Consider the following 47,763-nt stretch of genomic DNA (forward strand, 5'->3'; position numbering starts at 1 on the left):
GACCTGTTCAGGCTGGTCGAAAGCGATGTCGGCCGGCCGCTCGCGCATGTGCGGCCGCGCTTTGCCGCGGACCGGCTGCAGGCAGACATGGAGCAGGTGCTGCAGCGGCTGGGGACGATAGAAAGGCAGGTGGAAGTCATTGAAAGCGCCAAGCGCTACATCATGCGCGTGATGCCCTATCGCACCGTCGACAATGTCATCGCCGGCGTCGTCGTCACCTTCGTCGACATTACCCAGATCGCGCAGGCGGAGGAAAAGATCGGCGCGCTGTCGCACGACTTGCGCAACCGCCTCGAAAGCCTGGAGACTGTTCTGGACCTTGTGCCTGTCGGCATCTTGATCGCCGAAGACGACGACGGCGATGCCATCCGCGCCAATCGCCGCGCGGCCGAGCTCGCCGGCCGGCGCGCGGCGGACGGCAAGCTCAGCACTGTGCCGGCGGTCCTGCCGCTAATGGTGAACGGCTCCAAGGTGGAGACGCACGAGCAGCCGCTGCAGAAGGCGATGCGAACGGGCAAGCCCGTCCGCGGCTACGAAGCCCGAATCGCGCAGGCGGACGGCTCAAGCATCGACGTGATGATGTCGGCCAATCCGCTGTTTGACGAGTCCGGCAGGGTTCGGGGCGCTATTGCGGCCCTGGTCGATGTCTCGAACCATAAGGAGGCCGAGCGCGCTCAGGAGAGGCTGCTGCACGAGCTGCAGCATCGTGTGAAGAACATCCTAGCCACGATCACCGCACTGACCTCGCGCATGATCCGCTCGTCAAGCTCAATGGGGGAATTCGCGACATCATTCCATGAGCGACTGCACGCGATGGCGCGCACGCATGAGGTCCTGTCTTCCCACAATTGGGGCGACGCCGACCTCGAGGAACTGCTGAGGGCGACGTTTTCCCCCTACAGCACCACGGGACGCCAGAATCTAGTCGTTCACGGCCGGCCGTTCCACCTCGATGCGGCAACGGCGGCGGCACTCGGCATGGTGTTCTTCGAGCTTGCCAGCAACGCCGCCAAATATGGGGCGCTTTCCGTCGAGACCGGACGCGTCGAGGTCTCCTGGAACGTGGTGAAGCCGGGCATGCTTTCGATCAGCTGGAAGGAACTCGGCGGTCCGGCCGTGGAAGAGCCATCCCGCAGAAATTTTGGAACCACTTTCATCCAGCAGAGTTTGGAGTACGAGTTGAGGGGGAGTGTCGAATTGAACTTCCGGCCCACCGGCCTGGAGTGCCTGCTTGAAATCCCCCTTGCCCGGAAGGAAGCCGTCAAGCTCACCGGCAACGATGAACAAGAGCGCTCCACTAGCCGACTTGGCTCGCTTATAGCGGACTGCGCGGACATGGCCCAAACTCCGCAGGGCTCAAAAGCCAAGTCGACCGGGCAGCATCTGGTTGATAGGAATATACTCAGGACAGGCTGTACGACTTCCTCTTCTTAAGGACTCGCGAAAATAATCGTGTAGACATATACTCCGCTCGTTCGCGGGGAATGGTCTTCGCCCCCGCAATGAGGGCAACATGGCGAATTCAAAATCCTTGTCGGCAATGGATGCCGAAATCCTAAAATCAGCGATTCACAAGGACAAGAAACTCACCGAGAGCCAACGGCGAGACTTCGCTGCGGCACTCGTCGAGCGGCAGTAGCGTGTAGCGCCGGAAGGCGACGATGAGACAAGGATGCCCCATCAAAGCCTGGGATCAAACATCTAGGGACGGTCGCCTGCCGCCGGGACTGCTGGCTGTGATGGGCCGCAGTCCCGGCCGCCAAACTACCCGATCCTTCTCAAACAATCCTTTGGCCGAAGCGCCGCAACCCAGATAGCTTAGCCCTTATGTGCCACGGCGACTCGAGCTCCTGAAGCGGGCATTGTCTGCGACACACTGGAGGTCTGGTTGCTTCAGGCCACGTCCTGAACCGGCCTGCGATCATCGGCCGCAAACATGGCGCTCGCTTCGCTGACGATTGAAACATGATCCCAGGCGGCCTTGCCGGCAGCCGCCGCATCGCCCCGCATGATCGCGGTAACGATCACATCATGCTCCTGCCAGGACTTGGCTAGCCGGCCCGGCAGCATGAATTGCGCGCGCCGGAACGGCGCCAGTCGGCTGCGGGTCGCCACAGTCAAATCGTGGATATGCGTGTTATGGGCGCCGCGATAAAGCCTGTTGTGGAACTCGGTGTTGAAATACTCATAGGCCTCTTCGGCGCCGATCTGCACCAGGCGCGCCGATGCCTGATGCTCCATCTCCAGCGAACGACGCTCTGCGCTGGTCATGCGCTCGGCCGAAAAGCGCGCGCAGATGGCTTCCAACTCGGCCATGCTCTCGAACATCGAGGCGAGATGTTCCTGCGTGATCACGGCGACGATGGCGCCCCTGTTGGGCCGTCTTTCGACCAGTCCCATGGCGCTCAAATGGCCGAGGGCCTCCCGGACCGGCGTGCGCGAGACCTCGAAGCGGGCGGCGAGTGAGCCCTCGTCCAGCCTTTCCCCGGGGCGCAGATAGCCGGTGACGATCCGGTCCGCGATCACCCTCACCATCTGATCCACGGTCGTGCCCGACCTGACCAAGCGCCTTCCCGACACGTCTCCTCCGCCCAGCTGCTTTTCCCGCGACTGGACGGCTCGCGGGCAGATTTAGACTCAGGCTGCACTCCCTGTATGGCTAGATTTTGATCCCCATGTCAAATTGACCGCTTTTCAGGCATGAAGTGCATGCGTTTATGCAGGCCTTCTAACGTCCCCTATTGATTTTATTATAGAAAACACCGTCTTGAAAGTGGCATAGGGATTGCATGCACTTTCTTGACAATCGACCCCGTGCCGGGTTCAAGAAAGGGGAGCATTCGAAATGACCGAGAGATTCATGCTGAGCCGGCGCGACCTGCTCAAGACCTCCGCCGCCGGAGCGGCGCTGGGCCTTGCCTCGGCAGCTTTCCCGATCCGCGCAGCGCTCGCCGCGTCCGCCACGGTCGGCTTCATCTACGTCGGCCCCAGGGACGACTATGGCTATAACCAGGCGCATGCCGAAGGGGCTGCATCGCTGAAGGGCATCGAAGGAATCTCCATCATCGAAGAAGAGAACGTCCCCGAGACGGTGGACGTCCAGAAGACGATGGAGTCGATGATCAATCTCGACGGCGCCTCACTGGTCTTTCCGACCTCCTTCGGCTATTTCGATCCGCATATGCTGGCCATGTGCGCCAAGTTCCCCGACGTGCAGTTCCGGCACTGCGGCGGCATGTGGAACAAGGACAAGCACCCGATGAACGCCGGGTCCTATTTCGGCTATATCGGCATGGGCCAGTACCTCAACGGCGTCGTCGCCGGACACACCACCAAATCGAAGAAGCTCGGCTTCGTTGCAGCCAAGCCGATCCCGCAGGTGCTGCTCAACATCAACTCCTTCCTGCTCGGCGCGCGTTCGGTCGATCCGGCGATCACCTGCCAGGTGATCTTCACCGGGGAATGGTCGCTGGCGGTGAAGGAAGCCGAGGCCACCAACGCGCTGGTCGACCAGGGCGCCGACGTGGTCACCTGCCATGTCGACAGTCCCAAGGTGGTGGTCGAGACGGCCGCCGGCCGCGGCGCGTTCGTCTGCGGCTACCACGCCAACCAAAGTCCGCTGGCGCCGGAAAAATATCTGACCGGCGCGGAGTGGAACTGGGCCAAGGTCTACAAGTTGTTCGTCGACGATCTCATCGCCGGCAAGCCGCTGCCGAACTTCACGCGGGGCGGCCTGGCCGACGGCTTCGTCAAGATGAGTCCGCTCGGGCCCGCCGTCGGCGAAGCCGCGCGCAAGCAGTTCGACGCCACGCTGGCCGAAATGATGAAGGGCGGCTTCTCCGTCATCAAGGGACCGCTGAAGAGCAACAAGGGCGCCGTCGTGGCGACCGAAGGCCAGGCCTTCGTCGAGACCGCCATCGAGCTCGAAAGCATGGACTATCTCGTCGAGGGCGTCGTCGGCTCGACCGCCTGAGCGGCCGAGGGAGACGGGACGATGACGGAAGCGGTGAGCAGTACGGACGTGCGGACCGTCCTCGATGCGAGGGGATACCGGACGGCGCTCGAATGGATCGCCAGACGGACTGAGGCCTTCGTCATTCCGCTCGCGGCGCTGGTCGCCGGCATGCTGCTGTTCAGCCTGTTCATTGCGTTGGTCGGCAAGTCGCCGGTCCAGCTCTGCCAGACGATGTGGCGGGGCGGCTTTGGCTCCTGGTTCTCGATCCAGAACTCGCTGTCGCGCGGAGCGCCGCTCCTGCTTGCGGCGCTCTGCGTGGCGCTTCCGGCGCGGCTTGGCCTGGTCGTCATCGGCGGCGAGGGCGCGATTGTGCTCGGCGGCGTTGCCGCGGCCGCCATCGGCGTGGCCCTGAACGGCGCGCCGTCTTTTCTCGTCATCCTCCTCATGGGCGTGGGGGGCGCGGCCGCCGGCGGCATCTGGATAGGTGTCGTCGGCGCGCTCCGCCACTACCGCGCCGTCAACGAGACCATCTCCAGCCTGCTGATGGCCTACATAGCAATCGCCCTAATGAACCATCTGGTGGAAGGCCCGCTGCGCGATCCGGCCTCGCTCAACAAACCCTCGACCCAGCCGCTGGCCGACATCTACCGCGTCGGCAACATCCCGGGCATGGAGGTTCATTGGGGTCTCGTCGTCGGCATCCTCGCCTGTGTGCTCTCCTGGCTGCTGATCGAGAAGACCCGCTGGGGCTTCGCCGCCCGCATCGCCGGCGGCAACGTCAGGGCGGCGCAGGTGCAGGGGCTTGCCGTCGGTCCGCTGATCGTCTGCTTCACCGCGCTGGCGGGCAGCTTCGCCGGCCTTGCCGGCATGCTGGAAGTCGCTGCCGTGCAAGGAAGCGCCAACGGCTCGCTTGCCGCCGGCTATGGCTATACCGGCATCCTCGTCGCATTCCTCGCCCGCCACAATCCGCTTGGCGTCATTCCCGTCGCCATCCTGCTTGGTGGCATCAATGCCTCCGGCGGCCTGATTCAGCGTCGCATGGACCTGCCAGACGCGACCGTCCTGGTTCTCCAGGGCATGTTCTTCATCGTCATCCTGTTCAGCGAAACCTTCTACGGTCGTTTCAAGCTCTTCAACCCTGATCTCTGGCAGAGGAGCACCTGATGGAAGCGACCGACATCGACCTCTGGGGGGTTCCGCTCGCCATGCTGGGCGGCGCCATCCGCGTGTCCACTCCTTTCATCTTCGTCTCGCTCGGCGAGGCCATCACCGAACGCTCCGGCCGCATCAATCTCGGCCTCGAAGGCACGCTGGTGTTCGGCGCCATGAGCGCCTATGCGGTGGCGGTGATGACCGGCTCGCCATGGCCTGGCCTTTTGGCCGCGGCGCTCGCCGGCCTCTGCTTCGGCCTCTTCCACGGCTGGATCTGCAAATTCCCGAAGGTCAACGATATCGCCATCGGCATCGCCCTGATGCTGTTCGGCACCGGCCTCGCCTTCTTCTTCGGCAAGCCCTTCATCCAGCCTTCCGCGCCCGCCCTGCCGGCGATCCCGTTCGGCGCCTGGTCCGACATCCCGCAGGTGCAGGCGGCGCTCAACGTCAACGTGCTGTTCCTGATCGGCGCTGCTCTCGCCGTCTTCCTCTGGTGGGCGTTCCGCAACACCCGTGTCGGCCTGATCGTGCGAGTGGTCGGCGACAGCGCCGATGCCGCGCGCGCCATGGGCCTCAACCCCAACACGGTGCGCCTTCTGGCCACCGCCGTCGGCGGCGCGCTTGCCGGCATCGGCGGCGCCTATCTGTCGCTCTACTATCCCGGCAGCTGGACTGAGCGCATCTCGTCGGGCCAGGGGCTGATGGCGATGGCGCTGGTCATCTTCGCGCGCTGGGATCCACTCGGCTGCTTCGCGGCCGCGCTTTTGTTCGGCGGCGCCGGCGCCCTCGGCCCGGCGCTGCAGTCGGTGGGCGTCACCCAAGGCTACTACCTCTTCTACGCCGCGCCCTACATCCTCACCCTCATCATCATGATCGCCACCTCGTCGCCGAGCCGCACGCTCGCCGGCGCGCCCGGCGAACTGTCGATCACGAAATGACCGCGCACCACGTGCCGCTCGCGAGACCGGAGTCTTTGCCATGAACGCCAGAGCCGAGATCACTGAGCGCTACATCGACGCCGATCCCTATCCCTGGCCTTATAATGGCGATCTGCGGCCGGACAACACGGCGCTGATCATCATCGACATGCAGACCGATTTCTGCGGACCTGGTGGCTATGTCGACCATATGGGCTATGACCTGTCGCTGGTCAGGGCGCCGATCGAGCCGATCAAGGCGGTGCTCGCCGCCATGCGGACGAAGGGCTACACCGTCATCCACACGCGCGAGGGTCATCGTCCCGACCTCGCCGACCTGCCGGCCAACAAGCGCTGGCGCTCGCGCCGCATCAATGCCGGCATCGGCGATCCCGGCCCTTGCGGGCGCATCCTGGTGCGGGGCGAGCCGGGCTGGGACATCATCCCCGACCTCTATCCGGCCGAGGGCGAGCCGATCATCGACAAGCCGGGCAAGGGCTCGTTCTGCGCCACCGACCTCGAACTGATCCTCAACCAGCGCGGCATCGAGAACGTCGTACTCACCGGCATCACCACCGATGTCTGCGTGCACACTACCATGCGTGAGGCCAACGACCGCGGCTTCGAATGCGTGATGCTGGAGGATTGCTGCGGGGCGACCGACTACGGCAATCATCTGGCGGCGATCAAGATGATCAAGATGCAGGGCGGCGTGTTCGGCGCGGTGTCGAATTCGGCCGCCCTCGTCGCCCAGCTGCCATGAGGAATCGGCGATGAGCGGAACTCTCCACCGCAAGGCGATCGGCGTCGAGACCATCGGCATGACCATGCGCTTCGGCGGTTTCACGGCGCTCGACGACGTTTCCATCAAGCTGCCTGCAGGCTCCTTTCACGCGCTGCTTGGCGAGAACGGCGCCGGCAAGTCGACGCTGGTCAAATGCATGATGGGCTTCTACCACCCGACGTCGGGCGACATGCTGGTCGATGGACGCGAGGTGACGATCGCCAGCCCCAGGGATGCCTCGGCGCTCGGTCTCGGCATGGTCTATCAGCATTTCACGCTGGTGCCTTCGCTGACCGGCGCCGAGAACCTGGTCATCTCGCGCGAGAAGGTGCCCGGCGTCATCGACTGGCGCAAGGAGCGCGGCGCCCTTGCCGCCTTCATGGAGCGCATGCCCTTCAAGCTGCCGCTCGACGTCAAGGTGGCCGAGCTCGCCGCCGGCGAGAAGCAGAAGCTGGAGATCATCAAGCAGCTTTATCTCGGCCGCAATTTCCTGGTGCTGGATGAGCCGACATCCGTGCTGACTCCGGGCGAGGCGCAGGAAGTGCTTGGCCTGGTGCGCGGCATGACGAAAGCGGGCGACCTCACTGTGCTGATGATCTCGCACAAGTTCCACGAGGTCACGGCATTCGCCGACGACATCACGGTGCTGCGCAAGGGCGGGCTCACCGGAACCGGCAAGGTCTCCGATCTCACTCACAAGGCCATGGCGGCGATGATGATCGGCGACCAGCCGATCGCCGCGCTCGACAGCCGCGCGGCGCCGAAGCCGGACGCCGAGATCGTGCTCAAGGTGAAGGCGCTAAAGGCACCGGACCGAACCGGCCTCAAATCGATCAACATCGCCGATCTCGGCGTGCGCTCCGGCGAGATCGTCGGCATCGCCGGCATCTCGGGCAACGGTCAGAAGGAGTTCCTGGAAGTGTTGGCCGGCCAGCGCGCCAGCGAAGCGGGCGAGGTCATGGTTCGCGGAACGGCCTACGCTGCGACACGCGCGGAGGCGCGTGCGCTCAACGTCCGCCTCATCCCGGAAGAGCCGCTGAAAAATGCCTGCGCGCCGAGGATGACGGTCGCCGAGAACATCGCCTTCCGCACCTTCGACGTCGATGGCAACGGCAGGCCGGTGAGCTGGATCAGCGCAGGCGCCATCAAATCCTTCAGCGCTCATCTGGTCGAGCAGTTCAAGGTCAAGACGGCATCGCTTTCGTCGCCGATCGCTTCGCTGTCGGGCGGCAATGTGCAGCGCGCGGTGCTCGCCCGCGAGCTGACGGGCGAGGTCGACCTTTTGATCGTCTCCAACCCGTGCTTCGGCCTCGATTTCTCCGCCGTGGCCGAAATCCGCGCCCGCATCATGAAGGCGCGCAACGCCGGGGCAGCGGTGCTCCTAATGTCCGAAGACCTGGACGAGCTTATGGAGCTCTCCGATCGCATCCTCGTCATGTCCGACGGCGCGCTCGTCTACGAGACGCCGATCGCGCAGGCGAGCGTGCAGACCATCGGCGAGCACATGGCGGGGCATCACTGATGGCGGAAATCGCAGCGCAGCCCTTCGCCTTTGCCTTCAAGCGCGAGACGACGGCGCTCATCGTCATCGACATGCAGCGCGACTTCGCCGAGCCGGGCGGCTTCGGCGCCAGCCTTGGCAACGACGTCAGCCGGGTCACGGCGATCGTGCCGACGGTGAAGCGGCTGATCGAGGGTTTTCGCGCCGCGGGCCTGCCGGTGATCCACACCATGGAATGCCACAGGCCCGACCTTTCGGACCTGCCGCCTGCCAAGCGCGATCGCGGCAACCCGTCGGTCCGCATCGGCGATGTCGGCCCGCTGGGCCGCGTCCTGATCGCAGGCGAACCCGGCACCGCGATTCTCGAAGACCTCGCGCCCGTGCCCGGAGAGATCGTCATCGAGAAGCCCGGCAAGGGCGCCTTCTACGCGACCGGCCTCGGCGATGACCTAAAACGGATCGGCGCGCGGCAACTGGTGTTTGCCGGCGTGACAACCGAAGTCTGCGTGCAGACGACGATGCGCGAGGCCAACGACCGCGGCTACGAATGCCTGGTCGCCGAAGACGCGACCGAGAGCTACTTTCCCGAGTTCAAAGCGGCCGCGCTTGCCATGATCCGTGCACAAGGCGCGATCGTCGGCTGGACGGCGACGACGGACCAGGTGCTCGAGGGAATTGCGAATGCCTAATCTCAGCTTTGCCGGCCTCGTCGACGGCGGCTGGCGCGATCTAACATTCGAGCCGTTCCGTGATGGTGTCACCGTGCACTGGCTGCTCAAAGGCGGGCCGGTCGAACCGTCCGTGGCGGTGCTCAAATATCAGCCCGGCGCCGGCGTGCCGCGCCATCGCCATGCCGGGTTCGAAACCATCGTCGTCCTGGAAGGCACCCAGAGCGACGAGAACGGTGACTATCCGGCAGGCAGCGTGATCCTCAATCCGGTCGGCACCGAGCATTCGGTTTGGACGAAGGACGGCTGCCTCGTACTGATCCAATGGAACCTGCCGGTGATCATTCTGGGGGAGACGAAATGAGCGACATCCGCTTCGACATAGGCAGCCTGCATGCGGCCTACCGAGCCGGCACCTGCATAGCCGAGGTGATCGATACTGTGCTGGCCCGCATCCAGGCGGCGGGCGACCCCGGCACTTTCATCCATCTCGCAACGCGAACCGCAATGCTGGCCGAGGCCGAAGCGCTCGGCTCGTTCGACCCCGTGGCCAAGCCGCTCTGGGGCATCCCTTTCGCCGTCAAGGACAACATCGACGTGGCCGGTATGCCGACTACGGCCGCCTGCGCTGAATATGCCTATACGCCGGACAAGGATGCGACGGTCGTGGCGAAACTCAAGGCGGCGGGCGCCCTGGTCGTCGGCAAGACCAATCTCGACCAGTTCGCCACCGGCCTCGTCGGCGTGCGCACGCCCTGGCCGATTCCACGGAATGCGATCGATCCTAAGCTCGTGCCCGGCGGCTCCTCTTCCGGTTCCGCGGTGGCGACGGCGCGTGGCATCGTCTCCTTCGCGCTCGGCACCGATACCGCCGGCTCGGGGCGAATCCCGGCCGGCCTCAACAACATTGTCGGGCTGAAGCCAAGCGTCGGCGCGCTGTCGACGACGGGCGTCGTGCCGGCCTGCCGGACGCTCGACTGCGTCTCGGTTTTCGCGCTGACAGTCGACGACGCCTATGCGGTGTTCTCAGCCGCCGCGGCGCACGATGCCGCCGATCCCTATTCGCGCGACGTCGCCGTCCAGCCACTCGCCGTCCGTCCGCCGGTGCTGAACGTCGGCGTCCCGGCCAAGGACGACCTGAAGTTCTTCGGGGACGCATCGATGCAGGCCGGTTTCGAGGCCGCCGTCGCTGCCCTGGAGACGCTCGGCGCCAGGCTTGTCGAGATCCCGTTCGGCGACTTCTATGCGACGGCCAACCTGCTCTACGAAGGCGCCTGGGTGGCAGAGCGCTATGCGGCGATCCGTGATTTCTTCGACGCGAATGAAACAGCGCTCCATCCGGTGACGCGCAAGATCATCGGCGGCGCCAGAAACCTGTCGGCCGCCGACGCCTTCCGCGGGCTCTATGCGTTGCAGGCCTACAGGGCGGCGCTTGCGCCGGTCATCGCCTCCGTCGATTTGTTCTGTGTGCCGACCGCGCCGACTCACTACACGGTCGACGCCGTGCTTGCCGATCCAATCGCCACCAACAGCCGGTTGGGCACCTACACCAATTTCGTCAATCTGCTCGACATGTGTGGCATCGCCGTGCCGGCCGGCACGCGCGACGATGGCTTGCCGATGAGCGTTACGCTTCTGGCCGCCGCCGGCCGGGATGGCCTCGTCGCGGCGGCCGCGCGCGACCTGCATTCGGCGAGCGGCCTCGCCGTCGGCGCGACAGGGTGGCAACAGCCACGCGCCCGACCCGTCCCCCCGGCCGAGGACGGCATCGAATTGGTGGTTGTCGGCGCGCACCTCTCGGGAATGCCGCTCAACGGCCAGCTGAAGGATGCCGGCGCGCTTTTCTGCCGAGCGACGCGGACGATCCCTTCCTACAAGCTCTATGAGCTTGCCGGCCAAGGGACGCCGAAGCCGGGGCTTATCCGGGTCGGCGGCGGCGGCGCCGCGATCGAAGTCGAAGTCTGGCGGCTCTGCGCCGACGCCTTCGGCCGCTTTGTAGCCGCCATCCCGCCGCCGCTCGGGATCGGTACTATAGAGCTTGATGACGGCAGCGCCGCCAAGGGTTTTTTGGTGGAATCCGTCGGGTTACTAGGCGCTTCTGATATCTCGTCATTCGGCGGCTGGCGCCGCTTTCTGTCAGATCCCGTTTTCACTTGAACATCGTCAACGGACATTGGGAAGGGAAGGGCAGTTAACAGCCCTACTTGTTTTCGACCGGCAGGTGCCGGCTGAAACGCGCCTCATACCTGCCGTTGAAGCTAGGTTTGCTTGGCCTACAAGCGGACACCGTCCGCCGCAAGGTGTTGTTGCGAATTTGAAGGGGTTTCGCTTCGCCGCGGAAGGTAAGAGAAAGCTCCATCAGCTCGCGATCACCCGTCGGACTGGGCTGCAATGAGAGCCAATTTTCCGCTCTGCCCTTGTCATTCGGAAAATCGTTCCTGTCTAATTCTATAAACTAAGTAGATTTTGGAGCCGACGCTCAGATGGAGCGGGCAATCGAGGGGTGGACCCTCCGCTCAAAGGATTGATCTCATGCGAAAACTGATTTCCGCCGCTCTGGTCGCGCTCGCAGCGGCGGCCACTTCTGGAATGGCTCATGGCGACGAGAAGAAGGTCGTCATTGCCTACCAAACCGGGGCTAATCCCTATAACCTTGGCATCGCCAACGGCGACCTTGCCAGGAAGACCGGCTGGAACATCGAATTCCGCCGTTTCAATTCAGGCGCCGACATCTTCGCGGCAATCGCATCCGGTGATGTCCAGATCGGCGATGTCGGGTCAAGCCCGTTCTCGGCTGCCGTCAGCAAGGGCATCGACGTGAAGGCGTTCTACATCTCGTCCGTCTCGCGTGACGGCGAGGCCCTGGTGGTGCGGCCAGAAATCAAGTCGCCGGCGGACCTGCGCGGCAAGAAGCTCGCTGCGGCGCCGGTCTCGACCGACCATTACCAGCTTCTCGCGGTGCTCAAGCAGGAAGGCATCTCCGAAAGGGAAACCCAGGTCATAGCCATCCCGCAGCCCGAGATCGTCGCGGCCTGGAAGCGCGGCGACATCGACGGCGGCTTCGTTTGGGATCCAGCGCTGTCCGAACTCAAGAAGAACGGCAGGGTCCTGCTCACGGCCGGCCAAGTTGCTGATCGCGGGGCGCCCACGTTCAGCGCGCTGGTCGTCACCGGCGCATTCGCCAAGGCCAATCCGGAGTTCCTCGGCCAGTATGTGAGGCTGATCGACGGCTACAACCAGGCTTATCTGAGCGACCCGGCCGCCTGGGGCCCGGACTCCGAGAGCGCCAAGCTGATCGCGAAATTACAAGGCGGAACGGCGGCTGAGAACTCGGAGCAATTGAAGACGACAGTCGTCCCGCCGCTCGACCAACAGGTCTCCGACAAATGGCTGGGTGGCGGTGAGAAGAGCGCGGTGGCGAAAATCCTCAAGGACACTGCGAGCTTCCTGAAGGACCAGCACAAGATCACGTCGGTCAAGGACAGCTATGCCGCCTTCGCCGATCCGCAATATGCGGCAGTGGCCAAGGCCTCGAACTAGCAATCCCTGAAGGAAACGCCGATCTGGCTGGCACGCCAGCCAGATCGCCTGGAGGCCACCATGCTTCGAATCCGCGATGCCAGCGTCACCTTTCCGGCTTCCGACGGCCAGCACGTGCATGCGCTCGATCACGTGTCGCTTGATATCGCTCCCGCCTCCATCGTTGTCGCGGTCGGCGCTTCCGGCTGCGGCAAGTCGACATTGCTGAATGCGATCGCCGGCTTCCTGCCGCTCACCGAAGGCTCGATCACGCTGGATGGACGCGAAATCGCGGCGCCGGGCGGCGATCGCGGCGTCGTGTTCCAGAAGGACACCCTGTTGCCGTGGGCCAATGTCCTGGACAACGTCGCGCTCGGCCTGAAGTACCGGGGCGTGCCGCGCGGCGAACGCTATGAGCGGTCGAGGCACCTTTTGGAACTGGTCGGGCTCATCGATTTCGCCGAAAAGCCACCCTACGAACTGTCGGGCGGCATGCGCCAGCGTGTCGGCATCGCCAGGGCGCTGGCCACCGATCCGAAAATCCTTCTGATGGACGAGCCGTTCGGTGCCCTCGACAGCCTGACGCGCGAGACGATGCAGCAGCTTCTGGCTTCGGTCTGGGCCAAGACCGGCAAGCAGATCCTGTTCATCTCTCATTCGATCGAGGAGGCGCTTACGCTCGGCACGACCATCGTTGTGATGTCGCCCCGGCCGGGCCGTATCGTCGCCCGTTTCGACGCCGACTTCGTGCGCGATTTCGCCGAAAGCGGCGATATCGGGCCGATCCAGTCCCGCCCGCGCTTCATCGAAATGCGACAGGAAATCCGCTCGCTCATCCACCAGCCGGAAGGCGCCCGCAGAGGAACCTTGCAATGACGCTTGCCGCCAATTCCCCAACTTCGTTCCCGGCCGGAACGGCCCAGCGAAGGCCGTCTCCCCGACCGCGCCGGTCCGCATCGGCCAGCAACGTCGGCATCAGCCTGGTGACGCTGACGGGGCTGATCGCATTGTGGTTCCTCGCCGCCCGCTTCGGCTGGGCATCGCCGCTCTTCCTGCCATCGCCGGCCGACGTATTGACCCAGTTCAACGCCGTGGCGGCGGACGGCTATGCCAATGGCACGCTGCTCGACCACACGCTGGCAAGCCTCGGCCGCATTGCCGCTGCTCTCGGCGTCGGCATTTTCGTCGGCATTCCGCTTGGCCTGCTCATGGGGCTCAATCGTTGGGTCAAGGGCATCTTCAGCGTGCCGATCGATCTCTATTGGGGCTTGCCGCCGCTGGCCTACCTGCCGCTGCTGATCATCTGGCTCGGTATCGGCGAAACCTCCAAGATCGTTCTGCTGTCGCTGTCGACGTTCGCCCCGATCTGCTTTGCGGCACAGGCGGGCGTGCGATCGGTGCCCGTCGAACGCCTCAACGCCGCGCTGTCCCTCGGCGCCAGCCGGCTGCAACTCTTCACCAGCATCATCCTGCCGTCCGCTCTGCCGGAAATCCTGACCGGCCTGAAGATCGCCATCGGCGCCGGACTGTCGACGCTGGTCGCGGCCGAGCTGATCGCAGCCCAGTCCGGGCTCGGCTACATGATCATGTCGGCGGCCAATTTCCTGGCGACCGACGTCGTGTTCGTCGGCCTCATCGTCATCGCCGTGCTCGCCTTCGCCTTCACCAGCGGCATGCGCTGGCTGGAACATCGCCTGATCCCCTGGAAAGGCAAGCTCTGAGGCTTGCCTCCCATAGATTCCACAATCATTGAAGGAAACAATCCGATGTCCGGCAACAGCACCCGCCCGCTCGATATCTACTGGTACCTGCCGACCCATGGCGACGGCCCCTATCTCGGCACCGACGAGCGTCACCGGCCGGCAACCTTCGGCTATCTCAAGGAGATCGCGCAGGCCGCCGACCGGCTTGGCTTCAAGGGCGTGCTCCTGCCAACCGGAACACGGTGTGAGGACGCCTGGATCGTGGCCGCCGGGCTGATCCCGCTCACCGAACGGCTGAAATTCCTGGTGGCGCTGCGGCCGGGCAGCGGGACGCCGGCCCTGTTCGCGCGCCATGCGGCCACGCTGGACCGCATTTCCGGCGGCCGGGTGCTGCTCAACGTCGTCACCGGCGCTGATCCGGCCGACCTTGCCGGCGACGGCAACAAGCTCGGTCATGACGAGCGCTATGCCCAGACTGATGAATTCCTCACGATCTGGCGCCGTATCCTGTCCGGAGAGCCGGCGGACTTCGAGGGCAAGTATCTATCTGCTCACGGCATCGACATATCTTTCCCGCCGGTCCAGCAACCCTATCCGCCACTTTGGTTCGGCGGGTCTTCGGAGGCGGGCATCGAGGTCGCCGCCAAACACACGGACGTCTATCTGAGTTGGGGTGAACCCGTCGAGCAGGTGAAGGAGAAGTTCGATAGAGTCAGGGCACGAGCGGCGGCTCAAGGTCGCAAAATCCGCTTCGGATTGCGCATAAACCTGATCGTGCGTGAAACGGAGGAGGAGGCCTGGGCGGCGGCGGATCGACTGATCAGCCGCGTCACCGACGACGTGATCGCTGAAGCCCAGCATCAATTCACCAAGGTTTCGGAGTCGGTCGGGCAAAAGCGCATCTCCGCTCTGCACCAGGGACGCCGCGACAAGCTGGTTATAGCTCCCAATCTATGGGCCGGATTGGGTCTCGTCCGAGGGGGTGCCGGCACCGCGCTTGTCGGGAGTGCGGAAAGCGTTGCTGCCCGCATTCGCGAATATCAAGAGATAGGGGTGGAGACGGTTATTGCCTCGGCCTATCCGCATCTGGAGGAAGCTTTCAATGTTGCCGAGCTGCTGTTTCCACGGCTCGGACTGCAGGGTGAATTGCCCCTTAAGGAGCGCGGCTGGGATCTGGAGTTTGGGCGCGGCCGGGGCGCGGGCGTCCGAGTAGCGGCGTCTTAGGCAGGTCGAGGAGAGAAGTGGTGCGCGCAGCATCGCTGGTGCCGTGCCAGGCCCGCTTACATCTGAGTTTGACCATCGGAGTTCGGCTTATGTCAAATCCATCAATCGTCGGTTTTTCGGGGAACTTCAGCCGACCCTCGAAGACCCGCGCTTTCGTCGACCTCGTCGTTCAGAACATCGCAGGCCGCCACCACCTTTCCCATCGAACCTATGATGTCGAGGATGTCGGTCCCTCGCTGGGGGCCGCCAAATCGCAGCGCGACCTCGACGCGCAAGCCCAAACCGTAGTTGCAGATGTTGTCGCCGCGGACGTGCTCGTCGTCGGCTCTCCGACATACAAGGGTAGCTATACCGGGCTGTTCAAGCATTTTTTCGACTTGCTCGATCCAACGGCCTTGAGAGGTAAGCCCGTGCTTCTCACAGCCACCGGGGGCGGCGAGCGCCATGCCCTTGTCGTTGAGCATCAACTCAGGCCGCTATTTGGCTTCTTCGAGGCCTTCGCGCTGCCCACAGCCGTGTACGCGACCGACAAAGACTTCACCGATGGTGTGCTTCGGTCCGAACTGATCCTGAAGCGAGCGGCGCAGGCGGTTGATGAAACCGCGGTTCTGCTAGCCACCAAATCCGGTCTCAGAATAGCCGCCGAATAGATCCATGCCGCGGTGCTTCAGCGGGAAGTGTAGCGTCTCGCCTTCCGGGTCGCGGCAAGCGGGCGCGGCGGCGCGGGCTTCTCCCGAGACTGCGCTCGCCCAGGGGCGCTAATCGGGCCTTGGCTCTACCAGACCGGCATCGACGTGATCAGGTAGACGCGCGTGCGTTGGCCTCGCGACTGACGCGGTCGTCATGGCGTCCGGCGGCAGGAGGATCACCATCTTCGCCCCTTCATCAGGCCAGAGAGGCTTGCCTGCCAGCAGGAACACAGTGGCGACAAGGCACATCAGGAGGATGGCGGCGCAGAGGTTGGCAATCATCTCGCCCAGTTGCACAGCGGTTTCTCCCAATGAAACACCCGCCGCTTCGCAGGTCGCGGCGGGTGGTTGATCACAACAACTGACTGACGATGAAGGGACATGTTACTCGCCAGTCCCGACTCCAATGGCATAGCTGGCAATATGTTTCGTCGATGCGACCTTTGAGTTGGAAGGTTGGACGTTGGTCTTACACGGCGGAGCTAAACCTCTAAGCCCCACGGGGCGCGCACCAGCAACTCATTGGCGCCTGGAGACCAAGTGAGCGCGTAGGCGCATCGCGCTATCGCCAGAGCTATCGCCACGGCGAAAGAAGACAGGTTGTTCCTCGCCAGCACTATTTAGGATCACCAGCCCTCGAACCGCCGTGGGCTCCGCCGCCGTAGCTGTGCCGTGCAAGGCTGGAACCTTCCAACGTCGATCAGACGAGTTGCGGCCCGGTAGCCTTTGGGTGCGGCGTTTGGGTGCGGCCACCGGGCCTTGGCCGGCAGGAGACATAGATGGCCGGCGCGCGAATATATGCGCATCTGCTAATACATGGAAATTCAGCCGAAAGGTCGAACCTACCTTGAACCACCAACATGACGGCCGGACGCTGCAAGGACGCATCGACGTGGGCATGGCTGTTACCGGTGGCTGCCTCGATTGCCATCGCCATCAGAGGCTCGATCCGCCGGCGCTGCGCGACCGCTTCGGCCCTGACGCTCCCGCAATGACGTGGGACTTGAGGCCGAAAATGAAATGCGCGGTCTGCGGCGGCAAGCGGATCACGCTGACCTATTCGCCCGGCCCCAGCCCGAAAAAACCTCAACAAATGACCTCAGACGCCTACGCCGTCGGCGAGGGCAGGTCGGCTGACGAGCGGGCAACGAGACGGAGCTGGGCAGTTTGTAGCTCAGGGCTGCGGGGAATTGAGCCAGCTTGAGTAGCCCGCCGGCTCCGGTCGGCGGGCATCTTGTCGACCCATGGAATTGAGCAATGCGGCGATGACCTCGGCCGGAGGTTGAACGCCTATGAAGCTGCGAACAAGCCCATTTGCACGGCTTTCCCAGTCTTGTCTCGGAAGACAATCCTCTACGACCGAACGCCGGAAGACTTCTCGGATGATCTCAAATTCAAAAGCGGAAATGAAATTAGCAGAGCGCCTGGTCACGGCTCTCTCCCTGTGGGGTAGTGGGTCAGTTTGAAATTCCGTCTCGATCACAATAGGCGCTTTCGCCTACGCTCTGTCTGGAAATAGGCGGAAGCGCATGCCATCTTCAAGACATGACAGAAAAGCACCCAAAGCGCCCGCGCGACCCTAACCAGTTGGCGAAGTCGATTGTCGATCTGGCAACAGGCGACGCGCCTGCCGAAGAGGACAGCAAGAACAAGGCGGCTGTAGAGCTTGGCCGGCGTGGCGGCAAGATCGGCGGGCGCGTTAGAGCCGACCGTATGTCCGCAGAAGAACGGGCCGACGCAGCGCGGTTAGCTGCATCGGCCCGCTGGAGAAAGCGCGGCGATTAGGCGGCTTCTGCTGCCTCGATTTCCGCCAAGTCCATCGTGAAGTCGAAATCCATCTGGATAGGCTCTTCGTCCGACCTCGCATCATTGTAGCTATCGACATCAACCTTTAGCTGCCGAACGTCACCGACGATTCCGCGACGGCGCTGCTGGAATGACATCTGCATGTGATGCCGTGGGGCGGTTCGAATGTCGTCCCACAAGACCATCTGCTGGCCGCCAGATTTGATCGTGGCGGGATGCAGCTTCCGAACCTTCCTTCCGCGCTTATCGGTGATGTACTCTTCGCGCATGGCCGACTGTAGATCTTCAGCGCATTTAGAGATGGCCGCCGACTCCGGCAGTTCCCATCGTCCGGTTCGGATAGCCCAAGCGGCCATTGTTCTGGTGCCTGCCGGCCACGGCTCGCCGGACATGCGGTACTCTGCAACGATTTTCTGCATCTGCTTACTGTAAGTCATGCTTCAAATCTCCTTCAGATGCGGTGTCACCCCATACCCATCGGTCATAGCCGTACGTATGAGGACATGCCGCACCTTGGCTTGGTACTGCTTGAATAGGTCCCATCTGTTGAGGTGCTTTTGTATTTGCCCGGCCACGATGCCGGGATGGCGCTTCACTAATTTCGAAAATCCGATCAACCCTGGTTTTGAATAAATCGGATCGTGCCGACGAATGAAGCTTTCCATCTTCAGTTTCGGCACACAGAAATCCGCCGCCGCCGCATCGGCTGCACGTTCAGATTCATCAGTTAGCCGGTCATCATCTTCGAAGTTGTCGATGACCGGATTATCGCGGCCTTCAAGCCGCAAAATGTGTTCGATCTCGTGCCGCAGATTGAACCAAAAGCGGTCGATCTGATCGCCACCCTTAAGGGACAGGGCAATGACTGGAGACCTGTTTTTGTCCAGCCAGAAACACACCCCATCAATGCGCGAACCGGGAAGCGGTTCGACGATCAAGAACCGCACCCCGCACTCATGCAAGATACGTGGCACATGGCGAACCTCTTCCGGGTCAACCATCAAGGCCTCAAGCTGGACAAGCGCATCGCGCAGTAGCGTTTCCGAAAACTTCGGCACGACCATCGCTTCCGCAAGGCGCTTTACCCGAATGAGCCAAGCCAATTGGATGGTGGAAACCTCTTCGTTATTCCTCTTCCTCCATGCGGCGAATGAACCGGAAATCGGATCACTAATCGAGGCGATCCCGAAGAATCGGCAAACCGATGCTTCCACGCTCTCGCCCGGCCGCTGCGGAAGCCAGCCGCGCTTAGCCAAGTCTCGCACCGGGAAGCGCTTCCGCATCTCTGCTTCGCGCGCAATGCGTTCGTCAGCCGGCGATGTTCTCGACAACTGATAAGCAGATTCCAAATTAAGCCAATACTGCGGAGTCGTATCAAGCGCCGCAGCGATCTCCCGAGCCGTGTCCGGGGTAATAGAACGCTTCCCCGCGATGATCTCATTCACCACGTTAGCCTTGCGGCCGATGATCTCTGCAAACTCTGTCTGCGACCAGCCCAAATCGTCCAGCGCGTCCTTGAGGAACTCGCCCGGCGGGAAAGCTTCGGCTGGTATTCTATCGGTCATTGTCCTTGGCATCAGTGATAATCCGCTATCTCAATTACCCGCAGTCGGGTGCCTTCGTTGTCGGTGACGATCTCAACAATAAGCCGCCACTGCTTGGTCAGCCGCACCGAATGTTGGTGGCCCCTTCTCCCCTGAAGCTTTTCGAATCTAAGCCCGCCCCGATAGAGGTCTCGCTGGTCAACAGCCGCGCGCAAGGCCCACAAAGCCTTGCGAAACCCGCGAACAACCTCTGGCCCGAAGCCGGCGTTGAAACGCGGGTCCACCTCCAATTTGTCGAGGTCATCGTCGGCAAACTCGATCTCCATGCCTCACGTCCCTTTTATATAGCGCCGGAGAAAAATTCTCAATACCCTCTATCCCGGATAGCGTAATAATAGTTGCAAAGCAAGAGCGCTTATGCATAATGGTCAGTATGAATAAGTTGGACGCCCAAGCCCGGTCTCAAATCCTTCACATGCTCTGCGAAGGCCAGTCGATCCGCGCGATCACCCGCGTCATGGGTATCAGCAAAAATACCGTCGCCAAGCTTCTTTCGGATGCTGGCGAGATTTGCGCACAATATCAGGGCGAAGCCCTTCGCAACCTGACCAGCAAGCGCATTCAGGTCGATGAAATCTGGAGCTTCACCTACGCCAAGGAAAAGAACGTCCGGGCCGCCAAAGCAGCACCGGAATGGGCTGGGGATACCTGGACTTGGACGGCCATTGATGCCGACACCAAGCTTGTCATGTCGTGGCTCGTCGGCGGTCGCGATAGCGAATACGCGATGGCCTTCATTGACGATCTTTCCCGCCGTCTCGCCAACCGCGTCCAACTGACCAGCGACGGCCACAGGGCCTATCTCGAGGCGGTGGAGGGCGCTTTCGGTGGCGACGTTGATTACGCCATGCTCGTCAAGATTTATGGCACGTCGCCAGACAGCGCCAAGGGCCGCTATAGCCCGGCCGAATGCACTGGCGCACGCAAAGAGACCATCGAAGGCAATCCCGATCCGAAGCACGTCAGCACGTCATTTGCGGAGCGCCAGAACCTTACCATGCGGATGCATATGCGCCGCTTCACCCGCCTGACCAATGGCTTCTCAAAGAAGGTGGAAGCCCACGCCAACGCGGTCGCTCTGCATTTCATGTATTACAACTTCGTGCGCATCCATAAGACGCTGCGGGTTACGCCGGCTATGGCCGCTGGCGTCACCGACAAGCTTTGGGAAATCGCGGACATCGTCGCATTGATCGAAGCCAAAGAAGCAGAGAAGCCGGCTATTCGTGGCCCGTATCGAAAGAAAGGCGTTTCAATTGATTGATCCAAAACCTGTCACGAACGAAAACATTCTGATGGCGCTCGGCATCGCCCTTGTCGAAATTCGCGCGAGCGATGATCTGGCCAAAGCGCGGATGCTCGCCGACTCATTTCACAACGCGCCAGCTATGATTGCTCGTGGCGCTGATCCGCATGACACCTGGGCAAGCGTTCTCAGCACCGCTCGCAGGATTGAGATGGAACGATATGTCGTCTCACTGTTAAGCCACGTTCAGGCGGGTCAAATTTCAAACTGACCCACTACCCCCTGTGGAGTTGAATTGACTTCAGCGCCCGTGTCCGGTCGATACTGCGGGCGACAACAGAAGCCTTATATCCGCTCCCATGCCCTCGTCGCTCACAATTGTTGCAATGCTCTTAAAGATGAGGACGAACGCGAGCGGGGCAGTCCGAGCCGGATACGGTGCGGTCGCCCGACTCGGAGCCCTTCTTGCCTATAGCGGGTTCCCGCTGACGGCAGCACGCGATCGCCTCACGCGCTCAGCCGGTCGACCAGCTGCCGGTGGTCCTCATCGCCGGAGCCGTCAGGCAGCGGGGCAGCCGCGTCGAGCCGGCGCAGCGCATCCATGATGTCGTCGAAGGAGACCGGCCGCTCGGTGCCCGGCGGCTGGCGCAGCGCCGGCATGGATTCCACGGCGCAAGCGTCGGATGCCCACGACGACAGGATCGCCCGCTTTTCCCATATATCTAGTGAGCCGTCCTCCAGCACATCCTGCGGGTGCTGAAAATGCCTGGCCGGCGACAGCAACCGGTCGAGCGAAAGGTCTGATATTTCGGGAGCAAGGGAAGGAATGATCGGCGAAAGTGTCTGTCGGTCCATTTCTGTCCTCCGTATCAAAAACTCCTTGTTTCGGGTGCCAATTTCTCAACTGTCCCGGCGGCGCCGACAGCCGTTAATTTTGTTAAGCTCAATCGCGAATTCAAGGCCCTCGCGATCGAATTACCGCATGTTTTCAGCGCACTAGCACTCTACGATCGAGAGCGCCAAAATTTGCGGCACCCTCTTGAAATTGGAAGAAGGCAAAATTAGCTCGAGATGCGCAAGATCGCGAGCCCCGCTCCGGGAGTGGGTCTCAGGAAAGATTGGGAGGCCATCATGGATGTGATGAGCGGCACCGGTCCAGTCCCGACGCCGACACATGTGCCGAGCGAGTTCCTCGCATATGAGGCGGAGTGCCGAGAAGCGCTGCAGCCGCTGCTTGCTGGACTGCTCGACGCGGCCGAAACCGCCGGCTGGAGACGCCGCACCGCCGCCTCGACACTGATGTTCCTGGCGGCGCAGCAGGTATCGGCAGCGGCTACGCCGGCCAAGGGCTGAACCGAAAGCTCGCCAAGCAGGCGAAATCATTTCAGATCCCGCGCTGCATCGACGAGCCGCCGATGCAGATGAGGGTCGTGTGATTGCGGGGCGATTGCGAGAATGCATGAAGGTGGTGGGATGCAGCCGACCTGGCTGAGGAACTCAGTCTTGCCCCGGCCGATGTGGCGCACTGGCTCAACGGTCGCGCCCCGGTGCCGCTTGCCGTTGCCGCCTGGAGGCGTTGGTCAAAGCCCACAAGGCGCTTCCGCCGGCGAGCCTGAGCCGGACCGAAGTGTCAGCGCCGACCGGTTGCGCGCCGCCCGCGGCTCGCCCCGAGGCCGTTGCCGCCGCGACAACTGGCCAACAGCATGATCGAGGAGAAAAGCAGCGCCGCGTTGCAGCGCTATCGGCGGCCTGCTTGCAGCCTGATTCTCGCAGAGCTCAAGCTTGTGCGCTGGTTTCATAGGAAGCGGGCAAAAGGCTATTCGGCTCCCTGGATGGGAGCAAACGGTGGCCCCAAAGCGACCGAGCCGCGCAGGCTACGAACTCACCATACGCGGAAAGCCAAACCGGAAAGGCGCGTCTCCTATTGATGTCGGCACCCCTCCGGATTGGCACCTTCTGCCAGGCCTCTTGAACACGGACACCGCCGAACTAAATCGTACTCCGCCGGAGGCCCATCTTGGGGGCCGGCGTGTCGGGCGGATGCAACAGCATCCGCCGACGTCAGTCTTGTACCCATGTTGCTCAGAGGAGGATGTGGCTATGAGAACCACTCTCGATTTCACCCCACTTTTCCGGTCGGGCATCGGCTTCGACCGAATGCTGAACGCGCTTGAGGCCGCGAGCCGCGGCGAAACCATCGACAGCTGGCCTCCATATGACATCGCCAAGCTCGGCGAGGACGATTACCGCATCACCATGGCGGTAGCTGGCTTCAGCCAGGACGATCTGACCCTAACCCAGGAGCAGAACACGCTCATGGCGTCCGGTCACAAGGCGGGCGAGGAGAATGGCCAGTATCTTCATCGAGGCATTGCCAGTCGCGCGTTCCAGCGCCGTTTCGAGCTGGCCGACCACGTGAAGGTGGTGGACGCCAGCCTGGTCAACGGTCTGCTGACGATCGATCTCAAGCGCGAAGTTCCTGAAGAGATGAAGCCGCGCCAGATCGAAATCGCGACGAGCGGCAAGGCGACGCCGAACTCCTCGCCGAAGCAGATCGAGGCTGAGAAGCCGGCCGCCTAAGGCATTCCGCGAGCGCACTCGCGCGCGGGCGCCGGGTCATGAGCCCGGCGCCGAATGGTGCATTGTCACAACGAACGAAAGGAGAAGAAAAATGAGCGTTCGAGATCTGATCCCTTGGGGCCGCGACAACGGCAATCAGGCGACCTTATTCCGCGCTGGCGACCGTGATCCGTTGCTGGCGCTGCATCGTGAGGTGAACCGGCTGTTCGATGATGTCTTCCGCGGCTTCGGTTCGACCCTACCTGCCTTCAGTGGCGCTTCCGCCTTCGGCGGCGGTTGGCCAAGCGTCGAGATTTCCGACGGCGAGACGGAGGTCAAGGTGACGGCCGAGGTGCCCGGTCTTGAGGAGAAGGACATCGAAGTCCTGCTCGACGACGGCGTACTCACGCTGAAGGGCGAGAAGCGTTCCGAAACGGAGGACAGGGACAGGCAGTTCTCCGAGCGCTTCTATGGCCGCTTCGAGCGCCGTCTCCCGCTCGGCTACGAGGTCAAGAAAGACAAGGTCGATGCCCGCTTCAGCAATGGTGTGCTGACCGTGACCTTGCCCAAGAGCGAGAAGGCGCAGTCGCAGGGAAAGCGCATCGCCATCAAGAGCTGACGCGTGGCAGGCGCCGGCGGCCGGCTGTAGGGCCCCGCCGGCAGCATCCATGCCAGACAGGGAGGATGAACGATGGAGAGACAGGTTGACAGATCCACCAGAGCACCAATCCCGCGGGGGTGGTCGTCGAACGACAACCGGCAGAAGCCCCTTTCGATGGGACGCTCGACCTTCCCGGGCGACGCCGTCGCACGGATCTACAAGCCGTCCCGCGCGGCGACGACTTCCGGCACGGCCCGCACGCGCGGCTGGCGTCTCGTTTTCGAGCGGCGCACCGCGCCCTTTGTCGAGCCGCTAATGGGCTACACCGGGAGCCGCGATACGCTGACCCAGGTCGAGTTGAACTTCCCGACGCTGGAGTCGGCCGTTCGCTACGCCGAGCGACAGGGGTTGTCCTATGTCGTTCAGAATGCGACGGAGCAGGCTGATGATGGGGCGACCAGGCCTGCCAAGCCCGGAAGGTCGACCTACGGCTTTTCCAACATGACACTCGACCGGCTCGGACTTGGCGCGCTTCAGGAGAGCTACGGGTGCGCCCTCGACGGCGCTGCAAACCGCAACGATCCATCCGGTCCGGAAAGCTGGACGTCGCCGATGGGCGTGGCCCGCGATCCGAAGCTGACGCTGGAGGCCAAGCGCTCGATCCTGATGAACTGGGCTTGGACGGAGTATCTGATCGATCTGGCGACCAATGAGGGCATGCCTGAAAACGACCGCCCCTCGCGCCTCGACGAGGTCCAGCAGGCGCTGCTCGCGCTCGAACGGGAGGTTGCGGCTGACCAAGCCAATTCAGGCATGCGCAAGGCGGCATGAGGTGTGCCTACGAGCGGGTCTGGAGCAAGTTCCGGGCCCGCTTTTTCAACTCCGCGGGCGTAGCCCCGCAGACAGGAGTGACAACACCAGGTCAGGGAGGCAAACAATGCTCGCTCTCACATCGAACCTCCGCGTCGTCGCCGTTGCGATGGGGGCCATTTTCTTCAGCCTCGCTCCCGTTGCTGCGCAAACGGCGGCACCGGCTGAAGCATCCAGCCTGCCGACGCTTGCGCCCATGCTGGAGCGCGTCACACCGGCCGTCGTCAATATCGCGGTCGTTTCCAAAGCCCCCAAGGAAGACAATCCGCTTTACAGCGACCCTAATTACCGGCGCTTCTTCGGGCCGGAGCAGCTGCCGCAGGCCAGGATGAGCGCCGGCTCTGGCGTGATCGTCGATCCGGCGAAGGGCTATGTCCTGACCAACAATCACGTCGCTGGGGACGGCAGCGAAATCTCGGTCACCCTCAAGGACGGCCGGCAATTCCCGGCGAAGCTGATCGGCAGCGACAAGGACACCGATATCGCGCTGCTTCAGATTGACGCTAAAAACCTCACGGCGATACAGACAGGCGATTCAGACGCCCTGAAGGTCGGCGACTATGTCGTGGCAATTGGCAATCCCTTCGGTCTCGGCCAGACCGTGACCTCCGGCATCGTCAGCGCGCTTGGCCGCAGTGGACTCAACATCGAGGGTTACGAGGATTTCATCCAGACCGACGCCTCGATCAATCCGGGCAATTCCGGCGGCGCCCTGGTTACTCTGGACGGCAAGCTGATCGGCATCAACACGGCTATCCTCAGTCCAGCCGGCGGCAATGTCGGCATCGGCTTCGCCGTGCCGAGTAACATGGTTGTTTCCGTGATGAAGCAGTTGATCGCCCACGGCGAGGTGCGGCGCGGAAAGGTGGGGATCGGCATCCAGGATTTGACGCCGGACCTCGCAAAGGCGCTGCAACTCGGAGACCTCCGCGGCGCGGTGATCGCCAATGTCGAACCCGGCTCGTCGGCAGAGAAGGCTGGATTGCAGGTCGGCGATGTCGTCACCGCGATCGACGGACATCCCGTGCAAGGCACGACCGACCTCAGAAACCGGATCGGCCTCACCCCTGCCGGAAGCACTGTCAAATTTGCCGTCAAACGCGCTAATGGCGAAGTCACGATCGACGTGACGATCGCTGCACAGGAAAGCGCGTCGGAGACGCTGGCAGGCACCCTCCTGCAGGGCGCCAAGATGAGTGACGCTTCGGCCGAGGAAGCCCAGCGGGCAGGCGCGGACGGGGTCGTCATCGAGAGCATCGAACCCGCTAGCCCGGCGGCGAGAGCGGGGTTGCGGACCGGCGACATGATCGTGGCGGTCAACCGCAAGCCGGTCTCTTCCGTGTCCGATTTGCGCAGTGCGATCGCTGGCCAGCGCGCAATACTGGCCTTGGAGCTGGTCCGTGACGGGGGGCGTCTTCTGCTGGTTGTGCGATAAACTCCGGAGCCCGCTCGACCTTCCCTCGAGAGCGGGCTCTTCCAATTTCTGGCCGTCGGGATGTTCGCTGCCTACATCACCGAGCATGGGGTGATGACGGACGGCGAGTCCCTTCGACCAACGCTCTCGCCATCAAGCGCGTTGGGAACCGGCAAGTAGGCGTTCGCCATCAGCGATCCCCCGCTAACGGAACGCTTGACGCCGTTCTCCTGCTCGATTCCCCTGATCGAGCGCAGCGATCATGTCGAAGGCAACCAAAAGAACGGCCCACCCCTGATGCCATGCAGGAGCGGGCCTGCGGAGGATAGGGGCTCCGCGCGGCAGCGCACGGCAAACAGCGGAGGGCATAGCGCCGCCGGGCCCCAAACTTACCCGAATGCGAGGTGTTCCTCGGCGTCGGAACATTTTCTTTGTGATCCGGTTTCTCGGGCAGGACCGCCCCCGTTTGAGGTCGCATGGCGTAGCGTGTGCTCGCCAACTTCACCTGGCCGGTCATGTCTCAGGCAGCACACATCATCGCGAAGACGCTCGGCACAGGCCGCCGGGCAGCGTTGGGAACGTCGTGCCGGCTATCCGCGCCATGATTGCTGCACCGGGCTTCCCGGGCTCTCGCTTGACGCCCAGCGGTTCGAGTCGCATTCCCAGCATGTAGTCTAGGCAGCGGCGGCGGCAAATAGCTTCTTCGTCACGCGATTGCGAATGGCGCCTTAGTTCGAGTATGCGATGGAATCCTTGTTTTTTACGGGGGCGGGCGCATGCTTACCGCCTCTTTCTCGACCGCCACGAAATGATTGGCGCCTCATCCTTTTCTACTCGCCGAGCTGCGCCCCGCATCAGACCTTGACGGCAGACCAGGCCAGGCAGCCCGCGGCGACCGGCGTTGTGCTGACGAGAACGGCTCCTTCCGCGTGAAGCGTTATGAGGCCGGCCCAAGAGACCTCGTCGACCACCCAGATTGTCCCACCTTTATCTGTCGATTTTAGGTTCGTCCGCGCCTCGAGTACGGCTCGCATCATTTGGGCCGGGCTTAGACCTTCCCGGAAGACGACGATCGTGTGGGTTGCACCCTCGAAGCGCTGGCCTGCGCCCGCAGTCAGCCCAGCTAGCATGGCAACGCTCATCAAAGCAGCCGCCGCGCCCCGTGCTGGTCCTCCCCGATTGGGCATCAGGAGAACGAGCACCAAAGGCAAGATGCCAAAAATAACCAGCCATCCGATGTCCCATGCCAGGGGCACTTCGCTCGCCATCCTGATCCGGTGAAGGCCGAGCAGCCAATGAATGATGACCGCGTCAACGATGTGCCAGATGCCGAACCCGGCCAAGGCGAGCCGTAGAATTTCGCTCGTCGTGCCGGGGCGCGCGCCAGATGCACGAGCCGCCACGAGCAACACCGTGCCCAAAATGCACAACAGATACATGAGCAGGTGAAAGAGGCCGTCGCCAGAATTTGGAAGCGCAAGTCTGATCCTGCCGGTTCGCGAAGGCCGGACAGGAGGTGGTGCCACTGCAGGATCTGATGCAGAACGATGCCGTCGAAAAAGCCGGCCAGCGCAAAGCCAACGAGCAGCCACCCGACAACGGCCTTCCGATTGATTGCTGGCCAGTTCAAGCGCATGACTGGCGCCCTACCTCAAAGTGGCCGGACGAGGGGTGACCGGCAACCTCGGTCTGAGGTCGTCGACTGGCGCAGCCGGAATGTCTTCGGTGAGCCCGTGGACGCCATAGCTCGCCTCAATCCAGAACGCACAGATTAGGCCTCCGACCACAGCCAGGAGTACTAGCACTGCCGCAATAGTTTCGAGCATCAGACGTCGCTCCCTGTTCAGCCCGTTTGCCCGAACATCCCGGGGTTGGAGTTGTTCCCTTGGCTTGGAGATTACGGCTGATCATCAGGAACAATACCGTCAATGCGAGGTTGGGACGCGCTTGCCTGCTCAAAGGAGATCACTATGCCAGCCTCATCGGCGAAAGCCGATACTCCGGCTCCGGCGCACAAGCCGGCAGGAGTCACCCGATGGGTGTTCTCAACTAATCACAAGGACATCGGGACACTTTATCTGATTTTCGCGATCCTTGCGGGCATCATTGGCATGCTCCTGTCAGTCGCTATGCGCATCGAACTTCAGGAACCGGGTATACAGATCTTTCCTGGCTTGGCCTCGTTTGTATACGGCCTCGAGGGTGCCACGGCCATTGATGCAGGCAAGCAGCTCTACAACGTATTCACGACAGCACACGCCCTTATCATGATCTTCTTCGCGGTGATGCCCGGTCTGATCGGCGGCTTTGCCAACTGGATGATACCGCTCATGATCGGGGCTCCTGATATGGCTTTCCCGCGGATGAACAACATTTCTTTCTGGCTGCTGCCGCCTGCCTTCATTTTGCTCTTGATGTCGCTGTTCATGCCCAGCGTACCAGGAGGCTATGGTGCAGGAACGGGATGGTTCCTCTACCCAACGCTGTCGACGTCGGGCCATCCTGGGCCTGCCGTTGACCTGGTCATTCTGTCGCTGCACATTGCCGGGGCCTCATCCATCCTCGGGGCGATCAATTTCATCACCACGATCTTCAACATGCGTGCGCCCGGCATGACGCTCCACAAGATGCCTCTCTTCGCGTGGTCGGTTCTGATTACAGCATTCCTTCTTCTCCTCGCGCTCCCCGTTCTGGCAGGCGCGATCACGATGTTGCTGACTGACCGGAACTTCGGCACTGCCTTCTTCCTCCCGGACCAGGGCGGCGATTTGCTCCTCTACCAGCATCTTTTCTGGTTCTTCGGTCATCCGGAAGTCTACATCATGATCCTCCCGGCATTCGGCATTGTGAGCCAGGTAATATCCACCTTTTCGCGCAAACCGATCTTCGGCTATCTCGGCATGGTCTATGCGATCGTGGCGATCGGCGCGATAGGGTTTGTCGTCTGGGCGCACCACATGTACACCAGCGGCATTGGCCTGGACACGCAGCGCTATTTTACCTTCGCGACAATGGTGATTGCGGTGCCGACAGGTATTAAGGTCTTCTCCTGGATCGCCACGATGTGGGGCGGATCGATTCGCCTGCAAACGCCCATGCTCTGGGCGTTGGGATTCATTTTTCTGTTCACAATCGGTGGGGTAACAGGCGTTCAGCTGGCCAATGCTGCGCTCGACCGTGAATTGCACGACACTTACTTCGTCGTCGCGCATTTCCACTACATACTCTCACTGGGAGCTCTCTTTGGGATCTTCGCGGGCTGGTATTACTGGTTCCCGAAGATGACCGGGTATATGTATAACACTCTACTGGCGGGAGTGCATTTCTGGACGACTTTTGTCGGCGTCAATCTGGTCTTCTTCCCGCATCACTTTCTAGGTTTGGCGGGCATGCCGCGCCGCTACATAGACTATCCCGATGCATTTGCAGGCTGGAATATGGTCTCTTCCTATGGGGCCTACATATCTGCCGCGAGCGTACTGTTCTTCCTGGCCGGAGTGGTCGACGCCTTCTACAGACGAAGGGAGGCCGGCGATAATCCTTGGGGTCCGGGAGCCACGTCCCTGGAGTGGATGTTGCCTTCGCCACCGCCGTTCCATCAATGGGACAGGCTCCCGATCATTAAATAGCCCGGGTCGGCGATTTCGGCGCCCATGCGTGACGGTCCCTGCAGCCAATGCCCTGGCTCTCGTGGCCCTCAATCAGCATCCAACACGACGGGGTTGGTGTTGGCCCGGGAGAGTACCGGGCCCCTAGCGAGCCGTTCCTGATCCCCGGTCGGGCTCGCGGATAATTCATCGCCATGCACGAACTTGATAGCCAAACAGAACGACCAGCGCCAAGGAACATTTCTGATCCAAGGATGTTCGGGGAACCCCAACCCTGGAGAAACCTCATGTTCATGCACAATAAGCGACTGCAATACACCGTCCGTGTGTCGGAGCCGAATCCGAAACTGGCATGCATGATAATGGAGCAGTTCGGCGGAGCCGATGGCGAGTTGGCCGCCGCTATGCGCTATTTCGTCCAAGGGCTGGGCGAGGATGATGTCGGTCGAAAAGACATGTTGCTCGACATCGCAACCGAAGAACTAAGCCACCTCGAGGTGGTCGGGTCAATTGTCACAATGCTGAACAAGGGACTCAAGGCACACCTTGCCGAGGGACAGATGAAGGAAGCTGAGCTGTATTTGATGGTTGGCGCCAGCGGCACAACGGCCAAGGAGTCAATCCTGTTTGGCGGCGGACCCGCATTGTGCGACTCGGCCGGAGTGCCTTGGACCGCCGCCTATATCGATTCTCGCGGCGAACCAACGGTGGACCTGCGCTCCAACATCGCGGCCGAAGCTCGTGCCAAGATCGTGTACGAGCGACTGATCAACATCACCGATGATCCCGGCGTCAAGGATGCCCTCGGTTTTCTGATGACGCGCGAAGTCGCCCACCAGAAGTCCTTCGAGAAAGCGCTGTACGCGATAGAGAACAACTTCCCGACGGGCAAACTCCCGGGCATCGAGAAATATGCCAGCATGTACGTCAACACCTCGCAGGGCGAAGGAGACGCCACGGGACCCTGGAACTCGGGAGGCGAATGGGACCGCATCGATAATCTCGAAGAGGTGATGCCCGCCGACGGGGGCGACGGGATGGCGACTGTCAAGCTAAATGCCAAGGACAAGAAGGTCGCGGCCAATCTGGCGGAGCGGACGCTCTCGGACCCGGCTTCCGATCCGATGACCGGCGCCGATCTTGGAGCAGGACCGGGGGCGGGCCGCACCAAGAACGGTGACATGGGCGGCGCCGCCAACATCCAGGAGGCGCCGGCGCAGGCAGCGGCCGCTACTCGCAAAACCAGGTAGTCTCTGCAGGTTTGGGCGCCCTCAAGACAGTATTCGCGTGCGCAAAGCGAAACTACCTGTCGCGACCGAACACGGCGGTTCCCTGCGCCGTCGGGGCGACGACTCTGAGACAAAGTGACAAGGCAACGCGGCCTAATGACAATTCAAATACCCCTCTCCAAGATCGATCGCGCCGGACGTGAGGACCGCGGCGATGGGGCCTGGAGTATCGCGCCCGATCTTGCCTACCTTCGCCTTTCGATCGTGAATGCGGTGTTCTTTGGTATGCCCGGCCCCGCGACTCCAGTTGGGTGCTGATTGATACCGGTCTGCCAACCTCTCGAGGCGCCATTGTCGCGGTCGCGGAGGCGCGTTTCGGCAAAAACGCCTGACCGGCGGCAATCCTCCTGACGCAGGGTCACTTCGACACGTGGGAACGGTCGTTGAACTGTCGCGGATGTGGGGGGCTCCGGTCTATGCGCACACGCTCGAACATCCCTATCTGAACGGAACAGCGTCCTACCCCCGCCTGACCCGCGGGCGGGCGGAGGTCTGATGGCGTTGCTCTCACCGCTTTTCCCATGCGGGCCGGTCGATCTCGGGGACCGTTTGAACGCGCTCCCTGACGATGGCTCGGTTCCGGGAATGCCAGATTGGCAGTGGCTCCACACTCCAGGGCACGCGCCGGGACATATTTCCCTTTGGCGCAAGACGGACCGCTCACTGATCGTAGGTGATGCGTTCATCACAACCGGGCAGGAGTCCGCCTATGAGGTAGCGACGCAGCAGCGAGCCCGCAACCGCGAAAAATGGTAGGGTTTATCGCGAGCGATAGAAAACCTGTCCGTCGGAGCGGGCAACAATTGTTGTACAGCACTGTCCTTCGAGTATTCGCGCTGTCGGCTGAAAGGATGCGTCGCCAGGTGGTGCTCGCGCTACCGTCCTAACGGCTTGTGAGACAGCTCAATCAACTGCCGCTCATCGGTGACGCCGGCCATGTAGCTGGCAATTATCCGCAAAGCGCGGCGCTCTCGCTCCGCGGCAGTTTCCTTTGCCACCGAACCGCGCTCGAGAATCTGGCAAAGAAATTCAACATCGACAGGTGTGAACGCGCCTTTCGCCAGTCTTGCTGAAGCCATGGCCTTCTCCTCCTCCCAAGCGGGCCGCCCGACCACGCCGGGCAGGCGGTGCCTTCGACACGACGGCACCTTGGAAGCAGAGGGGCCGCCGGGCTCCGAACCTGCGATCCTAAAAGCTGTTCCTTCGTTATCAGCAAAAATCATTCCAAGAGGTCGGACTCGGCCATGGCGTTGGGCCACGTTGGGGGCCACAGAACATGCACTATTTTCTTCGGAGCCCGAACCATTGACACATGTGTAAGGGCCTATCGCAACGCAGTTTGCTGACTCTATCGTCCCTCGCGATCCGACGACCATCGACCCACACCCCCGGCCCGTTGGGCGGTCGTCTTTTCGGGCTGGGAAGCCGACACAAAGGCGTCAACGGACCAGACTCCATCGGCGGCCCAGGGTCTTGAGGCGCAATAAACTTGGGGAACAAAGAGCCATGCTCACGCACGGGAACATTGGGGCCCGATAGAGGTTGGGGCTTATGTCGATCAGCTCAGTGTTGCCAGCTTCTTGCTCTGACCTGATTATTCGCAAGCTCCAGATCATCTCTGATCTTGCCTCAGCCGATATTGCTACTTTGAGAGATATCGCGGTTCAGGAGCGCGACTACCGGGCAGGAGACGATATCGTGCGCGAGGGCGACCGACCCTCTCATTCCTTCGCTGTTCTGGACGGCCTGGTGTCATCTGCGAAGTTCACCGGCGAGGGGAAGCGGCAGATCACATCGATCTTTGTTCCGGGAGACCTCCCGGATCTCCACGGAATTCATCTTTCGGTTATGGATTGCACCTTCGCGCCACTAACGCCGGCCCGAGTGGGGTTCATGCGCCACGATGCGCTGCGTGCCATCTGCACCAAACACCCGTCCATCGCCAACGTGTTCTGGCGCTCAACGCTGATCGATGCAGCGATTTATAGAGAGTGGGTCACCAATGTCGGAAGGCGGGAGGCCTATGTTCGCATGGCTCACCTCCTGTGTGAGCTCATCGTCCGTCTCCATGCAGTCGGCCAAATTCAGGACCACGTGGCGGAATTTCCGGTCAGCCAGGCCGTGCTTGGCGACGCACTGGGTCTGTCCACCGTTCACGTCAACCGAGTGCTTCAGGAACTTCGCCGCGATGGCCTGATATCCACCTCGGGCTCAAGGCTCAAAGTTGTCGACTGGAATGAACTCGTGCGTGCAGGGGACTTTTACACCACCTACCTGCACGAAAAGAACGTGACGCCGCTATGAGTCCCCGCGAGGGGATTGACCGAGGTGCTAAGCATCTCGAGAGCATGGTGATCTTTGCGACGGAGAGCTGCCTCGAGGGGCTTATGGATTCGGTAGTCTACCTGGTTTCCCGTGAAAGCGCGGGCAACTTGACCGGCCGACCTTGGGGGCTAACGATCTACGTCCCCCAGTACTATGTCCAGAGAGCCCAGGATGGCGGTAACGTCAGCCAGCATATGGCCGCGGCAAAGCAGATCCATAGCCTGAAGATGCGCGAAGCTCGGGGCTCTCAGCTTGCACCGGTAAGGTTTGTTAGTCCCGTCAGATACCAGGTAGACGCCGAACTCTCCTTTCGGAGCTTCCACAGCAGCATACACTTCTCCGGTCGGGACCCGAAATCCCTCGGTGTAGAGCTTGAAATGGTGTATCAGCGCCTCCATCGACCGCTTCATGGCCGCACGTTTCGGCGGCACGATCTTACCGTCCGCGTTGGAAACCGGACCCGGCCCTTCTTTAGCCAGCAGATCCACGCACTGGCGCATTATCCTCGCTGACTGACGCATCTCCTCCATGCGCACGAGGTATCGATCGTAGCAGTCGCCGTTCTTACCAATCGGAATATCGAAATCCATTTCGGAATAGCACTCGTAGGGCTGGGCCTTGCGCAGGTCCCAAGCAGCACCGGAGCCACGCACCATTACCCCGGAGAACCCCCAACCCCAAGCATCCGATTCCGAAATCTGCCCGATATCCACGTTGCGGAGCTTGAAGATCCGATTGTCCGTCAGCAGCCTGTCTAGGTCATCCACTGATTTCAGAAACGGATCGATCCACTTGCCGATATCCGAGATAAGCTCGTCGGGCAGATCCTGGTGTACGCCGCCTGGTCGGAAAAAAGCTGCATGCATCCGTGAGCCGCTTGCGCGCTCATAGAAGACCATCAGCTTCTCGCGCTCGATGAAGCCCCAGAGCGGCGGCGTAAGCGCCCCGACATCCATGGCTTGGGTGGTGACGTTGAGCAGATGCGAAAGGATGCGCGAAATTTCGCTATACAGGACCCGGATCAGTTGCCCACGCCTCGGCACCGTCAAACCCGTGAGCTTCTCGATCGCCAGACACCAGGCATGTTCCTGGTTCATCGGCGCCACGTAGTCGAGCCGGTCGAAATACGGCAGGGCCTGCAGGTAGGTCTTCGTCTCAATCAGCTTTTCGGTGCCACGATGAAGCAGTCCGATATGCGGATCAACCCGGTCGACTACTTCGCCGTCGAGCTCCAGCACTAGCCGCAGCACACCGTGAGCGGCCGGGTGCTGAGGGCCGAAATTGATATTGAAGCTTCGGACGGAATTCTCTGCCAAGCGGCCGTTCCTCAGCGCGGGAACGCACCCAACTGGGAGGCGAACCGGATGTTCCACCCACGCATTGCGTCACGAAGCAAATTCCGACTGCATTGCATTGTGCACGCGTTCCTCCTGCAATTGGTTGTGTGCCGGCTATAGACGCGGGGGCGAGCGGGAACAAATAGGCTGTCACTTGGTTCCGGCTGCACGCAAACAAGGACTGCCCATGGACAGAGCGTCCCACATCAGCGAAGAAGCCGGCACGTCGCGTGCCGCTCCCGACCTTAGTCGGCTGCTGTTCGAACCAAACCTACGAGTCCATGGCCTGATAGACCAGACCGTCGTTTCGAATGCCTGAAAGCGGTTCGTGACGGCGGGAATGATCTGTACGTTGAAATTGATACGCCTGACGGCGACGCAGATGGCGCCCGACGAATTGCCCTAGAGATCAAGCTGTTCCTGAAACACTCTGGCCGCAACGGCTTCGTCCTTGGCAAGAACACGGTCTATTCTGCCGGGATCACCGTCCTCGCAGCTTTCCCGAAGAGTTCCCGGTTTTTATGTCCGCGGGCAGTCTTGCTGGTCCACGAACGTCGGCTCGAAAAGGAACTGGTCCTGAATGGGCCAATCCGCAGTTGCCTCCAGATCGTCCGGGAACAACTTGCCTTGCTGCAGACTGCTGAGCGGCTCGAAAACGAAGGCTTTGAGGATCTTGTGGAGGGTTCGAAGATATCTCTGGAGCAGCTTCGTGATCACGCCTTAAACAACTGCTACCTGATGGCCGAAAGAGCGTTGGAGTTGGGTCTTGTTGCGGACATCGCCCGATAGAATTAGGCCTCTGAACGGACTTGTCCGGCTTTGCCTTTGCCGGCCGAATAAAAACGGACGACGGCCATGACTGATAACGCAGACTTGGTAGCGCGAAGCGGCGGATGCCTTTGCGGTGCCGTGAGTGACGTTGTCACCGGCGAGCCCTTGTACGTCGGTTTGTGCCATTGCCAGGGACTGCAAGCGAACCAGCGGCACCGCGTACAGCGTGTTTGCTTCGCCTAGCTCAAGCCGATCGCGATACGCCCGCAACTTAGACGCGGCGAATAGGTTCTCAAGCCTTCTCTAGGATAGCGGGTTCGGTCTCGCGGCGCGCGTTGCCAGGCGAGGCGCCGTTTGGGGATCTGTGCTGCATTCCCCGGAGCCCGTTCGGCCTCCCAGGCGAGCGGGCTCTTGCCGTCCGGGGTTGGCAAGGAGAACCAGCAAACGGGACGGCTGAATCCTGCTATGATCCGCCTGCAATCCCGCCGCGAAACCCCGTTGGAAATGGCGCAGCGCCACGTTCGGTAGCGCACGGAACGCGTAGCGCGCCAGCGGGCGTTGATCGCCAGAATGGAAGTGCGTGGCCAACCCATAGGTGAAGCCGAACACCTGTTGCGGGAGTTTGAGGCGGCCCAACGCCAACACACCGAACACCTGAGGCGTCTCCGCGATAGCTAGCCGCCGTATGGAACCTTTCGCCCGGATCCGGATTCACGGCCAGAGGGACCCTCCATGGCCGAGAGCAAGAAAGAGCGCGACGAACGCATTCAGGCGGTGAAGGGATTTTCGAGTGCGGTTTCTCATGCGCGAAACCGGTATCACCGAGGCCCAGGCGCGCGAGCTCATCGACCTGATCGGCAACGACGCGAACTCTCGACTTCGAGAGGCGCGTCTTCTGGCGAGAAAGATAGACGCGCGACAACGCTAAGGCTCAAACCCATGTGCAACGACTACGAGCAGCATATCGCTTGGGCCGAATACTGCCGCATCATGGAGTCGCTCGCCTTGCAGATCTCCAGCCATCAGAGTGAACTTGACCTGCCGCAAGCTGACATCCGCATCAACGACCCGGCTCCGGTAATGCGCGCTGCCGGCGATGCAATCGAGCTAGCCTCGATGACATTCGGCTTCCCGCCCTCCGGTCCAAATGGCGGGCCGGTGTTCAATTTTCGGTCGGAGGGGCGACAGTTCGCAAACAGCAGGCGCTGTCTTGTGCCGGTATCGGCCTTCTTCGAGTTCACCGGAACGAAGTACCCGAAGGCGAAGCACCGGTTCACGTCGACGGCGCCCCGTTCATGGCGATCGCGGGGCTCTGGCGCGAAGCGGCCGGCAACAAGCCGCCCACCTTCACCATGCTGACGACGGATCCCAGTCCCGACATTGCGCCCGTCAGGTCGTGGTCCTTGAGCCGGAGAACTGGTCCGCCTGGCTCAACCTGACGGAATCGGAGGGCGATCTGTTGCGACCGCTTCCAGCCGGGTCTTTGTCAGTTGAGACGGTTCGAGAGTGAAGAGGCTGAACAGCCCGGCTGGTCATGCATCATGGCATGACTCCCCCAAGCACGAACATTTCCAGCATGCGGCATCGTCGGCCAGTGTCATCAATCCGACAACGTCGAGGTTGCGAGCTGGTCCTTCCCAGCTCGGGCTCACTTGAGCGAATTTGTAGACTGTCCAGTCGGCTTGGTTGTCACGCGGATCCACAGCACATTCCTGGCGCCAATCATGAACCGCCCGACCCGTGACCGCAATAGCTGCTTTCGACGGTGTTTCTGCAACCGCAACTTAGTGGGATGTGACCACGTGACCGGACATTACTTCAACCATGTAGCTCTGCATGCAGCACTCGCTCCAACAGGACTTTCCAACTTGGCGCGGCCGGCCTTCTTCCGAACTGGCGGAATCCGGCGGCCGATGCATACTGTCGCGGAACTTGAAAACTTCGGCCGCCATCATTTTTGGCGGGCCCGCGTCATGTGCCTGCGTCCATAGGTTACGGGGGGAGTGCCTCAATTACGCTCCCCGTCCTACAGTGAACCGTCACTCTCGATACGGCACGTGGGTGCCCGGATCGTGATTGTACTGAGGCTCGCCGCCAGTGACTACCGGTTGGCAAAGCCCTCAGGGCGTTATGCTGGTGCCGGCGATGATCTCAGATCTCACTTCGGGGAGGTGCAGGACGAAGGGGCAAAACGGGTTCTAGCTCAATTAGGCACCTAACGTCTTTCGAGGAACAAATCGCATCAGCAGAGGTTCGGCTCGACCAACTACGGAGAAGAGCAATGTCTGAGTCGCGCGAATGGCTGATCCAATGGCTGAGGGATGCCCACGCCATGGAAGAACAAGCCGAAACGATGCTATCCGGCCAATTGAACCGGATCGAGAGCTACCCCGAACTCAGCGATAGAATCCGCATCCACCTGGAAGAGACAAGGGAACAGGCCAAGCGGTTGAAGACCTGCCTGGACGGCCTTGACGAGGGCTCTTCCATGCTGAAGGACGCAGGCGGCAAGCTGACCGCGACGGCGCAGTCGCTCAGCGGCGTATTTGCTGGCGACGAGGTCATGAAGGGGTCCCTGGCCAGCTACACCTTCGAGCACATGGAAATCGCATCTTACACCATCCTCATCGCCGCCGCGAATGCAGAGGGCGAAGCCGAGATCGCCCGCGTCTGTGAGCAGAATCTGCGGGAAGAGGAAGCGATGGCTGAGTGGTTGAAGAGCAACCTGTCACAAGTTACGGAAAAATTCCTAACGCGGGCAGAAGCCGATCGCGACAGTGCGAAACGCTGAGTGGACGGCGGTCAGGGACGCGAAAGCTGTTCGACCGCCAGCATCGAGCACAATCGGCATCCGACCGGGAGCTCGAGAAGGAACCTAAGCTGCTATGAGCACGCGTGGGAAAAATTTCCTCGATAAATGGATGGCGGAGCATGTGCCAAATGCGACGACCGACGATCCGCTCGCAATCATCTATCTGTCCGACGCGGCCATGGAAGCTGCAGGGCGCGAAGGCATCTCGCCCGAGGAGATTGAGGATGTCGGTAGCCTGTTGAGGGTGATCCTTACAGCCATGCAACACCGGAGGGGCGGTTTGGCCGACTGAGACCAAGAGGTGCCCGAGAACTGCGATCGGCATCAGAGATCTGCCGGCGCTCCGATCGGTTCGGCCCTGACGCTCCCGCACGGAGTAGGATCTGCAGCTGAAGATGAAACGCACGATGTGCGGCGGCAAGCCGATCACGCTGACCTATTCGCCCGACACCAGCCCGAAAGACCCTCCCCGCAAAGGACGTAGCCGGCCACCAAAAATGGAACCGCCGGACTTCTCCTGACCCTCAAATTTGAATGCGGGCTGGTCTGGCGCAGATCACGATAGGGTATGCCGCATTATCGGTTCGAAGTCGTTTGGAATGGGGAGAGCCTTGGAGACGCCTGGGTGGACCTGGCCACCATCAGCGATGCGCGGAAGGAAGCGCTAAGGGCGCTACACGACATTGCGGGCGAGGAAACGGTGGTCGCCGAGCAGGACCGCAGGCTAGTCGTGTCGGTACAGGACGAAGCTGGCTTGAGTGTCTATTCCGCAACTCTGACGCTGTCGCAGTCGCACTGATGTCTCTCAGAGCAGCAAGTGACGTTTCGCAGCGGTCAATCCAATCTAATCGACTCGTGCCCGACTTTTTCGGGGTGTATTGTCTTGCGGGTGTGGCGTCTCGGGGTAGAGGGTGAACGAATGTGTGAGAGCCTTCATAGTGCTGTCCCGCTCAGGAACGTGGGCATGCTGGCGTACGGCATAATTGAGCCTGACGAAATCAACATTCTAGCAAAGGCAGTGAGCGATCACTGCTCAATTCACAAGATCGAACGCGAGGCTGAACGGCATAGGGTCGCGCTCAACGTCATAGGTATTTTCCGACGTGGTGTAACTGACCCTCACCAGCTTTTGGAAGAACTTGAGAAGGCAGGCTGAAGCGAGCACCGCTTTCTGCAACGCCGAGGAGAGAGCCAGCGGCTAGTGAAGTTTGACCTTGGAAGGTTTGGCGGCCGACTCGCTCAAGATTTCTTTAAGCGCTTGCTCCAGGTCCAGCCCGAGCCAGACAATGGGCTCAGGAATCGCAATCACGTCGTTCCGGCCCGCCACCAGCTGCGTCTTCGGCGAAAGCTCCGAGACTGCTTTCGAAGGGGCCGATTTCGATAGCAGTCGCGACAGGTGCTCCCTCTGCAATGCGTGAACCTCTTCCAACAGGCTTAGGAACCTCAATGCATCCTCCGTCGGCAGCCTGCTGGTCCTTAGGCAGGCAATCCGCTCGTGCTGAAGCGCGATATGCCGCTCGCCCTGTCGGACGTGGCGTCGCGCCATGCTGATGTGGTCGTGGATAAGCATCGCCCACAACGCGAAATCTCCCAGGTCGTTCCGTTGCGGTTTTGAGGCGCAAGTCACAAAGGGTTAATGGAGGCAACGCTGTTGCCCGCTTACATCCAGCCCGGGCCGTAGCTGTTCATCTTGTTGGTGCCCGTCGGATGGAGGCAATGGAGACGGGAAATACCCATCGCTTACTGAGCGAACTCCGCCAGCAGGACATGCGGAACCGAGATCTGATCGACCAGACGCGCGCTACAATTGCCGAGAGCGCCAGACTGGCCGAGCAATCTAGGGAGCTCTTGTCACGTCACCGCAGCGGCGCATACAACACCGAGCCGGCAATTATCAGGCTGCCGCCATCCCGACCCGATCGCGCTTGCTGTAGCGGTGGCGAGAGTGGCCTAGGAGATCGCGACGGCATAGTCGGACAGCTCACCGGAAAGCGCTCTCTTGGCTGTACAAACCATTCGGACCAGATTCGGACCAGACAAGGTGGCTCAGATGCCCCGGCCGGTTTTTGGAGCTGAAGAGGATCGACGCTGGCCAAATCGACTCGGCACAACATGCTTTTTAAGGTGGAATGCGCCTGCCGAAACGTGCGCTACCGCCGATCGGGTGACCTCATGATGGTTTACGGCGGGGGGCGCCAATCGCTTCCGCCTAAGGTTCGACTGCAGCCGGTGCAATCCGGAGATCAAGCTCGAGGTTCACCCCGAGCATCTTTTGATCCACAAGCCCATGAAGGTCGACGGCAAGATCGTCTGGCACACGGAAAGGTTCCGGCCATGAGCAGCGCTGGTGCGTCGTCGCTCACATTCGTGGCATTGCTCTGGAAACAAGAAGACGACCGCCCGAGCGGGGCGGGGGACCTGGGTGGTGTCGACGTCGGAGGACAAGGGGTCGTATGTTCAGCAAACTGCGTTGCGATAGGCCCTGGCTCACTATGTCGTTGATTCGGCCCGGATGAAAATAGCAAATGTAAACTGGGAGCCCGCGCCAGAGTCATGGCATAGCGAAGCGGCTCCAGAAACTGACGTCAAAGGTGCCGCGTTTGGACAGCAGCAAGCGCTTCTTTTAAGCTCCTCTGATCGGAAACCTTCTCAGCAGTCCCGCGTTGCTTCTCACGATTTCGTTACCCCCGGAGGTAAAATGCAAGGTTTGAAGCGGTCGCGCTGGACGGAAACCTACGACCTGAACGAGTTTGCGGCAAAGCACGGTTTGACAACCAGGCAGGCCGAAATTGTGATTCAGAGCAATGGTCCATCCAAGCGCAAATGCGACCTGGCAGCAGAGGCATTTAGGGCCGCGCTCAGACAGTGCAGTCACTCGCGCGAAAAAGGTGCGAGAAGATCCCCATCGCCAGGGCTGAAGTTCTATCCAGTGAAGCCCGCCTAATCCGGTCGTCAAGCAGTTGCTAAAATTGGAACTAGATCACGCGCTCGTGAGTTTCGGCCAGAGGTGGTCGATCCCTTCAGATGTAGCCGCCTGGTGGCAACCAAAAAAGCCCGTCGCTTACGCTCATTAGCCGCGACGGGCTTTTCATTGGCTACCACAAAAAACGTGGATGCTTACCACTGGAAGATGGCGCATAATCCGTCTCTGCCCCGCGGCCATCGGGGTAAGAGCCCGGCCTGTGCGCCTTAGGTCCCCTCGACTCCTCGGCAGGCCGGGCACGGATTTTTTAGCAAGGTCTTAGAAATGTTAATGTCAGTCGCTGAAAAGGCGGCGCATGTGAGCGTCTGCCCCGGCTCGGAACGGGGTAAGAGGCCCGGCCTGTCCCGCTCAAGTCGTCCCCCGACTTTCCCCGCACGCAGGCCGGGCCGCCTCAGCTTTACCCGGTGGGTAAACGCAATCGGAGCGGCTCGCCAGGGTCAACAGCCGGTCACACTCCACAGGTCACTTGAAGGCGTACCTGTTAACAACCCCGTCTGCCTCATTCGTGACCCGGATCCAGCGCTGTTCGTCACCGCGTAAGTCCGTGACCTCACTGCCTGTGGCCGTTTCCGCTGCCACCCATGGAGTATTGGCATTGATGGTATGACTAGTCACAACGCTGTCCCCATCCATCTCTTCTACCCGATAGACCTTCATGTGCGACCTTTGCTCTATTCATCCCGTATCTGAACAGAGATCGAGGAAGGTTGTTCCTAGACAAGAGGGAGCGATCGGCAGGTAAACCGTAGGCGGCATTTCACAAACAGAAGATTGCTCAGGCGGCGCGACACGATGCAGCCTAGTCTAGCGATGGGGCCCGGCCAGCGGGGTTTGGTGACCTGGGGTAGACAGGCCGGGCCCTTGCCCCGTGGGCAGAGGGGCAAATCTGTTTATACGCCACCTTTGGGCGGCTTACATTAGAATTTTAGGCGTACCTAATAAACGCTACCCCCGGTTCGTCTTGGAGCCGTTTCATGAGATAATCTGCACATGCCGCGCAGAAGGGGGGCGGTCATGCATTGTCGCGTCGCAGTGGCGTCTACGGGCCCGCTGACCTGGCGATGCTCCAGCGGGTGTTTAGCCGGCTAAGGTTCAGAGAATGGCGGCGATAGGATATGGAGACGCACACGCTGCTAGTGTGCTTGAGAAAGGCGGCCAACTGAAATGCGCCTCAGTAAACGGCGACGCGACGGTTCTTGTCGCAGACTTGGCTGCTTGGGAGGCATCGCCGTTAAGAGAATGTGTGCACGCCGAATACCGCGGCACGGGATCGTGTCTCAGGAAGTGGTGTACCTGACGGTGTTGATCGCCGTAGCCGGACTGATCAGCGCGCCACGGCTGGCAAGCTGATGAGCGGATCATCGCTCAACTGGCCGACGCTTTCCAGCGTCATGTAACGGGCACGCTGCACGGCCCATTCGTCGTTCTGTTCGAGGAGCAGAGCGCCGACCAAGCGGATGATGGCATCGTCGTCTGGAAAGATGCCGACGACGTCGGTTCGGCGCTTGATCTCGCCATTGAGACGCTCGATGGGATTCGTGCTGTGAAGCTTGGCCCGGTGCTCCTTCGGGAAGGTCATGTAGGCCAGCACGTTAGGTTCGGCGTCGTCGAGAATGGCCGCCAGCTTCGGCACCTTCGGCCGGATCTGGTCGGCGACGGCGCGCCATTGCAGGCTCGCTGCTTGCGCCGTTTCCTGCGCGAAAGCGGTGGCGATGAAGGCCGAGACGACGCGGCGCCCGCTCTTGCCGGCATGCGCCAGCACGTTCCTCATGAAGTGGACGCGGCAGCGCTGCCAGGTGGCGCACAGCACCTTCGAGACCGCCGCCTTGATGCCCTCATGGGCATCGGAGACGACGAGCTTGACGCCGCGCAGGCCGCGCCGGGTGAGCTTGCGCAGGAACTCCGTCCAGATCGGCTCGGCCTCCGAGGTGCCGATCTCCATGCCGAGCACCTCGCGCCGGCCGTCGCTGTTGACGCCCACGGCGATGATGACGGCGACCGACACGATGCGGCCGCCGCGGCGCACCTTGAGATAAGTCGCATCGATCCAAAGATACGGCCAGTCACCTTCGATCGGCCGTTCGAGGAAGGCCTTCACCTTGCCGTCGACTTCGCACAGCCGCGACACCTGGCTCTTGGAGATGCCGCTCATGCCCATCGCCTTGACCAGGTCATCGACCGAGCGGGTCGAGATGCCCTGGACGTAGGCCTCCTGGATGACGGCCGTCAGCACCTTCTCGGCCATGCGGCGAGGCTCCAGGAAACTGGGGAAGTAGGAGCCCTTCCTCAGCTTCGGGATGCGCAGCTCGACCGTTCCGGCCCGCGTCTCCCAGTCCCTGTCGCGGTAGCCATTGCGCTGGGCGGTCCGCAGCGCGCTCTTCTCGCCGTAGCCGGCGCCCGTCGCGGCACCCACCTCCAGTTCCATCAGCCGCTCGGCGGCAAAGCCGATCATCTCGCGCAGGAGATCGGCATCGGGGGTCTTCTCCACGAGCGCGCGCAGGTTCATCATGTCGTCGGTCATCGGTGGTTCCTTCGAATCAGGTTGGTGTCAGCAACCCGACCCTAACGGAAGAACATCGATGACCACCGCTGCGCCGCTCGCTCGCTACGGCGCCATTGCGGGCGCGCTCGCGAGCGGCTTCGCTACCGCCGAGCTACACCACCTCGCGGGACACGACCGAAATGAGGCAGGTTGCCGCTTGGCCGGCAGCGACCTATCAGTCGCCACAGGAAGTTCGATCGGCAATTCTCGATCGTCAGCGTGACTGGCGCCTGAATCAGACGAGCGTTTCGCCGTTCACGGTTCCCGGACCGGCTTGGCACGAATGCGCCTCGGATCGTAACCGGGGCCGAAGCATTGCCCGCACTCCCATCGATTGAACACGTAACCCTGGCGTTCCGCATAACAGAGCATGGCGAGCTGACCGCGATACAACCGAATAAGCCGCAACCACCAAGTAAGAGTCGGCTTCAGGTCAAGCTCGCTCGGATGGCGCGTCCGGTGACATGCTTCGCAAACGCTCGGAAGCATCGAGCAAAACAGATGGTGGGGTTCCATTCACCTTCCGATCTAGGCAATGTGGTGAGCCAGCAACCGACGTGGACCGGCGGGAACTGAACCATCGGCCGACAGCTTGGGCAGGAGACGCCAACTCGACAAACGGTCTAATCACGATAGGCGCTTGATGTGCGACTTCAATGAGAAGCCCGGCTTCATAGTGAACAAACCCTCTACCATCTCGTTATGGCGGTCAGCTTTTGACCTAAGGATCACGCGTCAATTTCCACTTCCGCTTCGCAATTTACGGGCGCATTCAGAGGTATGGCCATGCCGATCGACGAGCGTGCGTGACAGCCGGCGTCGGGTCCATAAAGCTCCAATATCAGATCGGAATAGCCGTTCGTAACCAGCGGCGTCTCGTTGAAACCCGGAGCGACATTCACCATCGCGAAGACGCGAAGCCAGGCCGTAACCCTATCGAGGTTGCCTACAGCGCGCTTGAGGCTCGCGAGATGAGCCAGGGCGACGAGCCGGGCGGAGGCGTAGCCTTGGTCCGGCGAGACCTCAGCGCCTATCTTGCCGAGGGGTTTTGCCAGGGTTCCATCAGGGTTGCACGCGACGTGGCCCGATATGTAAGCGCGGTTGCCACGCACCCGAACCCACGAGAAGGGCATCCGTAGCCCTTCGCGGACTTTCAGCGGCTCGGGCAATTCCAGGCCCATAGCGGCGAGGCGTTGTTCGATAATGGCCATAATAGGTCTCCCGCTTGATCAGGGCACGACGTCGTCCAGTCCCAGCATCATCACCACGCTTTCGTTTGCCGCGGGGTCGGTGCGCGCGCCAATGAACTCGGCATTTGCGGTGCTCCGGTTCACGGCCACATGCGGAACCCCGGCCGGAATGAAGAGGTAGTCGCCGGGGCGGAGCTGATCGCACCGTTCGAGCCTCGCCCCCGACCAGATCTCAATCTCCTTGCCTTTGGTCATCAGCAGGGCCGTCTCGTGCCCTTCATGGCGATGGGCGCTCGTTCGTCTGCCCGCGGGCAGGAAGATCATTCCCAGCCACAACATGGTGGATCCTACGCTCTCGGCGGCGATGCCCGACCGATAGATGGATCCCTGCTCTGCGACGTAACTTTCACCAGCGCGCACGATCTTCGCAGTCGATGCATTGATGGTCCTCGATTGCAGTGCATGGTTCTTCATCGTTCTTCCCCATTCGATGAGGTTTCAAAGACAATGGAACCCAGCTTGCGCTCGGGGCCTGCGCGATGTCCCAAATGTTGGCCGAAAAATTCCGAAAAACTGCGAAATTGGGCGTATCATTTCCGTATCATGGACACGCAGAACCGTGCATTCGGCCCTTTCGAGTTCATCACCGAGAACGGATGCCTTCTCCGTGACAACCGCCCTGTCGCCCTTGGTGCCCGCGGCGCGTCGCTGCTTGCCGTTCTGCTCGCGGCAGACGGGCGGGTCGTCACCAAGTCGGCGCTTATGGAGGCGGCGTGGCCGGGCCTCGCTGTCGAGGAGAGCAATCTTTCCGTTCAGATTGCTGCCCTGCGCAAGTTGCTCGGTCCAGCATCGGACGGCGGCGAGTGGATCGTCACAGTCCCACGGGTCGGATACAGATTTTTCGGTGCTGCGGAGAGCCGTACCGATGGGCGAGGTAGCGGACCGCCGACGAAGGCGGGATCCAGCTCTGGGATTGCCGTGCTGCCCTTCGAGAATCTCGGCGGCGATGCCGAGAGACAATACCTGGCCGACGGTATCGCGGACGACCTAATCATGGCGCTTGCCCGGTTCCGATGGTTTCGCGTGGCGTCGCGCGGGGCGAGTTTCGCGAGGAGGAACGGCCCGAAGGATCCGAAATCGATCGCGCAGGATCTCGGCGTCGATTTCCTGGTGGATGGAGCCATCCGGAATACCGGGGATCTAATGCGGATATCGGTGCACCTCGCCGATGCGATGAGGGGCTCCACGATCTGGTCCGAACATTACGACCTCCAGGTGGCCGAGCTATTTGCCGTGCAGGACGCCATCGCTGAGCGAATCGCCGCGTCGGTCGAACCCGAGCTTCTGTTGCGCCATGGACTTCAGGTTGCTCCGCATACCGGCAACGTGACCGCCTGGGACCTCGTCCGGCAAGGCACCTTCAATTTTCACAAGGTAACGCAGCCCACCCACCTTCTCGCGCGGAGACTCTTTCGGGAGGCCGCTGAGCTTGATCCCATGCTTCCCGAGGCGCAGATCTGGCGGGCGCGGGTCAACGCGGGCCTCATTGCCTATGACTGGACGGATAATCCCTTCGCGGACGGAAGGGAGGGACTCGATGCGGCCTTGCGGGCGATATATCTCGACGCTCGCAATCCGTATGCGCACTATGCGCTCGCGATCGTGTCGGCCTACACAGGCAGGGCCGATCAGGCGATCCTCGCAGCGGAACGGTCCATTGAACTCGGTCCGAGTTTCGCCTTGGGGTATCTCGTCCTCGGCATGGCCCATCTTTTCGCGGGCGATGCGGCCAGCGCGCGAAAGCCGCTGACGCACGGCCTCGAACTCAACCCCCACGATCCTCAAAACGCGGTCTGGTTCAGCCTCTTGATGCTTGCGCTGTTCTTTTCAGGCGACGTTGAGGGCGCGCTCGGCACGGGGCGCGCGGCGCTGAAGGCGCGGCCAGACTGGCCAGCGCTGCTCCGCATTCAGGCGTGCTGCCACATGGCCTTGGGACACGGTCAGGACGCCTACCGCTTCGCCGCCGCTGCAAACGATCTCCCGCAGCCTGCCGGCGACGCGCTCGGTCCGTTCATGGTTGCCAACGAGGAATGGGCGAGCCGCCTCGAGCACCTGCTTCGGGAGGCAAAACATCAAAGGCCCATTTCCGGTCGTAATGCCATCTTTCCTGAAGACAAGACAAACCACCGCTTTCCGCCCGTTGCAGACCCTTAGATAACCCTAACGTCTGCCGGCGAGCGTGCAGCGGTGACGCATCACGCCCTCGTCGCTATATTGGTCGGTCGCGCTCGGGAGCCAGCCTGATGTTGCTCCTGGCCGGCAATTTGATTTGGGGAGCGCGGCGGTTTCTAAGCGCCGGCGGTTCGGCGCGGGAAGGCTCGTCCGATTTCGCGCGGCGCATCGCTCGTACGCTTTTGCTTCCAAGCGCGAAAATCTAAGCCTTTTAGTGAACTAGTAATTCTGGCATGGGGAACCATAAAGTAGCTGTGAGACTGTCAAACGCCCATGGGGAGGTTGTCATGCCAGCCGAAAGCACCAAACGCTCGGAACGGACGCAGGAAACCCTGGTTTCAGAGGCTCAGGCGCGCCGGGACTTTCTCAAGAAGGCAGGGCGTTTTGCGGCGGTGACTCCACCGGCCATAACGGTTCTGCTCGGCACCAGCCTGAACTCCAGAGCGATCGCCAAATCGGGAG

Annotated in this window: 44 protein-coding genes and 2 pseudogenes; 33 read left to right on the top strand and 13 right to left on the bottom strand. The window is 61.5% G+C overall.

The genetic code is table 11. The annotated features are described in order from the left end of the window. Positions 1–1,434: HWE histidine kinase domain-containing protein (locus EOA49_RS07480; RefSeq protein ID WP_127243105.1), on the top strand; the 1,434-nt coding region annotated here is incomplete at its 5' end. A 459-nt stretch (positions 1,435–1,893) separates the two neighbouring features. Here EOA49_RS07480 and EOA49_RS07485 read toward each other — a convergent pair. Then, positions 1,894–2,535, bottom strand: a complete 642-nt coding sequence (locus tag EOA49_RS07485; protein ID WP_164746856.1) for a GntR family transcriptional regulator — start codon at positions 2,533–2,535, stop codon at positions 1,894–1,896. Between the two features lie 310 nt (positions 2,536–2,845). Here EOA49_RS07485 and EOA49_RS07490 point away from each other — a divergent pair, with 310 nt between their 5' ends. The 13 genes from EOA49_RS07490 (at position 2,846) to msuE (ending at position 16,073) form a co-directional block, all read left to right on the top strand. Continuing rightward, positions 2,846–3,973, top strand: a complete 1,128-nt coding sequence (locus EOA49_RS07490) for a BMP family ABC transporter substrate-binding protein (protein WP_127213895.1) — start codon at positions 2,846–2,848, stop codon at positions 3,971–3,973. Positions 3,974–3,994: 21 nt separating this feature from the next. Continuing rightward, positions 3,995–5,119, top strand: coding sequence for an ABC transporter permease (locus EOA49_RS07495; RefSeq protein ID WP_127241254.1), 1,125 nt, complete (start codon positions 3,995–3,997; stop codon positions 5,117–5,119). Beyond that, on the top strand, positions 5,119–6,045 hold the full coding sequence (locus tag EOA49_RS07500) for an ABC transporter permease (protein WP_127213893.1): 927 nt from the start codon (positions 5,119–5,121) through the stop codon (positions 6,043–6,045). The genes EOA49_RS07495 and EOA49_RS07500 overlap by 1 nt, the downstream gene beginning before the upstream one ends. 40 nt (positions 6,046–6,085) lie before the next feature. Continuing rightward, positions 6,086–6,787 carry an isochorismatase family cysteine hydrolase gene (locus EOA49_RS07505; RefSeq protein ID WP_127213892.1) on the top strand — a complete coding sequence of 234 codons (702 nt, stop codon included), beginning with the start codon at positions 6,086–6,088 and terminating at the stop codon, positions 6,785–6,787. A gap of 10 nt (positions 6,788–6,797) precedes the next feature. Next, on the top strand, positions 6,798–8,330 hold the full coding sequence (locus EOA49_RS07510) for an ABC transporter ATP-binding protein (RefSeq protein WP_127213891.1): 1,533 nt from the start codon (positions 6,798–6,800) through the stop codon (positions 8,328–8,330). Continuing rightward, positions 8,330–8,998: an isochorismatase family cysteine hydrolase gene (locus EOA49_RS07515; protein WP_127241255.1), complete on the top strand. Its 669-nt coding sequence runs from the start codon at positions 8,330–8,332 to the stop codon at positions 8,996–8,998. Before EOA49_RS07510 ends, EOA49_RS07515 begins: the two co-directional genes overlap by 1 nt. Continuing rightward, the gene (locus EOA49_RS07520) at positions 8,991–9,341 is read left to right on the top strand and encodes a cupin domain-containing protein (protein ID WP_127241256.1); all 351 of its coding nucleotides are present in this window, start codon (positions 8,991–8,993) and stop codon (positions 9,339–9,341) included. The genes EOA49_RS07515 and EOA49_RS07520 overlap by 8 nt, the downstream gene beginning before the upstream one ends. After that, positions 9,338–11,134 (top strand): allophanate hydrolase, encoded by a 1,797-nt coding sequence (gene atzF, locus EOA49_RS07525; RefSeq protein WP_127213888.1) that lies wholly within the window; start codon positions 9,338–9,340, stop codon positions 11,132–11,134. The genes EOA49_RS07520 and atzF overlap by 4 nt, the downstream gene beginning before the upstream one ends. A gap of 432 nt (positions 11,135–11,566) precedes the next feature. After that, positions 11,567–12,517, top strand: a complete 951-nt coding sequence (locus EOA49_RS07530) for an ABC transporter substrate-binding protein (protein WP_245433158.1) — start codon at positions 11,567–11,569, stop codon at positions 12,515–12,517. A gap of 60 nt (positions 12,518–12,577) precedes the next feature. Continuing rightward, a complete protein-coding gene (locus EOA49_RS07535) occupies positions 12,578–13,372 on the top strand; it encodes an ABC transporter ATP-binding protein (protein WP_095801596.1) in 795 nt (264 codons plus the stop codon). After that, on the top strand, positions 13,369–14,217 hold the full coding sequence (locus EOA49_RS07540; RefSeq protein WP_127239600.1) for an ABC transporter permease subunit: 849 nt from the start codon (positions 13,369–13,371) through the stop codon (positions 14,215–14,217). Before EOA49_RS07535 ends, EOA49_RS07540 begins: the two co-directional genes overlap by 4 nt. A gap of 45 nt (positions 14,218–14,262) precedes the next feature. After that, positions 14,263–15,423 carry an FMNH2-dependent alkanesulfonate monooxygenase gene (gene ssuD, locus EOA49_RS07545; protein WP_127239599.1) on the top strand — a complete coding sequence of 387 codons (1,161 nt, stop codon included), beginning with the start codon at positions 14,263–14,265 and terminating at the stop codon, positions 15,421–15,423. Between the two features lie 89 nt (positions 15,424–15,512). After that, positions 15,513–16,073, top strand: a complete 561-nt coding sequence (gene msuE / locus EOA49_RS07550; RefSeq protein WP_095801593.1) for an FMN reductase — start codon at positions 15,513–15,515, stop codon at positions 16,071–16,073. Between the two features lie 108 nt (positions 16,074–16,181). On the opposite strand, the gene EOA49_RS07555 is transcribed toward msuE, so the two are convergent. Next, positions 16,182–16,409 carry a polymerase gene (locus EOA49_RS07555; protein ID WP_095801592.1) on the bottom strand — a complete coding sequence of 76 codons (228 nt, stop codon included), beginning with the start codon at positions 16,407–16,409 and terminating at the stop codon, positions 16,182–16,184. Between the two features lie 1,248 nt (positions 16,410–17,657). Here EOA49_RS07555 and EOA49_RS07560 point away from each other — a divergent pair. After that, positions 17,658–17,897 carry a histone H1 gene (locus EOA49_RS07560; RefSeq protein WP_127239598.1) on the top strand — a complete coding sequence of 80 codons (240 nt, stop codon included), beginning with the start codon at positions 17,658–17,660 and terminating at the stop codon, positions 17,895–17,897. Here the strand turns inward: EOA49_RS07560 and EOA49_RS07565 are convergent. From EOA49_RS07565 to EOA49_RS07575, 3 genes are read right to left on the bottom strand one after another with little or no spacing between them, the layout of a single operon-like run. Beyond that, on the bottom strand, positions 17,894–18,355 hold the full coding sequence (locus EOA49_RS07565; RefSeq protein WP_127239597.1) for a hypothetical protein: 462 nt from the start codon (positions 18,353–18,355) through the stop codon (positions 17,894–17,896). The two genes, EOA49_RS07560 and EOA49_RS07565, sit on opposite strands and share 4 nt — an antisense overlap. 3 nt (positions 18,356–18,358) lie before the next feature. Continuing rightward, positions 18,359–19,483: a HigA family addiction module antitoxin gene (locus tag EOA49_RS07570; RefSeq protein WP_245460574.1), complete on the bottom strand. Its 1,125-nt coding sequence runs from the start codon at positions 19,481–19,483 to the stop codon at positions 18,359–18,361. Positions 19,484–19,494: 11 nt separating this feature from the next. Continuing rightward, complete coding sequence (locus EOA49_RS07575; protein WP_127239595.1) at positions 19,495–19,788, bottom strand: type II toxin-antitoxin system RelE/ParE family toxin; 294 nt, start codon at positions 19,786–19,788, stop codon at positions 19,495–19,497. 107 nt (positions 19,789–19,895) lie between these two features. On the opposite strand from EOA49_RS07575, the gene EOA49_RS07580 reads away from it, so the two are divergent. Both EOA49_RS07580 and EOA49_RS07585 read left to right on the top strand, forming a co-directional pair. Next, entirely contained in the window at positions 19,896–20,786 is an 891-nt protein-coding gene (locus EOA49_RS07580; protein ID WP_127239602.1) for a helix-turn-helix domain-containing protein, read from the top strand. After that, positions 20,749–21,039 carry a hypothetical protein gene (locus EOA49_RS07585; RefSeq protein ID WP_127239594.1) on the top strand — a complete coding sequence of 97 codons (291 nt, stop codon included), beginning with the start codon at positions 20,749–20,751 and terminating at the stop codon, positions 21,037–21,039. The genes EOA49_RS07580 and EOA49_RS07585 overlap by 38 nt, the downstream gene beginning before the upstream one ends. Before the next feature lie 236 nt (positions 21,040–21,275). Here the strand turns inward: EOA49_RS07585 and EOA49_RS07590 are convergent, their stop codons facing one another. Continuing rightward, positions 21,276–21,623, bottom strand: a complete 348-nt coding sequence (locus EOA49_RS07590) for a hypothetical protein (RefSeq protein WP_095801591.1) — start codon at positions 21,621–21,623, stop codon at positions 21,276–21,278. A gap of 276 nt (positions 21,624–21,899) precedes the next feature. On the opposite strand from EOA49_RS07590, the gene EOA49_RS07595 reads away from it, so the two are divergent. From EOA49_RS07595 to EOA49_RS07615, 5 genes are all read left to right on the top strand, one after another. Then, positions 21,900–22,121 (top strand): hypothetical protein, encoded by a 222-nt coding sequence (locus EOA49_RS07595; protein ID WP_095801819.1) that lies wholly within the window; start codon positions 21,900–21,902, stop codon positions 22,119–22,121. A 747-nt stretch (positions 22,122–22,868) separates the two neighbouring features. Continuing rightward, positions 22,869–23,348: an Hsp20 family protein gene (locus EOA49_RS07600; protein WP_127239593.1), complete on the top strand. Its 480-nt coding sequence runs from the start codon at positions 22,869–22,871 to the stop codon at positions 23,346–23,348. Between the two features lie 91 nt (positions 23,349–23,439). Then, positions 23,440–23,946 carry an Hsp20/alpha crystallin family protein gene (locus EOA49_RS07605; RefSeq protein WP_127213884.1) on the top strand — a complete coding sequence of 169 codons (507 nt, stop codon included), beginning with the start codon at positions 23,440–23,442 and terminating at the stop codon, positions 23,944–23,946. Positions 23,947–24,018: 72 nt separating this feature from the next. Continuing rightward, positions 24,019–24,759, top strand: a complete 741-nt coding sequence (locus tag EOA49_RS07610; protein ID WP_127213883.1) for an ETC complex I subunit — start codon at positions 24,019–24,021, stop codon at positions 24,757–24,759. A gap of 106 nt (positions 24,760–24,865) precedes the next feature. Beyond that, entirely contained in the window at positions 24,866–26,233 is a 1,368-nt protein-coding gene (locus tag EOA49_RS07615) for a DegQ family serine endoprotease (protein WP_127239601.1), read from the top strand. A gap of 833 nt (positions 26,234–27,066) precedes the next feature. Here the strand turns inward: EOA49_RS07615 and EOA49_RS07620 are convergent. Then, complete coding sequence (locus EOA49_RS07620) at positions 27,067–27,651, bottom strand: DUF2243 domain-containing protein (protein WP_245460575.1); 585 nt, start codon at positions 27,649–27,651, stop codon at positions 27,067–27,069. Between the two features lie 531 nt (positions 27,652–28,182). Here EOA49_RS07620 and ctaD point away from each other — a divergent pair. From ctaD to EOA49_RS07635, 3 genes and pseudogenes are all read left to right on the top strand, one after another. Continuing rightward, complete coding sequence (ctaD, locus tag EOA49_RS07625; RefSeq protein WP_127239592.1) at positions 28,183–29,841, top strand: cytochrome c oxidase subunit I; 1,659 nt, start codon at positions 28,183–28,185, stop codon at positions 29,839–29,841. 266 nt (positions 29,842–30,107) lie between these two features. After that, entirely contained in the window at positions 30,108–31,070 is a 963-nt protein-coding gene (locus tag EOA49_RS07630) for a manganese catalase family protein (RefSeq protein ID WP_095825929.1), read from the top strand. A gap of 135 nt (positions 31,071–31,205) precedes the next feature. After that, positions 31,206–31,838, top strand: a pseudogene (locus EOA49_RS07635) (MBL fold metallo-hydrolase); the annotation flags it as partial. A gap of 146 nt (positions 31,839–31,984) precedes the next feature. On the opposite strand, the gene EOA49_RS07640 reads toward EOA49_RS07635, so the two are convergent. Then, on the bottom strand, positions 31,985–32,188 hold the full coding sequence (locus EOA49_RS07640; protein ID WP_245322467.1) for a hypothetical protein: 204 nt from the start codon (positions 32,186–32,188) through the stop codon (positions 31,985–31,987). Positions 32,189–32,660: 472 nt separating this feature from the next. Between EOA49_RS07640 and EOA49_RS07645 the strand changes: the two genes are divergently transcribed. Further along, a complete protein-coding gene (locus EOA49_RS07645; RefSeq protein ID WP_164746644.1) occupies positions 32,661–33,413 on the top strand; it encodes a Crp/Fnr family transcriptional regulator in 753 nt (250 codons plus the stop codon). 149 nt (positions 33,414–33,562) lie between these two features. Here the strand turns inward: EOA49_RS07645 and EOA49_RS07650 are convergent, their stop codons facing one another. Then, complete coding sequence (locus EOA49_RS07650; protein WP_095825930.1) at positions 33,563–34,750, bottom strand: NADH-quinone oxidoreductase subunit D; 1,188 nt, start codon at positions 34,748–34,750, stop codon at positions 33,563–33,565. 558 nt (positions 34,751–35,308) lie between these two features. Here EOA49_RS07650 and EOA49_RS07655 point away from each other — a divergent pair. From EOA49_RS07655 to EOA49_RS07675, 6 genes and pseudogenes are all read left to right on the top strand, one after another. Further along, positions 35,309–35,560 carry a hypothetical protein gene (locus EOA49_RS07655; RefSeq protein ID WP_127239591.1) on the top strand — a complete coding sequence of 84 codons (252 nt, stop codon included), beginning with the start codon at positions 35,309–35,311 and terminating at the stop codon, positions 35,558–35,560. A gap of 921 nt (positions 35,561–36,481) precedes the next feature. Then, positions 36,482–37,052 (top strand): annotated as a pseudogene (locus EOA49_RS07660) (SOS response-associated peptidase family protein). Positions 37,053–37,823: 771 nt separating this feature from the next. Then, positions 37,824–38,333 (top strand): DUF892 family protein, encoded by a 510-nt coding sequence (locus EOA49_RS07665; RefSeq protein WP_095802953.1) that lies wholly within the window; start codon positions 37,824–37,826, stop codon positions 38,331–38,333. A 94-nt stretch (positions 38,334–38,427) separates the two neighbouring features. Next, positions 38,428–38,646 (top strand): DUF768 domain-containing protein, encoded by a 219-nt coding sequence (locus EOA49_RS07670; protein WP_127213878.1) that lies wholly within the window; start codon positions 38,428–38,430, stop codon positions 38,644–38,646. Positions 38,647–38,979: 333 nt separating this feature from the next. After that, a complete protein-coding gene (locus tag EOA49_RS32555; RefSeq protein ID WP_164746643.1) occupies positions 38,980–39,153 on the top strand; it encodes a hypothetical protein in 174 nt (57 codons plus the stop codon). Positions 39,154–39,318: 165 nt separating this feature from the next. Next, positions 39,319–39,510: a hypothetical protein gene (locus tag EOA49_RS07675; protein WP_127239590.1), complete on the top strand. Its 192-nt coding sequence runs from the start codon at positions 39,319–39,321 to the stop codon at positions 39,508–39,510. Between the two features lie 42 nt (positions 39,511–39,552). On the opposite strand, the gene EOA49_RS07680 is transcribed toward EOA49_RS07675, so the two are convergent. The 4 genes from EOA49_RS07680 to EOA49_RS07715 all read right to left on the bottom strand — a co-directional run bounded on the left by EOA49_RS07680 (position 39,553) and on the right by EOA49_RS07715 (position 45,543). Then, entirely contained in the window at positions 39,553–39,933 is a 381-nt protein-coding gene (locus EOA49_RS07680; protein WP_127239589.1) for a hypothetical protein, read from the bottom strand. A 2,728-nt stretch (positions 39,934–42,661) separates the two neighbouring features. Next, positions 42,662–43,858 (bottom strand): IS256 family transposase, encoded by a 1,197-nt coding sequence (locus tag EOA49_RS07700; RefSeq protein ID WP_127239587.1) that lies wholly within the window; start codon positions 43,856–43,858, stop codon positions 42,662–42,664. A 749-nt stretch (positions 43,859–44,607) separates the two neighbouring features. Further along, positions 44,608–45,090 carry a RidA family protein gene (locus tag EOA49_RS07710; protein ID WP_127239585.1) on the bottom strand — a complete coding sequence of 161 codons (483 nt, stop codon included), beginning with the start codon at positions 45,088–45,090 and terminating at the stop codon, positions 44,608–44,610. An 18-nt stretch (positions 45,091–45,108) separates the two neighbouring features. Beyond that, the gene (locus EOA49_RS07715; protein WP_127239584.1) at positions 45,109–45,543 is read right to left on the bottom strand and encodes a cupin domain-containing protein; all 435 of its coding nucleotides are present in this window, start codon (positions 45,541–45,543) and stop codon (positions 45,109–45,111) included. Positions 45,544–45,672: 129 nt separating this feature from the next. Between EOA49_RS07715 and EOA49_RS07720 the strand changes: the two genes are divergently transcribed. Then, a complete protein-coding gene (locus EOA49_RS07720; RefSeq protein WP_127239583.1) occupies positions 45,673–47,283 on the top strand; it encodes a winged helix-turn-helix domain-containing protein in 1,611 nt (536 codons plus the stop codon). Positions 47,284–47,763: the final 480 nt, after the last annotated feature.

This window comes from Mesorhizobium sp. M1A.F.Ca.IN.020.04.1.1 (genome assembly GCF_003997315.1).
Taxonomy (GTDB): Bacteria; Pseudomonadota; Alphaproteobacteria; order Rhizobiales; family Rhizobiaceae; genus Mesorhizobium.

Coding starts and splice junctions, on each gene's coding strand:
- EOA49_RS07485 (WP_164746856.1), bottom strand. CDS start 2,535: ATGGTGAGGGTGATCGCGGACCGGATCGTCACCGGCTATCTGCGCCCC.
- EOA49_RS07490 (WP_127213895.1), top strand. CDS start 2,846: ATGACCGAGAGATTCATGCTGAGCCGGCGCGACCTGCTCAAGACCTCC.
- EOA49_RS07495 (WP_127241254.1), top strand. CDS start 3,995: ATGACGGAAGCGGTGAGCAGTACGGACGTGCGGACCGTCCTCGATGCG.
- EOA49_RS07500 (WP_127213893.1), top strand. CDS start 5,119: ATGGAAGCGACCGACATCGACCTCTGGGGGGTTCCGCTCGCCATGCTG.
- EOA49_RS07505 (WP_127213892.1), top strand. CDS start 6,086: ATGAACGCCAGAGCCGAGATCACTGAGCGCTACATCGACGCCGATCCC.
- EOA49_RS07510 (WP_127213891.1), top strand. CDS start 6,798: ATGAGCGGAACTCTCCACCGCAAGGCGATCGGCGTCGAGACCATCGGC.
- EOA49_RS07515 (WP_127241255.1), top strand. CDS start 8,330: ATGGCGGAAATCGCAGCGCAGCCCTTCGCCTTTGCCTTCAAGCGCGAG.
- EOA49_RS07520 (WP_127241256.1), top strand. CDS start 8,991: ATGCCTAATCTCAGCTTTGCCGGCCTCGTCGACGGCGGCTGGCGCGAT.
- atzF (WP_127213888.1), top strand. CDS start 9,338: ATGAGCGACATCCGCTTCGACATAGGCAGCCTGCATGCGGCCTACCGA.
- EOA49_RS07530 (WP_245433158.1), top strand. CDS start 11,567: ATGGCTCATGGCGACGAGAAGAAGGTCGTCATTGCCTACCAAACCGGG.
- EOA49_RS07535 (WP_095801596.1), top strand. CDS start 12,578: ATGCTTCGAATCCGCGATGCCAGCGTCACCTTTCCGGCTTCCGACGGC.
- EOA49_RS07540 (WP_127239600.1), top strand. CDS start 13,369: ATGACGCTTGCCGCCAATTCCCCAACTTCGTTCCCGGCCGGAACGGCC.
- ssuD (WP_127239599.1), top strand. CDS start 14,263: ATGTCCGGCAACAGCACCCGCCCGCTCGATATCTACTGGTACCTGCCG.
- msuE (WP_095801593.1), top strand. CDS start 15,513: ATGTCAAATCCATCAATCGTCGGTTTTTCGGGGAACTTCAGCCGACCC.
- EOA49_RS07560 (WP_127239598.1), top strand. CDS start 17,658: ATGACAGAAAAGCACCCAAAGCGCCCGCGCGACCCTAACCAGTTGGCG.
- EOA49_RS07565 (WP_127239597.1), bottom strand. CDS start 18,355: ATGACTTACAGTAAGCAGATGCAGAAAATCGTTGCAGAGTACCGCATG.
- EOA49_RS07570 (WP_245460574.1), bottom strand. CDS start 19,483: ATGACCGATAGAATACCAGCCGAAGCTTTCCCGCCGGGCGAGTTCCTC.
- EOA49_RS07575 (WP_127239595.1), bottom strand. CDS start 19,788: ATGGAGATCGAGTTTGCCGACGATGACCTCGACAAATTGGAGGTGGAC.
- EOA49_RS07580 (WP_127239602.1), top strand. CDS start 19,896: ATGAATAAGTTGGACGCCCAAGCCCGGTCTCAAATCCTTCACATGCTC.
- EOA49_RS07590 (WP_095801591.1), bottom strand. CDS start 21,623: ATGGACCGACAGACACTTTCGCCGATCATTCCTTCCCTTGCTCCCGAA.
- EOA49_RS07595 (WP_095801819.1), top strand. CDS start 21,900: ATGGATGTGATGAGCGGCACCGGTCCAGTCCCGACGCCGACACATGTG.
- EOA49_RS07600 (WP_127239593.1), top strand. CDS start 22,869: ATGAGAACCACTCTCGATTTCACCCCACTTTTCCGGTCGGGCATCGGC.
- EOA49_RS07605 (WP_127213884.1), top strand. CDS start 23,440: ATGAGCGTTCGAGATCTGATCCCTTGGGGCCGCGACAACGGCAATCAG.
- EOA49_RS07610 (WP_127213883.1), top strand. CDS start 24,019: ATGGAGAGACAGGTTGACAGATCCACCAGAGCACCAATCCCGCGGGGG.
- EOA49_RS07615 (WP_127239601.1), top strand. CDS start 24,866: ATGCTCGCTCTCACATCGAACCTCCGCGTCGTCGCCGTTGCGATGGGG.
- EOA49_RS07620 (WP_245460575.1), bottom strand. CDS start 27,651: ATGTATCTGTTGTGCATTTTGGGCACGGTGTTGCTCGTGGCGGCTCGT.
- ctaD (WP_127239592.1), top strand. CDS start 28,183: ATGCCAGCCTCATCGGCGAAAGCCGATACTCCGGCTCCGGCGCACAAG.
- EOA49_RS07630 (WP_095825929.1), top strand. CDS start 30,108: ATGTTCATGCACAATAAGCGACTGCAATACACCGTCCGTGTGTCGGAG.
- EOA49_RS07640 (WP_245322467.1), bottom strand. CDS start 32,188: ATGGCTTCAGCAAGACTGGCGAAAGGCGCGTTCACACCTGTCGATGTT.
- EOA49_RS07645 (WP_164746644.1), top strand. CDS start 32,661: ATGTCGATCAGCTCAGTGTTGCCAGCTTCTTGCTCTGACCTGATTATT.
- EOA49_RS07665 (WP_095802953.1), top strand. CDS start 37,824: ATGTCTGAGTCGCGCGAATGGCTGATCCAATGGCTGAGGGATGCCCAC.
- EOA49_RS07670 (WP_127213878.1), top strand. CDS start 38,428: ATGAGCACGCGTGGGAAAAATTTCCTCGATAAATGGATGGCGGAGCAT.
- EOA49_RS07675 (WP_127239590.1), top strand. CDS start 39,319: ATGCTGGCGTACGGCATAATTGAGCCTGACGAAATCAACATTCTAGCA.
- EOA49_RS07700 (WP_127239587.1), bottom strand. CDS start 43,858: ATGACCGACGACATGATGAACCTGCGCGCGCTCGTGGAGAAGACCCCC.
- EOA49_RS07710 (WP_127239585.1), bottom strand. CDS start 45,090: ATGGCCATTATCGAACAACGCCTCGCCGCTATGGGCCTGGAATTGCCC.
- EOA49_RS07715 (WP_127239584.1), bottom strand. CDS start 45,543: ATGAAGAACCATGCACTGCAATCGAGGACCATCAATGCATCGACTGCG.
- EOA49_RS07720 (WP_127239583.1), top strand. CDS start 45,673: ATGGACACGCAGAACCGTGCATTCGGCCCTTTCGAGTTCATCACCGAG.